A 44,426-nucleotide genomic window follows, 5' to 3' on the forward strand; every position below is an offset into this window, starting at 1 on the left:
TGCAGTTTAATATATTAAATTTAGACATACTTAAATTATAGCATACAATGTATATTTAAAAAATAAAAAAAGGATATATTTATATATCCTTACTAAAAATATATGGCTTTAACTTGGAAACTCAGGACTTGATATTTCATTTTAGAAAAGTTAGTAGCAAGACTAGCTTTTTTTGTTTATTTTTAAATAATATTTTTAATAATTTTATGACATTTTCAAATTTAATTTTAATTAATATTTATATGAAATATAACTAGTTTTAATCATTTTATTTTATATATAAGAATTTAATGTGGATACTTTTACTATATAATAAAAAGGTTAATATATAGTGAGGAAAAACATGAAATGAGAAGAAAAACACGTTAATCTTTTAAAAGATTATAAGAAAAAAATAGACGATATTGCAGTTAGCGATTTAAATAAAGATCAAAAAGAATTATCTAAAATGATTTTAGATAATCTTAAAGACCCTTTACAGCTTCAAAATGTATTTCAATTTTTAATGAATCGTATTAAAATAGGATTCACTTTTGATGCTGCCCCTGAAGTGAATAAAAAAGAAATTGCATTATTAAAATTTAATAAAAAATTGTCATTTAATAATAATGAAAATGGCGCAAAAAATCAACTAATTATTGGTGAAAATTATGATGCGCTTAAAAATTTATTAGTAGTGCAAAAAGAAAAATACAAAGAGCACGCAATTGCAAATTATGATGTAATATATATCGATCCTCCTTATAATACTGAATCAGCTTTTTCTGATGGAAATTGTGTAGCTGATGATAAAGAAAAAGTCAATGCCAAAAAATTTATTTATCGCGATAAATTTAGTCGTAACGGTTGACTTAACATGATGAACGAAAGACTTCAACTTGCAAGAAAACTTCTTAAAGAAGATGGAGTTATTTTTGTTTCAATAGATGATAGCGAACAAGCTTATTTAAAAGTTTTAATGGATGAAATTTTTGGTGAAGAGAATTTTGTTGCGAATATAATTTGACAAAAGAAAAACTCAGGAAGTGGAGCTGACTCAAAACATCTAAAAATATTAACTGAATATATTTTGTTTTACACGAAAAACAAAGACAAATTAGTTTTAAATGAGCTTCAAATGGAACTTAATAATTCAAATTATAAATTTGAAGATAAATTTGTAACTACAAGAGGGAAATATTTAACTAAACAATTAGATATGGCTTCACTTACATGATCACAAGGTCTCGATTATGTTATAGAATATGAAGGAAAAAAATATTTTGCCGGATCTAGTGAAGAGAATTATGAATTGCGTAAGTCTGGAAAACACGCCGAAAAAGATTGACGTTGAAGATGAAGCAAGGAAAAACTTCAATGAGGCATTGAAAATGATTTTATTGTTTTTCAAAATGGAAAAGTGTTTTCTAAACAATATCAATATGTGGATAATAATAATAACCCAATAAAGAGAACAAATAAATTTACAAATATTATTTTTGATATTCATGGAACTAAAGGTACTGATGAGCAAAAAAAATATTTTTATTAATAAAGTATTTGATCATCCTAAGCCAGCTGAATTAATAAAATATTTAATTAATTTAACTACTAATAAAAATGCTAAAATTCTTGACTTTTTTGCTGGCAGCGGAACAACAGGTCACGCTGTTATGGAGCTAAATAAAGAAGATGGTGGAAATCGTAGCTTTACTCTTGTAACTAATAATGAAAATAACATTGCGCTAAACGTTACTTATGAACGTTTATATAGAATAAATAAAGGCATAGGCACAAACAATGAAAGCTTTAAATGAGCTGAAAAAAATGAACCATATAAACAAAACTTAAGCGTTTTTGATATTAAATACTCAAGCATTGATTTATCACAAGATGAAAACCAATTATTAAGTTTAAAAGAAACTCTTAGAGAATCATTAAAAGAATTTGGAGTAAATTCTTTTAATGATGAAGACTTACTTTTAAATTTAGAAAGACTATACGCATTAGGGAAATAGCAATAAATTTATAATAAATCCCTAAAGAGGAGAAAGATGATGAGATTATCTAACCAACAAAAACGAGCAGTTGAAGAACTTATTGATTACTTTAGAGAATCATATAAACACAAACAAAATAAAGAAGAAAATATTGTTGAATTTAAAGCACCCACCGGATCTGGTAAAACATTTATGATTGCCAACTTTATTGATAAGGCGGCTACCTATAATAAACATAATGGGTTTAATAAAAAAATTATTTTTGTTGTTATGACTGTTTCAACAGCAGAATTACCAAAACAATTATTTTATAGTTTTGAAAAATATAAAGATTATTTAGAAAATAAACTTGAACTAGAATTTGAACATAAACAATCTCCTAGTGCATCTAAAGTTAAAGCTAAAGATGCCACTTATGACTTTAAATCTAAAGATAATAAAGTATTTATTTTTGGTGCATCATCTTTCGGTAAAGGAACAATTTTTAAAGAACAAGGTGTTCTTGATTCATTTATTCATGAAATAAAAGAAAATTATCATATTGTTTATATTAGAGATGAAGCACATATTGGAACCGCTAAAGTCGAAGCTAAAAATGATAACGTTACAGCTCATAAAGCATTTTCTAATATTGCTAACTTTCAAATTCTTATGACTGCTACACCAAAAGGCGAATATAAACAAATAACTATTACTGAAAAAGATTTAGAAAATGACAACATTCAACTATTAAAAACTGAAGGACTCAATAATCAAGGAATAGAAGACATAGAAAAAGATGAAATTTCTGATGTTGACATACTTGAAAAAGCTTGTGAAAAATTTAAAGAAATAAAAAAACATTATATTCAAGATGAAGGATTAATTGAAAGTATTAATCCAGCAATGTTAATTCAAGTTTCTGATAAGTCAGCTAAAAAAGCTAAAGAACATGATGAAGCCATTAATAAATATATTAAGATTTTGCAAAAGTATAATTTGACATGAGTTAAATATTTTTCAGATGAAAAAGTATCTTCTAATTTAAGAGGAAAATTCACTTTAAAAGAAATTTCGAAAAATAATAGTGATATTGATGTCATCATTTTTAAAGTGGGTCCAGCAACAGGATGAAATATACCTCGTGCATGTATGTTGGTACAAATACGAGATATTTCATCAGATAGTTTAAACATTCAAACTCTTGGAAGAATTAAAAGAAATCCTAACCCATATTTTAATTTTAAAAAAGATTCATGAGCACTTAAATACTGAGTTTATTCTAATTATGACAACATGAAAAATTCTGATATTAAGCAAGAAAGATATAAACTAAATAATAAATTAGAAAAAGATAAATTTTATTGCGGAATAATTAATGATGGAAAAGGAATTATTGACGAAAAAGAAGTTTCTGAAAAAATTGTTCAATATATAAAAAATCTAGAAATTAAGTTTAAAGATGATTTTGGGTATTTTTTGAAAGAATACAATAAAAATGGATTTATAGCTATTTATGGAAACAAAAAATATAATAATCCAGACGGAAGTTCTAAAAAACAAATTGAATTTGAAATTAATAATATTATAGAATTAAAAAGACATATTAAAAAATTCTTAGATAATAAAAAGAAAATATTTACTGATCAAGTAATAAAAAATCTTAAAGAATATTTTAAAGAATACATAAAAAAATACAATGTTAACTATAATTTAAATTTATTTTGATTTGTTATTTGGCAAAATTATTTAACTAAAATCATTAATAAATTTAATGAAATAAGAAAAGAAATATTAAGAAATAAAGATGTTCCTGAATATAGATTGTCATATGGAAACTTAATGCCAACTGAAGTTATTAATGTAGTGCAAGGGAGTTCAAATTGAATTCAATTTGATGAAAAAGATCTTCATTATGCTTACACAAAAGTTAATGTTAATACAAAAAACAAAAAAGCAGAACATTATTTTGATTCAAAAAATGAAAAGATTTTCGTTGAAGAAATTTTATCTTATTGAAAAAATAATGTCAATAATAAACAAACAGATATTTTTTATGAAACTAATTTATATCGCAATCCCGTTAAAAATGGAGTTTATTTTCAATATTATAATGAACAAGAAGACATTGCCACACAATATCCAGATTTTATTTTAACTTATAAAGATGACAAGTTGGAACATCAATTAAGTATTGAAATAAAAGGTATTTCTAATAATGATATTAATGAAACAAAAACAGAAAAAATAATTAACTCTTATCGTGAAGGGTACTATACTAATGAAAAAAGAGACTTATTTCAAGTAATATCATCAATTTTGATTGAAATTGATCAAAAAGAAAAAAATTTATATCTTAAAGGCGGAGGAAGCAGCAATGAAGACTTTCATAAAATCATTGCAGAAAGAATTAACAATAAAATTAGAATTGATGATATTTATAAGTGAATTGTAGAATTCAAAAAAAATAAATTATCAAAAAACATAAACAAAAATATTCAAAAGTGCCAGTAGGTACTTTTTATTATTGATTTTAATTTATTTATTAATGTAAATTACAACAAGTTAACTAAAAATTAAAATAATACAAGCTTTAGTTATTTATACCTATATCTTTTAATGCGCTTTTTATAAAAAAATTTTAGCATTTTAACACCTTCTTTAATTTTGTTTAGTTTATTAGTAATTTCAATATTATTAGCTTTAATTAATATTACTATTTCTAGTTTATATCGTTTATGCATTTGTAAAATTTCAGTTCAAAATATTAAGTTTTTTTATTTTATTTTAATTCAAGCTTATTAGTCTGACGCTGTTTTTCAATTTTGATTTTAAAAGTTTTAAAATTTTTTACTATTTTTTTGCTTTGTTTAATAATGCCTAAAAGTTTATTTTTAAATTGCCTATTTTTAATCATGTTTTTTATCTGAAATAATTGCTTTTTCTTGTTTATAAACAGTGTATATATATTGTTTTAGCAACTTGAATTTAATTTTATAAGTAATGCTTTTAATATAATTTTAATAATAAAAAATTAGTGATTAACACTAACTTGAATTAAACAGTTGGAATATATCAATCTTTAATTGAACTCATTTTAATTTTTTCAATAGTACTAATTAATTTAGTTTCATCAATTTCTAATTTATACATTATTACTAAAACAATTAAACCTATAAGAGCTAAAATCATTATTGATTCAAATACAATAAATTTTTTTATAATTCTTTTTTTCATGCTTTCTGTTGCTGACATAAATAAAAAAATTATAAATATATAAAATGAAAAAAACGGAATAGTCATATAAGCAATAACTGAATATCATCAAGAGTTTGCACCAAATAATGAAGTATAAATACTTAATAAATTATTTTGTTTGAAAAAAATATTTTCATTAAACTCTAATTTCAATTGTAATAATCTTTCTTTAATTATAGGAAGAATCATTTCTTCAATGCTACTAATAGTTTCTTTCATGTTAATAGATGCAAGTATAGTAAGAGCAATTGATGTAACTACTAGTAAAAACGGAACAGCAAAAAATCAAAAAACACATGATTTTAAAAAGTTTTTTGATGCTTTTATTTTTCCTGTTTTTTCCATATTAGTTTCTTTTTCTTTTTGTATTAATTCTTCTTTGTAATATTTCATTAGAATATTTATCCATGTTTTGAATATACATAGTGTCGTCGAAATATTTAATTGGCTGACTATTTACTCATAAAACAACTAAGTAATTAACTAAAATTTTATTTTGAAGAACATATTCATAATTATAGTCACCATATGTATTTAAAAATAATGTTTCTTGTTCGTCACTTAATTTTGATGTTTCAATAAAATATGCTAAATCGAAATGTTTATCATTCATAGTTGCATACTCTCAATCTACAAATAAAATTTCATCACCTCTTTTTATCATATTTACAGGTCATAAATCATTATGACATGGAGTATCTTTTTTCATATTGGCTAAAATTTTATTTATTTTTAAATAATATTCATTTAATTTAGGAATATTAATATTTTTAGCAGATAATATTTTTAAATATTCTTTAACTCTGCCCTTAATATTAAATTTAGGAAATTTTAATTTAGAATTATGAATTTCTTTAAGTTGTTCGGCTATTTTAATGATATTTTCATCATTCATTATGGGATTTTCACCCTCAATAAACTCTCACTCAATAAAATTTTCATCATTTTTCATCAATTTTGGTACAAATTTAAAAATATTTAAAATTGTATAATCAATATTATGATTAAAGCCATTTTTCTTTTTTTCTTGTGCGAAATTATCATTTGATATATAAGATATATTAGTGAATCCAGGGGTTATTTTTTTCATGTTTATCCTTTATTTTTTTATTTTGAAATTTCAGTAACAATTTATCTTGCTCGAGAATCGTTTTTAAATTTTCTAGATTGTGATAATCAAACATTTCTAAATCATTATAATAATATCCAATAATTTTTTCAATAACTTTATAAAGAGATTTTACAAGTTTATTTGGATATTTATATTTTAATTTGTTTTTAGTAAATTCTTCGCGATCTACAATGCGAAGAGTATCTTTAGGATAGATTTTAATATCTAAATCATAATCAATATATTTAATAGTATTATCTTCAAAAATATATTTTGAAGCCATATTAAAATAAAAATAATTACCATCAGGTCGAATTGTTAGTAAACAATTATAAAGTTCTTTTTTAGGAAAGAACCAAAAACCACAATTATTAAATGATCAAATTTTATTATTAATTTCAGACACTTTTGCTTTTTTAGGAAACAGAATAATATATTTGCTATTTTCATAAATAACTTTTAAATTATTTCACTGTCGATATAAAGTTCCATCATGCTTATATGCTTGCACATTAATATATTCATGTAGGAAATTGTTGTCTTTCATTTTCCTCCTTTTCACATGCTAATTTTAATTGCTCATTGATTATTATAACATTATATAATTATATTATAAAGGAGGTATGTATGTACCAATATAAAGCAATTTTAAATTCTACAAAAGAGGTAATAGCAAGTGAGCATACCATTGAAGAAATAGAAAAGAGAATTGTTCACTTTAAACGTCAGCAAAAATACCACGAACATACTAGAGCTAATGAAAAAATTAGTATTTATCATGTAATTAGAAATAATAAAGAAGGAGCTGAAAGCAGTAAAGAAGTTCTTATTAAAGAAGTCTAAATCTTTTTTCTAATTACTAATGGAAGAATAAAAATTTATATAAAACTACATTTACGCCATAGTCATTTACTATGGTGTTTTTAAATAAAATTTTTAGTTTAAAAAATATATATTTCATAAAATAGTTGCAAAAATAATAACCAAATTTTTATTTAGTTACAAAATGATATTTTGTTTACATTAAAACATATTTGTAAGTTTTTTAAATGTTATTAGGAATTAATAGATAAACGGGAACAAAAGAAGAAAGATTTTATTCAAAATTCATTAAAAAATAATATGAACATACGTGCAATTGTTAGACAAATTGGAAAAAGCCCATCTACAATATCTAGAGAAATTAAAAGAAACTCGAATTATTTTGGTTGTTATCAGTTTGAGAAAGCAAATATGAAAGCCGTGAAACGGCACTCTCATAAGCACATGTTTCGCTATTCAGTCAATTTCGAATTTGAAGCCTTTAGTAAACTGTTCAAAAATAAATATGACAAAAAATATTTTGGAATTAAGACAACTTACAATGAACTTAAAAAAGTTGACAATCTAAAAACGCCATCTTTAAGAACAATTTTCAATTGAATTAAAACAAATGCTTGAGTTTTAACAAAAAAAGATAGATTAAGAAGCTATTATAAAAAAGGTGAAAAACGCCAAGCGTCTGTTATAAAAAGGCTAATTACAAGTGCTGATTGCGTACTTCCTATTTGAACAAGACCTAAAAAAATAGATTTAAGAGAGGAATATGGTCACTGAGAGGCTGATTTAGTGCTAGGAAAAAGAGCTTCTGGCTACAGGAATGTATTAACACTAACCGAAAGAAAAACAAGAGTTGGGTTGCCGCTTTCATTACTTCAAAGTTGCCACATGAAATTGACTCAAAATTAAAAGAAATTACCACAAATTATAATCTTGTTGTCAAATCAATAGCAATTGATAACGGAATAGAATTTGAACAAATAAAAATACTGGCGAAATGATTAGGAATAACAATATATATAGAACAGAACCATATGAATCGTTTCAACAAAATTCAAATGAAAATTAAAATGAGCTAATTAAAAAAAATTTAAAAAGGGATATAACTTCAATTTAATCACTAAATTCAAACTATTAGAAGTTGTAAATAAAATTAATAATATGGCTCAAGAGATTTTCAACTGAAAATTATTTCAAGAGCTATTTTTATTAGATAAAAATAAGCAAATTTAACATTTCTTAATTTATCAAACATATTTAAAATTTAGATTTATAGCAGCTTCGATTTGTTTTGAAATGTTTTTGTTATTGTTATAGGCATTTTTTTATTGTAACAAACAAAAAGGCAAAATAAAAAATATCAAACACGCATGTGTTGTGCTTGATATTTCTCTTTAGGACTTTAAACTAAAGATTGAAGTTTTACAAAATAGCCCTATTAAAATAATTGATATTTACAAGCGAATAGTAGAATACAAATAAGAAAAATTAGTTTAGAAAATAAATAATTATTAAAAATTTAATAAACTAAACTGCAAAATGTTAAAGCAAGACAAAACGACGCTTTATAAAAATGATTTTTTATCCTACCTTAATTTCAATTTTTAATTTCCTTTAAATAAAATTATATAATTTATTTGACAAGGGTGCTTATATGGCTGAGATTATACCTTAACTGATCATGGTAATTCATGCGTAGTTATGTCATATTTTTTGCTGTTTTAAAATACCTCTTGTTGAATGGAGGTATTTTTGTTTAAAAAAATATTGGTTTTAAAAATGATTATAATCCCTTTAGCATCTATATCATGTTCGCAAAAAGAAAAAAATATTACAATTTGAAATTCATGATTACCTGATGAATTTAAAAAAGAAGGAATGCAATTTGTGACTAATTTTAATAATAAAATAAATAATTTAATAAAAATTGATTCCGAGCTTAAAGATATAGGAAAAATTAATTTTGAATTTAAATCTAATAATAATGATGTGATTTATCAAAATATTATTTCTAATAAAGAAAATTGTGATTTTGCAATAGTTCCTTATAGAGTTTTTAAAAATTTAAACTTAGATGAAATTGATTTTCAAATTGCCATGCAAACTGCTACAAAATCATTTTCCTGAGCATACGATGATGAATCCACTTACGGACAAAAATCTTTTTCTAATATAACTAACAGTTATAATGAAAAATTAAATTTAAGCGATTCATTTGAAAATTGAGGCAATAATTATGGTTACAAAAATGGCATTTATAGTGATTTTTATAAAATGGGAACAAGCTCTACTTACAGAGGCCAAATAATTATTTCTGGCGATAAAGATACATTGAATTCAATAAAAACTGCTTGAAATAACAAGGATTTAAAAAAGTTTATTAACCACGGAATTATATTTAAAAGTAAAAAAAGCAGTGGAGCATATAAATTGCAAAGATCTTTACTATCTAAACACTTTAATGTTGATATTAATGAAATTGAAAATAAGTTAGATTCCATTAATGAGGAAATAGTTTTACTTAAAAATCCTGGTGAATTCATTGGTAAATCAACTGAAGAGACTGGCTTAAAAAAAATATATCATATCGCCTTTACTGATCATGGCGTATTTAATTGAACAAAAAGTAAAAATAAATTATTCACACCTAAAAAAGGTGATAAATTAGAAATTTTATCAGTAACCAATCCTGCACCATACAGTGTTATGATTGCAAGAAAAGGTTTAAATCCCAAACTGGTAAATTTAATTAAAAAGGTTTTCGCTGAATTAAAAACTGAAGAAAATGTTTATGGCAATTTTACTGGTTACGCAAAGTTTTATCAAATTAATTTGAATACTTTTAAAGCATTATTAAATAATTATAATTACTCTGAAAATAACATTGGTTCATATCAATCACCAAAGGAATTATTAAAAAATGGAAACAATTAAAATGATAAATTTAAAATTTGGATATAACGAAACATCATTATTTTTACCATTTAATTATACTTTTAAACAAGGAGAAATGGTTGCTATTGTGGGAAATTCAGGTATTGGTAAAACAACATTTTTAAAAACGCTATGCGGATTTATAAAACCAATAAGTGGTCAAGTTAAAATATGTGGTTTAGATATTAATTTAAAAAATAATAGAAAAAAAATATCAAAAATAATTGGGTTTTTAACACAAGAAAATTCTTTGATAGAATTTGAAAACGTATTTAATAACTTATATAGAGAAACCAATTTAAATGAAAAATTTTTAAACAGAATGTTAGGTATTGTTTCAAAAAATAATCAAAAAAAGATTATTGATGTTTTAACATCGTTAAATATTAGCGATAAAATATTAACAAGAATTGACGAACTTAGCGGCGGTCAAAAACAAAGAGTTAATATTGCCAGAATTTTATTAAATAATAATAAAATAATATTAGCAGATGAGCCTACAAGTAACTTAGATTTAAAATCCGCAGCATCAATTATTGATATTCTTTTCAATATAAAAAAGTTTAAAACAATATTTATTGTTATTCATAATATTCATTTATTAAGTGATAAATTCGATAAAGTTATATTTTTTGAAAATAACAAAATTAACATAATAGAAAAAGTGAATACAAAAATCATTAATGAATTAAAAAGAAAAATGGAAGATTATTTTGAATAATTTATCGAGTTTTTTTAAAAAGAAGATAACAAAAAGAATTTTAATTTATTTTTTCTGAATAATTTTTTTAACTTTATTGTTTATTCAAAATTGATCTATAAATATTGATGGATTCAAACAATTTAAGAATAATATAATTAAACTTTTTAATCCCACCAATTTAAGTACATATACTGACATCAAACAAACTTCAAGTCTTTTTGTTATTAGTATTTCATTTCTTTGAATAAGCATTAAGTATACACTTATTGGAACATTCTTAGGGTTTATTTTAGCAATATTAACTTCATTTATGTCTTCAGTATTTTTAGAACATAAATTTATTAAAACTCCAATTAAAATATTAATTTTAATAATTCATTCTATTCCAGAACTTCTTTATATTTATTTATTTTCATCAATATTTAGTTCATACTTAGCTTTATGCTTTATCATGTTCTTTTTTTCATGGATTTGAATTCATAAATATTTGTTAGAAATTTTAAATACAATTGATTTAAAATTATATAATAATAGCAATTTACAAGGCAATTCTAAAATTAAATCATTTTTTATAAAAATTTATCCCATTATAAAAAACAGATATTTTGAACGGTTTTTATATTCTTTTGAATCTAATTTAAGATGGGGCTCAATTATTGCTTTAACAGGATTGCCCGGTATTGCACTTTTAATTAAGTACGCTCAAGAATCAACAACAACATTTAATCAATTTTTAATACCTGCCTTAATTCTTAGCGCATTTTTGCTAATGCTAGAATTAATTAATATTATTTTTAAAAAATTATTATTTGAGAATAAAACAAAAATATATAAACAAAATAAAACAATTTATGATTTTAGAATTTTAATTGTAAAAATAATTTTTGTTTTATTAGTCATTTTTTCAATTTATACACTTTATCAACTGGATTTCAGACTAATTTATTCGCAAAATTTAATAAACAAGTTAAAGCAGATGTTTGTTATTAATTTTAATGTATTTAATATTAGAAATAAATTAGAAGATAACATATATTATTCGTTACTACAATCTATTAGTTTTTCATTGCTTTGTGCCACTTTTTCAATATGTTTTTCGCTGTTTTGAATTAGATTTTCTAACTTACATCTTAATAAAAAACCTTTATATCTAACATTAAGATTTTTAAATACTTTATTTAGATCACTGCCTGTCATAATTATCTTTTTTATATTAAATCCATTATTTATTAATTCTATTTTGCTATTAATTTTTACAATTTCGTTTCACAAATCGCTTTCAATATCAAAACAAATTATTCAGTCAATTGATTCAATTGATAAAAATATTATTAATAATTTAAAAATGCAAATGCGCTCTAATAATTGAATTTTTAATAAATATATATTTAAAAAATTTAAAAATGAATTTTTATCAGTTTTTCTAATATTAATAGAACTATCATTTCGTTATTCTATTTCTTATTCAATAATTGCATCAAATGATTTGATTATTGGAACAAAAATATCAAATATATTTAATGAAAAAATTTGTGATATCTCTTTATATACACCATATATTTGAAGTTCATTTTTTACAATTATTAGTTTAAATATGATGAGTTATAAGCTCAATATAAACAAAACAAAATATATGTAAAAATTTAAATACATAAAAAACAATTAAATAAAAGCAGTAAAACAGAACAAAAAAGATCTCTTTAATAAGTGTTGTTTATACCATAAATATGTTATAGAGAAGTTAAATTGTCTAGGCATTTTGATCTCCTATAACATACAAATAACACAAAAAAATACTCCATAAAAGAATGCCATTTTTCTGTCCCAATCTACAGTTATTAATTATAACACTTTTATTCCATTTATTATTGAAATTGAAAGACATACGATCTTAAAAAAGTAATAATAATTGCCGATAAAGGCATGCCAATTAACAGAAATATAAAGTTTTTAAAGGCAAATGATATAGATTTTATTATTTCTTACCGTTTAAAAACCTCTTCAAAAGAATTTAAAAAATTTGCACTTGATGAGACCGCATATAAACAAATTAATTTAAGCGTGCAATATATAAAGAATATGAATATAACTATTACTAAAATAGTAAAAGAGTTAATAAAAATATTCGAAGAAGAATTATTGCATATAACATTTCTCAGGCTAAAAAAGATAAAGAAGATTGTAGAAATTTAATCAATAATTTTACTAAAAATAAAACTCAAAAGGTATTGTTACTGCCAATAATATTATTGGAATTAAGAAGTATAAATTTTATAAAAAAATTGGAAAATGGAATTTACTTTAGATTACAACAAAATTTTAGAAGATGAAAAATTTGATGGATATTATGTTTATGAAACTTCTAGAATGGACTTAAAAGCAAATGATATTATTGAAATTTATCATAAACAATGACAAATTGAAAAAAACTTTAGAACACTAAAAATGCTCTAAAAATTAGACCTGTTTACATCTGAACAGATAAGCACATTAAAGGTTATTTTATACTTAACTTTATTACATTAATTATTTTAAAGTATTTTATCTTTATTATTAATAAATTATATAAAGACAAAGGAATAACAAAAAAATGACTAATGATAAATTTATAATGACGCTTAATTTAAAACAAACACTAGTAAAAATGATAGGTGAAAAAATAATAGAAAAAACTATTTGACCAAACGAATATGAAAAAGTAAAATTACTATATAGCAATATTCAAAAATCATTAAAATGGTAGTAATTTTAATAAAAACTCAAATACAGGCTTTTCAATTGCCGCATTTGAGTTTTATTAAAACCTGGAAAGGCAAGCTATCCTAGTTTAATTAAAATCGTGTTTTTATTTATATATACTATTTTGAAATAAAAAAGTTTATACTTTATATATTAAATATAAACAAAAATATCAACAATACATTATTTTACATCAAGCTATCTTGGCGTGAGTAAGAACATGTTTAATGGTGATATTTTTTATATTTAAACGGCATTGCTTTTATTTAATTATTATTTTTAAAATTAAATAAAGAATTTTGCAATTATCCCACTTAAAATTGTTATAAAACCTGTAATTGATGTTCAAATTGCTGCATTTTTAATTTCTGAATAATTGTTGTTATTTGAAGGAATAGGTTTATAATTTTTTGTTTGTTGCTGTTTAATTGTTTTTTGAGTTTTTAGTGGTTTGTTATAATAATTAGGTCAACTTCAGCTATTGTTATTATATGAACCGCTGAATGAAGTAGAATATTCTACTTCTGGAGAAATAGTTTTTTTAGAAACTTCTATTATATCTTGTTTATTTTCTTTTTCTTGGCTTTTTATAACTTTAACGGTTATAGGAATATTGTTAGTAAAGTATTTTTCTTCAATACCAGAGTAAGTTAAAGTAACTTGAGTTTCGCCACTATTTAAGGTTTTGTTTTCTGCTGTTCAACCAGGATTTAATTGTATTTGTGAAGCATTTTTAATATCATTATTTACATAAATTATATTTTCTGGATTATATTTGTGTAAATCACCACGTTTAATTGTTAAAAATATTGAATTTTTGCCTTTATAATCGCCAATTCCTTCAATAATTATTTTTGTATAACCTACATTTGATTCAATATGATAAAAACCTTTGTCCCCATCATAAACTTCTTCAGCTGATAATTTATAGTCTTTATTAAGAATTAATTTTTCTTTTCTAAAATTATTTTCATAATAAACTTCAACTAGTGAGTTATTAATTTTTTCTCCCGCCTTATATTTATAATCTTTTAGCTTAATTTCAGCATATTGTAAATCTTTTTCTGATTGCTGACTATTTGTTATATATCACTCCTCAGTAAATGCCTTAATTCTTGCAACAGCACCATTGTGTGCCTTTTGACTATTAATTCATTTACCATTATCTTCAATATAACTAAAATCATTTTGTGAATTTAGTTCATCACCGAAACGCAATTTTGCTCCATTTGAAGGATTTTTAATTTCTGCCACAATAATAAATCATTCGCCTTGCCTAAGATCAATATCTTGACCTAGTTCTATTGTCCTTAAACCACCATGATCAAATTTTTGATTTTTTGTTGTAATAAGTTGCCCTAAAGTTAAGTTACGTGGATTAGCATCATTGTTTCCGCGATATATTTTAACTTCAATTTCAACGTTGTCGCCTTCAATACCAACATTGACTGCTTTTAGTTTTTCTTTAGTGTTATATTTTGCTCCTTTAGCTTGAAAACTAACTGCTGCTTTTGTAAAATTGTGACCCAACACATCTTGATATGATCCATCATAATAATAATTATTTGTATATGTTGATCTTGAAATAAAATCTAAAGTAAACAGGTCTCTCATGTTTGCATCATATGAAACATAGAAATAACCATTTAAGCCCCAATTTGTTCCTCAGCTATTTTTAACAATTCAGCCACCATTTTGTTTTGTTCCTGAACCAAATTTGCTTGCTTCAATAGTATCATCTCATCCAACAATTGTAGCAACATGGCCTTTATCGGCTGATGTTGTATATAAACTAGGATTATAATAAGTATCTGCCATTTGTGAAGGAATAGTATCAAATGATAAAGAAACAGCACCTTTATCTAAAATTGCTTTTTTAACTTGTTCTTTCACATTTTCTTTTTTATGATCAATAATAATTAAATCTTTTAAAACGTAATTTTCTAAGTTGTTATTTTCTTGTCAATCATTACTTTCTTTTTTTAATTTGTTTCATTGCATTAATGAAACACCAGCAAATGTAGAAGTTGAACCTGTTGATTTTCAATTATAATATTTATATGTATCAAAATCTGTATTATGTAACTTATCTTGATATTCGCTTCTGTTTAAAGTGTTGTAAGCTATATTTAACTCTGATAAATCTAGCGTATCTCGCGAAAGATATAATTTATTTTTTAATATATTCGCTTCTGCCACAGCTATTGTTGAAAAAGCTCAACAAATACCATCCTCATATTGATTTTTAACAGATGTTATATATCAATGGTGCGGATTGTTTTCTTCACGAGGATCAAATTTCAAGTCCTTTAAATGTTCTTTTTCTATGTTAGCTTGAGAAACTAATGCAGCTGGTAGAAAAAGAGTTGGTGAAAGACCTAAAATTGATAATAGTAGTTTTTTCTTCATGGAGATCTCCTTTTATTTTTATATTTATTTATATTTAATTAAATACTAATTAATACAAATTTATAATAAAAAATTAAATATATTATTATAATAGCTTAAAAGTTTATTTAAATTTGCTTTTTTGCTATTTAAAAACTTTTCATTCAATGTAAAATTATTTATTTTTTACATTTTATTAATTTTTTAAAAAACAAAAAAATTTTTTTATTATAACGTTCAAAATTTGAAAAATGTGGCATTATTTTTACTTTAGCTTAAAAACTTGTGTTTAAGTCTAAGACAAAAAAATAACATCCGCAATTTTATGATCACTTTTTATTTAAAAGAAATAATGCTTAAAAATTTAACAAAAAATGAATATTGTAAGATTTTTTATAAGTCAACAACAAATAATTGAAAGCAAATTTAAAAAAATTTACAGTTATAGGCCTAAGTTTTACTGTTATAATTTTATGCTAGTAATAGCTGTAATAAAACGAATTATTTTATAATTTAATTTTAAAATGAAATTTTTATTAATGAAAAATAACTTTATTTTAAATAGCAAAAAAATCTAAAACTAGTTAACAAAGAAATTGATACTATTGATCCATATTAATTATGAAATGCCTAAATGAAAAAAAGAAGATAGGTTGTTAAGTGGCATTCCAAGTTAATAAAAGAAATGGAAAAACCTTTAAAAAAGAAGAAAGTGGCTAAAATAAAAAATAGCCAATTTACCGCATCAAAACTATTTTATGTAACTTGCCAGACAATTAGCAAATTGAGAAAAAGAACAGCAAAAATTATGACAAATTATTTTAAAAATAAGTAAATAATATTATAAAAGAAGCGTTTTTAAAAATAAAACTTTTTATAGTAGAAGGTTTTTAAGTACATTTATTGTTCAAAAGTATAATATTTTTATCAATTATTGCACTTTAGAATATATTTTAACTTGTCTTGATTTTAAATATAAGATAAGAACAAAGAAAAAAACAAAGCAAATTAAAAAATACAACCGTCAAAATTTTAAATATTATAAATAGAGATTATAATGATTTATTAAACAGAAACATTTATGCAACTGATGTTACTTATATTAAATCGACAAAGAATATAAAATAAAATCACATTTTTCTATCTGCAACTATAAATCATAAAACTAAATAAATTGTTAGCTGAAGCTATCAATTAAAAATGATTTAAATCTTGTTTTTTATAATGTTAAAGACTTATTAAAAATAACAAATGGCGAAAAATTTATTATTCATTCTGATCATAGGTTTCAATACATTAGCAAAATATATATTGATGAAATAAGAAGCAATAATGGAGAAGTATCATTCTAAAAAGTTAGCAATTTACTAGATAATCGTGAAATTGAATATTGATTTTCAATATTTAAAACAAAATTTTTAAAATTTAAAGATCTAAGCAATCTGGCATTTAAACAATTTGAAAAAAATCAGCAAGTTTGTTAATTGATATAATAATTAAAGAATTTAAAGCAATTTAAAATAAAAAATACTACAACAAGCTGTTATAGTTTCATTTAGGCTAATTCATAAAACATTTTGTGAATTAGTTATTAAGTTTAGCATATTTTTTTAATATATTTTCAAGACAGTATTTAGTTATATATTCCTGATCTTTAAAATTTTTAATTTTTAGCTTTAAATTTGTTTCTAAAAAATTAAAGTTTATATTATAGATTAGTTGTGCTAGATACTTATATTGATTAGCTTTATCTTTATCTGTTAAAAATTTTTCTTGTTGTGATTTAGTTAATTCATTAATATGAAGATAAATATTAGCTAATGAACCATATTTATTTAATAATTTAATAGCTGTAGTTGGCCCTATGCCTTTTATTCCAGGCAAATTATCAGAAGAATCGCCAGCAATAGCCTTGAAATCAACAATTTGATCTCCATTAATACCAAAATAATCATAAAAATTGTTACTATTTAAATGCAAATATTCTTTATTTTTTGGATTTTTAAAAAATATTTCAACATTTTTGTATTCTAACATTTGATACATATCTTTATCTGAACTATAAATATAAATTCGATCATTTTCATCAAATAGTTTATAAGTTGAGGCAATAATATCATCCGCCTCAAATCCTGGTATTTCACAACATTTAATATTTAATCCTTTTAATATAACTTTAATATCATCAAATTGATGAAATATTGAAATATCAACATCGCCTCTACCCGCCTTATATTGATCATAGGCATTATGTCTAAAAGTTTTAGCATGTGAATCAAAAGCAATTAAAAGATGAGTAGGATTTATATATTCAATAATAGAAATTAATGTGCTTAAAAACACGCGAACGCCGCCGATATGAATTCCATTATAAATCCATTGATTTGCTCCGGGTCTATTTGTGGCGTGAAACGATTTAAACATCATTAAATTACCATCAATAAGTAATACTTTTTTTTCCATTATTCTCCTAATTTATTTAATATTTTTGTTACTTTATAATTATTATTTATTGTTTTAATTATTTCAACTTCATAGTATTTGCCGACAATAAATTTTCCGCTCATTAATGTATTTTCAGAAACCCAAAATTTGCCATCTTTGTAACCATCAAAAAATTCAATATTTTCAAGACTAATACCAGTTTTAGTTCTTCTTTTGTTTACTTTTATTATTTGAATTATCATTCTATAAGCAACATCATAAGACATTTGTTCAACGCCTGTTTTATTTTGATATTTAAAGTTTCTAATTCTTAAATCATCAGAAATTACATCGCCAAAATATTTTTTTTGAAACTTTCTAAAAGCTTCATCATCTTCTTCAACTTTTTTTCAAATAATATGGTTAGCTGTATATTCATCATTGTCAAGAAATTCATCAATACCTTTTTGAAATATTTCTGATGATTTTTTTAATTCAGAAACAGAATTAAAAGCATTTAATAATGTTTGTACATTACCAAATATTCTAAGTGAATTTGATTCAATTAATTTTTGAATATTACTATTGCCAACATTCTCATTTAAACAGCCTGCCAAAAATCAAGGACCACTTGACATATATTTTGAATTAGAAAATACAGGTTTTAACTTATTAACTGCCGAAACCCCTATCCCTTTTGCAAAGGTTAAAGGAAGAAAAAGTTTATTATTTTTTCACATTACTGAAGTAGTTGTGTTTTCAATTGATGGCAATTCAATAATAAGATTATTTTGTTTTGCTTCTTTAATTTGCAATCTTACTTTATCTTGTGATGATAAAAATGAATTAATTAAACTTCCATAAAATAAAGCAGGATATTTTGATTTATAATAGGCCATTTTTAAAGCTATAAAAGCATAAGAAACGGCATGAGATTTATTAAATCCATAGTCAGCAAAATGACCAATTTGTGCAAAAATATCATTAGCCATTCTTGATTCATATCCATTTTTAATTGCACCTGAAATAAATTTTTCTCTAACTTCTTCAAGAAGCTCATGTTTTTTCTTACTCATCGCTCTTCTTAAAATGTCAGCTTCTGACAGAGACATTCCAGCAATCTTTTGACAAATTTCCATTATTTGTTCTTGATAAATGATTACTCCATGAGTTTCATTTAAAATTGAATCATAAATAGGATTTAATGTTTTTAATTGATCTTGTTTATTTTTGAATTTAATATATTTTGGAATATTTTCCATTGGTCCAGGCCTAAATAGCGAAATAATGTCATATAAATCTGAAAAAGTATTTACACCAACTTTTTTAAGGCATTTAGTCATCCCAACAGATTCAAGTTGAAATATTCCAAGTGTTCAGCCTTTATTTAACATAGCATAAGTGTTTTGCAAATTTCAATCAGGATTAAATTCTTCTTTTATTCCCATAGCTTGCAATGTTTTTTCTATTTCAGCAATAATTGTTAAATTTTTTAATCCTAAAAGATCAATTTTAATTAATCCATATTCTTCAAGATAATCCATACTTATTTGTGTTTGTGGATATTGATTATCTTGATTTACCCATAAAGGTGTTTTTTCAATTAAAGGTTTATCATTAAGAATAATACCAGCAGCATGAGTAGAAATTTGCCGAGGTCGATCAGCTAATTGTACAGCAATTTCTTTCACAATTTCTCATTTTAAAACATACTTACTATTTTTAATTGCTATATTAAATTGTGTATATTTATTAATTTCATTTGCATTAACTTCAGCCGGAAGTTGAGCCAAAATTGCATTAACTTCGGGAACAGGAATATCTTCATTTCTAGCTATATCTCTAAGAGCAGACTTAAGTCCAAAAGTTTGATAAGTTGTTATTAAAGAAAATTTATCATGGCCATATTTATTATATAAATAATTTAAAACATCATTTCGTTTTGTATCTTGAATATCAATATCAATATCTGGCATTGTTGCTCTTTGTTCATTTAAAAATCTTTCAAAAATTAGTCCATATTTGAGTGGGTTAATTTCAGTAATGCCACATAAAAAAGATACAATTGAACCAGCAGCACTTCCCCGCCCTGGCCCTATTTCAATTTTATCTGGTCTATTTTTTGAATAGTTAACTAAATCATGAATAATTAAAAAGTAATCAGAAAAATTAAGCTTTTCAATGACATTTAATTCATGTTCAAGTCTTGATACAGCTTGCGAATAATTAGAAAACTCATTTTTTTTCTTTTTAAGTTCTTGAGAAGTTATATATCTTAAGTATTCGCTACTACTCATATTTAATGAATTTACAAACTTAGGAAGTTCAAAAGAAACATCTTCCTTTTCATAAACGCATTTTTTAGCTATCTTTTTTGTTCTTTCAATAATTTGATCAGGATATTCACATTTAAATTCAAAGTTTTTTGCATTTTTATTGTCATTAATACCTTTGATTTTTCTAATATTTTGTAATAATTTTTGATCAGAAACTTTTAAAGTGATATTTTCAAAAAGCACAATAGCATGAGAATCATTTTCATCTAATGAGTTATAAAAATAATTATCTAAATTTTTTAAATTTGGAAGGAATCCCGTTTTTGCCTTAAATCCATCAGAAGGATGATCTAAAATATAAAAAAAGTCTTTATCAATTTCATTAATTTCAATTTTTTGATTTTTTGATTTTTTTAAACTTAATTCGCTTAAGTATTTAAATGCCTCTTTATTTTTAGGCAAAAGTATAAATCTATAGTCTTCAACATCAAGATCAATTCCAATAATTGGATTAATATTATTTTTAATACAAAGCTTAATAAAAAGAGCCATTGAAAACATTGAATTTCTTTCAGTAATAGCAAGAAATTTCTGTTTTTTTTCAACAGCCAATTCTACAAGTTCTTCAATTCTTATTGTTGATTCTAAAAATGTATATTCTGAGTTTGTATGTAAATTAATAAATTGTTTCATATTAATATAATTATATAGAGTTTGGTTAAATTTAATTTGTAGTATTTAAGTTTGTTTAACTTTATTCTTAAAAAAATAAAAAAAGCGGCTCCCTATTTTCCCATCTCTGGTATCGTCGGCGTAAAAGAGCTTAACTACTGAGTTCGGAATGGAATCAGGTGGACCTCTTTGCTATAACCACTATGATTAATATTATATATAATATTTTTTAATATATATTTTTTTATTTCAATTTTAAAAAGCCTCAAAATCTTATTTTTTTTATTTTTCTTATTTTTTCTATATACTTATGGTTATGAGTGTTAAATTATTTAAAAAATTAAACAGAAATAATAATATTGTAATTTCTTTACATATTTTTATTTCTATCGTTTAATTTTTTATTTAATATAAATTATTTATTTGTAAAAACGATAGAGAAATAATCTTTATCGTTTTTTATTTTATTATATTTATTTGTAAACGATAGAGAAATAATCTTTATCGTTTTTGTTTTATATAAAGAAAAAATGATGAAAAGTGGAATTAAAGAAATTTATTACAATCGTTAACTAAGTAAGCTTAAATAATTTTTTAGAGCTTGCAAAATATACTAAACACTCAAAACAAGAAAATATAAAAGAAAAGGAAAAAATATGAAATTAAGAAAAATTTTTTTAATTGTTGCAACTAGCGCCCCATTATATTTAACAAGTATTTCAGCAAGCTGTTCTTTAAATGCTCTTGAAAACACCAAAAAAGAAACTGCCCAAGTACCTACTGAATTAGTTAATGATAAAGAAGTTAAAATTAATTCATTAATTTCTAATTATATATTTGAAAACAAATTTATCAAAATTTTCGAACATAAATCTACAAAAGAACCATATATAAATCTTACCAACATTTTTCAAAGATTGCCACAATTGTTTGATGGTGCAAAAATAACAAGAAGCAAAATAAACCCTGATATTTTTATTTTGTCTCATACTAGCTATAACTCATCAATACTTTTTTCTGTAAGTGAAAACAAAATACAATTTAAAGATATGGATCATTTTTATTTTTTAAGGTATATTACAAACAGCCCTACAGTTAAAAGAAAGAAAATAAAACTAGAATATAAGCAACACCATGCATCAAAAAATTACAAATATTTTGATTTAAATCAATTTAATATAAAGATATATAAAATGGATGAAAATTTATTTATACCTTTCTCGCTATTTAATTTATTGTTTATAGCTCCAAATTACCTTTCTTTATATTACAACTTAAAAGAAATTTATTTACTTGATTTTCTTTTAACAGAAAAAAATAAAATAGAAGATGTAGACACTATTTTGGATCGTCATAATCAAACAAAACGTTTGCAAACTTTAAGTGAGCGTTTAAGAACTTACAACTATCTCAAATTTATTTTTGATAATTTATATGGAAATAGAAAAAAATTTTTAGCTGAACAAAAAGTTAAAACATTTGAAGAATTTTTTACGAAAACAGGATTAAAAGAACGGATTCTTTCAAATGATTCAGCTGTATATACAGCTGCTTACATTGAATTTATTCATAAATATATTGACGATTTACATACAACAGTTCAACATGCATCATATTTTAATGATAATAATTATCGTATTTCAGGACCAGAAAATAATAGTAAAAAATTTATGTTTAGTTCTAAATTATCACAAGGTAATCAAGTTATAAAACAAATATTAGATAGTAAAACAAAACACGATCGCAAACATCACGAACATGGCAATTTAGAAATAATTGATGATGTAGCATTTATAGATATTACAAAATTTTCTCTTGATGTAAATAACACTATTTATGACATAATGCAAAATAATATGAAAACAATTCGTGAAAAAAATATTAAAAATGTTGTTATTAATATTTCAGAAAATAGCGGTGGGAGCGTTGCTGAAATGGAAACATTAGCAGGTTATTTCTCTAATGAAGAACAATATGTAGAACGCTTTGATAATGTTTCACAAGGAATTATTAAAATAGGTATCAAAACAGATACAAACGAAGATGCTAAATTTGATAATAATGACGGTTTTCCAGGAATTAACTGATATTTATTAGTTAGCGAATACACTTTTTCTGCTGGTAACTTATTAGCTAAAGTAGCTAAAAATAATAAAAATGTTAAGGTAATTGGTAAAAAAACTGGTGGCGGAATGTATTCAATTATGCCAGTAATTTTACCAGATGGCACTGGTTTAATTATTTCAAGTAACAACGGATACACTTCTTCACTTCTTAAAGAAGGCGAATTAAAATATGAATATGATGACATTGAAAGTGGCGTTCCTGTTCATTTTAATTATGAATACGCTGATTTTTTCAATTATGAAAAAATTGCTAAAGACATTAAAGAAGGAAAATTCTAAACATAGATTTTCCTTCTTTAAAACAAAAAATCAAGCATATAAATGTCGCACTTAAATTTTCCTTTTAAGAGAACCTCATAAAGAGTGCTTTTTGTCCTAATTTATTCTCATTTTTTATTTTGCATATTATAAAATAAAAAAATAAAAAAAGCGACTCCCTATTTTCCCATCTCTGGTATCGTCGGCGTAAAAGAGCTTAACTACTGAGTTCGGAATGGAATCAGGTGGACCTCTTTGCTATAATCACTAATAAAATTATTATAAACATAAATTAAAAAAATTTAAATATTTTTTTTAATATATTAAAAAATAAATTCAATTTAATTGTTGACTTACTTGATATTTATTTCGTTTTAAAATATTTATCTATGCAAAACCTAAAATGTATTCAGTACAATTTTATTTGCTAAATTAGAATTGCATAAAAAATAAAATGTTTTATTAAAACTTTTAATATATATAGAAAAAATAAATTTTTTGTATATATATTTGCCTGCTTACATTTAAAAAAATAAAAGTAAAAAAATATTTAAATTTATAATTTAATTTATATATAACATATTTTATTAATATTTTATTTTGGAGAAAATATGAAGAAAAGAATAGCGGCAATTTATGCCTTTTTAGGATTAGTTTCATTATCTGGAGCATCTATGCATTATCATTCAAATAAATATGTGTTTCATGAATCAGTTTATGATCCTAGAACAATGACGCTTAATAATTATTTAACAAAAGTAAAACATCAAGGAAAAGATGGAATTTGTTGGGCATATTCAACCACAGCTGTTATTGAAAGCAATATTCTTAAAAATAAATTAGCAATCGATCCTTTAAATTTAGATTTATCTGAAAAAAATTTAGCATACAAAACATTAAATCGCTTGACAAATGAAGATATTTTGCATAATTCAGATTTTGATAATTATACAAATAACAATTGGTTAAATGAAGGATCTAGAACCATTTTTGCTGGAATTGCTTCATTACAATGAAATAAACTTAAACGTGAAAGTGAAAATTGACAAACTGCATTAGATTTAAATGACTATAAAGTTACAGATTATATTTCTCTTAATCATTTAAAAGAAAATTGAAAACAAAATGTTAAAACGGCTATTAAAGCTTATGGAGCTGTTTCTATTTCTTTTGATATTTCAAATATTTATAAAAAACTTTATTATAATCCTAACGAATTATCAGCAAATGTAAAATTTCCTCATGCCGCTACTATTGTAGGATGAAATGATAATATAGAAGCAAATAAATTTGGACATAAAACTAAGACTAATGGCGCTTGAATTGTAAAAAATAGCTGAGGAGATAAATTTGGAGAAGGTGGATATTTTTATTTATCTTATGAAGCATTAATTCAAGATTTATTTACCCTTAATGTTGTTAAGGGCGATGAGTATACAAGCAATTATTATTATGATGGCGGTTATAAAGATATGTATGAAAATCAAGAAACTGCACATCAAAAAGCCGCTGTCAGTTTTTGAGCTAAGAATAGCTTGCCAACTTTAAAAGAAAAACTTAAAGCGGTTAATGTTGGAATTTTCGGTGATGATAATGAAGTAGAAATTAAAATTTATAAAAATAATAATAATGTTACACCAAATTCACTAGAATTAGGTCAATTAGTTCATACTCAAAGACAACATTTTATTCATGGCGGATTAAGAACAATTATTTTAGATAACCCTATTTATTTAGAGCCAAATGAAAATTTTAGTATTGTTGCACAAATATTAAACCCAAAAGGTTATAGTGCAATTAGGTTTTCTAAAGAGTCAAATTCACAAAGCGATTTTTCATATATAGAAGAAAATGGAAAATGAGTTAGCTCTCAGAAACACCTTGATGGAGCAGTAGCTAGAATTAAAGCATTTGTTGTTACTGAAAAAGTTCAAAATCAAGAAGAGTCTAATGATTTAAAATATGCGAAAGTAATTTTAAAAGGTAAATATTATCATCAATATAATGAAAAAGTTGATGAAGAATTAATTACTGTTATGTACAAAGATAAAAAATTAGAATTAAATAAAGATTATACTCTTCAATATACAACTGAAATAGATGAAAACATATTTAAACATTCTAAAGCTTCAGTTGGTTATACAAAAGTTAAAATTAATGGAACAGGAACATATACAGGAAATAATTTTATCTTTTTAGATGTTAAAAAAGCTAACAAAAATAGTTATAAAGAAAAAAATATAACAGTTGCAGAAGATATTAAACATACAAATGACATAAAATTAGAAGAAAATTGGAAAATGTTATCTAACAAAAGCATTTATTATGGTTTGAATCGTATTGAAATAGAATATATTGGTCCAAATAAACATTTATTTAATAATAATAAGGTTACATTAAATATTCATAAAATAGATCCTAACAAACCCAAAGAAGAACCTATAATAATTAAAAATGAAGATAAAACTTGAAATTCACTTTTTAGTGCATTATCTAAATTTGGTCAAATAATTGTTAGTTTCTTCAGTTTTTGATAAACCAAAATTAAAAAATAATCTAATTAATTACTATAATAATTTTTCATTAGTTAAAATCATATTTAAAAAACTAATTAAGGGGGGGCGAAAGCCTTCTTTTACTTTTATTATCTTTAATTAAAAAAATATAAAAAAAGCGGCTCCCTATTTTCCCATCTCTGGTATCGTCGGCGTAAAAGAGCTTAACTACTGAGTTCGGAATGGAATCAGGTGGACCTCTTTGCTATAACCACTATGATTATTATTATAAATAAAAAATTTAAAAACAAAATATTTTTTTATATTTTTTAAATTAATTAATAAATAACAAATTTTATTTTAATGCATCAATCTTAATATTTTAATGCATCAATCTTAATATAATAAAAAAAGAATCACATAGTGATTCTCAAATCAATTTCTCGCAAGAAAATTAATTTAATTAGCTTGTGAAATGAGATTAACTCGCAAGCAGTTTAAGAGTAACTATGCTGCTATTACTCTTTCAACACGTTGTATATAACAACACATTAAACTTATTATAGCACACTTTTTTAGTATTGTAAAATTTATTTTAGATTAGCACTCTGGTGCTAAATGTGATATACTTATTACATGGAAAAAATAAAATTAGATGATTTAAATTTAAAGGAAAGGGTTTATTTTAAAGCTATAATCGAAAATTATATTCAAACAGGAAAACCAGTTGGATCAAAACATTTAATGCAACAAACAGAATTAAATGTATCTAGTGCAACTATAAGAAATTTTATGGCCACATTGGAACAAAAAGGTTTTCTTGAAAAAGAGCATATATCAAGCGGAAGAATTCCAACAGCAAAAGGATTTAATTATTATGGATGTTTTTTGTCAGTAGATTTAGATACGAAAATAAAAAGCATGATAGAAGATTTATTTGCTAAAAGAAGAGTATCTATTGATGAAACTATAGATTTAGCTTTACAAACAATAGCACAATCTTATGATTTAACGCTAGTGGCTTCAAGCGACAATTCAAATGAATTGTTAATGTCCATTCAGTTAGTTCCAATATCTCAAACTCAAGGAACAGTAATCATAGTTAGTTCATCAGGAAATGTTTGATCAAAAATTATAACCTTTGAAAAAGGAAATATTGATGATGTAAGAATTGCTATAAGATTATTTAAGGAGCGTTTAATAAATACTCCATTAATAGAATTAAGAAGCAAAACCATGCAACTTTCTATAATATTAGAAAGAACTGTTAAAAATTATGAAGATATCCTTAAAAGTTTTGTAGATAAAGTATTTACCTTTGAACAAAAAAACTCTAATAAAGTTTATAACAAAAGCAGTATGATTTTATCTAAAGATATATCTAGACCAAATTTAAGCAAGCTTATATATATAGTAGAAAATGAATCAATATGGAAAATGATAGAAGATCATACTCAAGATGAAGATAATATAAAATTATTAGTTTCAGGAGATAGCAGTTTAATATCAAAGAGAATTTCATCGCCGGAAAAAATCAAGGAAATTAGTATTGTAGGACCAAAAAGACTTGATTATAATAAAGCGAAAACAGTTTTAAAAACGATATCAGCGTTATTGGAACAGAAACAAATACAGTTAAAGAAAGAGAGTAATAATGAGTAAAAATGAAAATAATAATAAACATGAAAAGAATAAAAATAAATCTTGTCAGCAACAAAATAACAATTCTAAAATAGTTAAAAATTGTAACTTAGAATGCGCCCAAAATAAGGAAAATGGAAATAATATTCAACATGAAGATTTTGTTGCAAAATCTGCTCAGCTTGAAAAAGAAAATGCCGCATTAAATTCAGAAATTGAACTTTTAAAAAAGAAACTTTTAAATACAGAGCTAGAAGTTTCTTCACTTAAAGTTAAAATTAATCAGGTTAATGAATCTTTTATTGAAAAAAGTAAAGAATTAAGCGTTAAAGCAAGTAAACAATTGAAAGATGCAGAAGAAAAGAATGCCATGCTATTAGCACAAGAAAAGAAAAATATTAAAATGTATGGCAATCAATCATTTTATGAAAAATTATTACCTATATTTATAAGTTTTGATACAGCTATTAATTTAGGCATGAATGGTAATAATGAAGCGGTTCAACGTTTTTGTTTAGGTTTTGAGATGCTAAAAAAACAAATGGAAAATGCTTTTTTTGATAATGGTATAACTGAGTTAGTAATAAAAGCTGGCGAAGAGTTTGATGCACATAAAGCGACAGCAACAATGTTTGAACCTGAAGCAAAAAAGAATCAAGTTGTCGAAGTACTAACAAAAGGTTATATGTTGCATGATCGCGTTATTATTCCAGCACATGTAAAAATAGGAACTAAAGGAGAAGATAATGAATAAACCAACAGTGTTAATTGTTATAGATGGATTAGGTTTAAGAGAAGAAAGACAAGGGAATGCTTTTAAGCTTGCAAATACTCCAGTATTTGATAAGTTATTTAAAGAATACCCTAATAGTATTATTCAAGCATCAGGAGAATATGTAGGATTGCCAGAAGGTCAAATGGGCAATAGTGAAGTTGGACATTTAAATATTGGGGCTGGTACAGTAGTTTATACAGGGCTATCACTAATTAAAGATGCATTAAATAAAAATAAATTTAAGTCTAATGAAAAGTTTTTAAAAGCATTTGATGATGTTAAAAAAAATGATTCAACATTGCATATTATGGGCCTTCTTTCTTCAGGCGGTGTACATTCACTTGAAGATCACTTATGAGAATTATTAGATTCAGCTTATGAGCATGGCGTAAAAAAATTATCTGTCCACGTTTTTGGAGATGGTAGAGATGTTAAACCACAATCAATTTTACCTTCATTAAAAAAACTATATTCTAAGTGTAATGAATATGGATATGTAATTGCAAGTATAGGTGGTAGATTCTATTCTATGGATAGGGATACCATGTTTAATAGAAATGAAGTTATGTATAAAGCTATGCTTGGCATTGAAGGCAATAAATTTCACTGTCCTTTCAAATATGTGGAAGAACAATATGAACAAGGCATTTTTGATGAGTTTTTTGTTCCAGCAATGAATGAAAACACTGATCAATTTATTAAAAATGGTGATTCTGTAATTTTCTTTAACTTTAGACCAGACAGAGCACGTCAGTTAACACATATGTTAATAGGTAGTGAATTATATAATTATCAACCATCAACTCTTGTTAAAATTAATGTTTTTGTTTCAATGATGAAATATGAAGGCATAAATTGTGATATTGCTTTTGATGAAATGGCTGTACCAATGCCAATTGGTAGAGTTATTGAACTTAAAGGAAAAACACAATTAAGAATTGCTGAAACACAAAAATATGCTCATGTTACTTATTTTATGGATGGTGGAAATGACATTGAATTTAAAAATTCAAAAAGAATTATGGTAGATTCTCTTAAAGTTGATTCATATGCTGATGCACCGCAAATGTCAGCTAAAGAAATAACCGATAAACTTCTTGAGTTTGGAACCAGCTATGATTTAACTATTATGAATTATGCTAATCCAGATATGGTTGGTCATACAGGAAATTTAAGCGCTGCCATTAAAGCTGTTGAATTTTTAGATACTCAAATAGGAAGGGTGTGAGAGTGAGCACAAAAAAATAATGTAGCTGTTTTTATTACTGCTGATCACGGAAATGCTGAAATTACAGAAGATGAGAATAATAAACCAGCAACAAAACACACTTCAAGCCCAGTTATGTTAATATGTAATGATAAAAATGTAAAATTGAAAGATGGTAAATTAGCCAATATAGCTCCTACAGTCTTAGATTATATGAATATTAAAAAATCAGTTGAAATGGATGAAGAATCATTATTAATTAAATAATGAATATAAATTGCAAGTAATTATTCTACTTAGCAAGGAGTAATATGAAATTAAAGAAAATAATTTTATCCTTATTAGGAATAGGGGCTGTCGGCATTCCTTCAGCTGCTATTTCTTGTTCTTATGTTGATGATTTTATTCAAAATAACATTGTATTTAATACAGCTGATATAACAGCTTATGATGCACTTGGTGAGTTTGAAACTGGCCAGTCATTAAAAATTGTTAACATTAATGATTTTTCTGATAAAGGCGTTTATATTACTCTAAAAAGTAAAGTTTTTGACTTTGAAGATGAAGCTCTTCTTATTGAAGCAATTTTTTATACAAAAGATGATCCTACATTTAGAGGAAAAACATATTTTTCAATACCATTTTTTGAATTTAAAGAAATTGAGGAAAGCGATTGAAAAAGAATATTTAAAGGAATAGCTAAAGAAACGCAATTAATTTGAAAGGGCAACGGCGAAGTATTAGCGGCTAATAGATTTGGTATTATTCCTGAAGTTGAAGTTTCAGATAATGTAAAAGGTGTACCAACAATTGATCAAGTTAAGTATCGTTTAATTTTAGATAAAAGTGGTATTGTAACTGGACATACTAAAGATCGAGAATCTGAAGAATTTATTAGTGGCGGAACTATAATTGATAAGTCTGAATCAATTATTACTGTAACCATTGTTCTTCCTGATGGAACAACTAAGGAACAACGCCTTGTTCAGGTTCAGCTTGATGATAAATCATATGGAGGTTTATTTCCAAAACCTAATTTTATACCAACTAAAGAAGATTATGAATTTATAGGCTGAAGCACCAATAAACATGCTGTTAAACCAAATATTTTTCTTAATTCTAAATATACACATACAACAATTAAAAGTGATATTTCTATATATCCAGTTTTTGCTAAACTTCCAACATTTGTGGTAGACGGTTCTTACTTTACAAATATTAAAGCTTCAAATGAATTAATTCTTTCTAAAAAAAGAAAAGTAACAAAAAAACAAATTGAAGAGTTTGTAGAGAAAAATATTCCTGAACCCAAAGAGAGATGAAGAATTGCTGAAAATGAAGAATATTTTGTTGAAGATGAACATAAGCAGCAAATTAAATTAATTTTTAATGAAAATGGTGAATTATCTAATCAGTTTGAAATTGGCAAAATTTACAATCTTATTCCTTTATTTTCGCATGATCCTATCTATATATTTAAAGACGCTAAAACTGATGAAATATTAGATAAAAAATGAATAGAAATAACTGCTCAAGGCAGTCAAACGCCTTTAGCTCCAACTGGCTTTAAGGAGAAAGAAGAAAAAGGACTTTATCTTTCTTCAATAAAATATAAAGATGATGACAATCCTTATAAAGGCGGGTTTTTAGTAAGTGATGATATTGATAATGAAATTATTGAAGTTCTTGTTGATTTTGAGCAAACTAAAAAACTAACTATTTCAAACGAATATCTGGATACTGGTTTATTAGAAAGTCCTTATGTTTATTTAACTCCTGAAGGAAAGCTAAAAGAACAGTTTTTGCCTAAAAATGTTGATTACAAACTTTTTAATCTTAATAAATTGTCAGAGTTCAGCGCCTATAGATTGTTCCCGCAATTTTTGCCTGATCCTAATGGAAAATATATGAGATTTCTTCCTAATAATAAAGTTTTTGATAAAAGAAGTGATGAAGAAATATCGGCAGGCATAGAATTTGATGGTTGATATACAGATCCTAAATTTAAAGAAAAAATTTACTTTGAAAATGGAATATCTACAAAAGCCATAAAATCAAATATGCTATATCCACGTTTTAAAAGCAATCCTTGAGATATTGTTAGAGATACAAGAGAAATAATAAATAATATTTTGAATTTTTCATTACCTATTTTAAGTATATTGGATAATTTTGATACTATAGGTGGAAATGAAACATATATTAATGTTAAATCTTTACTTTTGCCATTTAAAGACATTCTTTATATATCGCTTGGAGGCGTTTTAACATATGATCAAATATCTTTTAATTATAATGAAATTTCCAATAAAAATGCCCCTGGATTAATACCTAGCAGTGCTTTAGCATTTATTAAAGCACTTATATTGATTTTAAATACTACTAATTTAAAAGAATGACTTAATGAATCAACTAAAATAGAATTAGAAAGATTATTGGTGCCGGCAATTACTCAGTTAATTTTGAAATTATTAGTTTTAAATAAAAAAGTAGTTGATTCTCAAGGAGTAATTATTGATATCAATTCAATAGAATTACCTAAAGGCGACGATCTTGTTGATGATTTTACAAGTTTAGTAGGAGGCGCTAAAGATTCTTTAATAAAACTTCTTACAAAAGCTTTAAAAAATAATAAACAAAAAGAACAACAAGAAGAAGAAAAAGAGCTTGATAAAGACGAAAATGTAGAAAGTATGGTAAATGCCTTAATTAATGAAGAAGACGGCATAATATTTTTAATAATAAATTATGTATCAGACTTTTTAAAATTTAATTTTTCAAAAGAAAAACTTAAAACAACTGTTCCATTTGCAATAAAAGAAACAATAAAAACGGGTTCATCAATTGCCGAAAAAATATTAGAGTTCAAAAAAGCTGTTAAAGAAAAATTAGATAAAAATAAAGAAAAAAAATAAAAACTATAAGCACTTTAAAATACTTATAGTTTTTATTTTTTTTGATTGATAACCAATTATATATTCTTTATTTTTTATTATTTTTATTAGTTTTTGCTTTGTAATAAAGTAAATGAAATTATTATCATTTTTAAATATTTTTATAATTACATCATAATAAAAATATATAACAAAAAAATTATTATTTTTATGCAAATTTATACAAAAAATTAAACACACCAGTTAATTACGGGTTATTTTTTTCATTTTTGAAAAATTTTTTCAGTTTATTAATTGTTATTATTTTTTTAATTAAAAGTAATCATTTAATTATTGTTTAATTAAATTATAGATAAAAATTAATTTGAGGATATTTATGAGGAAAAAACAATTACTTATTGCATTAGGTGCAGCCACATTGGCATTACCTATGCTTGCAGTTTCTTGTGGCGAAAAAGAAACTAAACAAAGAACAGAAGTTAATTTAGCACAAAGTACAATTTTTACTGAAGTTGAAGGATATATTCAACGTGAAATAGAGTTAAATGTTGAAGATATAACAGTTTATGATGCTATAGGCGATATTACAACCGAATCACTTAAAATTACAAATTTGAAAAAATTTAAAAAAGAGGGAATTAAAGTTGCTATAGCTGAAACATTTATTGATTATAATAAGTCTGAAGTTTTAGTCAAAGTGTTATATAAAGTTTTAAAACAAAAAACATGAAGCTCTTTCATTAGCATTATACCTTTTGATGATTTTAAAAGACCAGATGCCAGTGATTGAAATAGAATATTTTTAGGACTAACAAAATATACAAAAATTGAATTACATGGCAAAAACGCTGATGGCAGTCATAAAATTATTGTTAAAAATGAATATGGAACTATTTCAAATGTACAAAATGGCGCTCCAAAAGGCACACTACCAATACCTAGTCAAATTTCATATACTCTAACTATTAAAAATAGCAATAAAGTATTAAGCGATGGTGGAGATGTTGCTAATAAAGAATCATCTCACCCCATTAGCGGGGGAACAATCATCAATAAAGAAGATATTATTATCACATTAATAAATGGTGAAGAAAATTTAGGAACAATTAATTCTGAAGAAGGAGTAATTGGCATTCCAAATTCACAACCAACAAAAGAAGGATATGTATTTGTTGGTTGAAGCACCGAAGAAGAATCAACAGAACCTAATGTATTTTTAAATGGCGAAGTTAAACACACATTTAATAGTAATACTTCTTTATATGCTGTATTTAAAAAATTACCAACCTTAATTTTAAATATAAACAGTTTAAGCGGCCAAGAATCTAAAAAAGTAAGTTTAACATTAACTGAATCAGGATTATTAACTAAAGAAGAGTTAATTAAATGAGTTGAAGATAATAAGCCTGAACCAACGAATAAATGATCATTTATGTTTGAAGATATTCAGTTTGCTGAAAAAGGACAAGCTAAATCAAGATTTAACTTTAATGAGCAAGGCGAGTTAACAAATAAGTTTGAAATTGGTAAAGAATATGATATTTATCCAAATTACACTCATTTGCCTGTATTTGTTTTTAGAAATTCTGAAACTCAATCAGTTTTAGGTTATATTTGAGCCGATGAAGAAGTAATTGAAGAAGAAAAAATATTTAAAGCGCCTGCAGCTAGTTTAAATTTAAGTAATTTAGAAGCAAAAGGAAGTTATGCAAAACGCTTCTTCTATTTAGATTTAACAGAAGAAATACCTTATAAACCAGGGGAAATCATTAGTAATATATCTTCAAAAAATGAAGTTAATGTTTTTGTTGAATTACAAAATACAAATTCTATTAATTTAGATAAAAGCAATCTTATAGAAAACAAAGTTTCTAATACAGTATTATACTTAACACCTGATGGAAAATTAAGAGAAGAATATTTACCTAAAGATATTAACTATAGTTGATATAATGGAATATCAAAAAGATTATTTAAGCCGGAAGAAGCTGAAAATAATAAAGCTTTCGATAATAGAAGTAATGAAGAAATACAAAAAGGTGTTTCTTTTGCTGGATGATATTCTGATCCTGAATTTAGAAATAAAATCACATTTAAAAATGGAATTTCAACAACTTCATTAAAAGGCAAAGGAATTTATGCAAGATTTACTCAAAATAAATGAGATAGAATTCGCGATGTAAGACAAATAATGGATTCTATTTTAGAAGTTGCAAGTGTTTCGGTTAGTGTTGCTGGTGAAATAGTAGATAATGGTAATAAAAAATACACAGAATATTCTGAACAAATTTTAAAATTATTTAAATGATTTTCATATCTAGTTTTAGGCGGCAAAGTACAATCAAAAGAATTTTTTGATGGTTTTGATTTAATTTGATATTTTATAAAAGAAACAACAAATAAACGAAAAATTAATATTTTAACAACTTTAAAGCTAGCTGATGGAGATGAATTTGAAGGTTCATCACAAAAATTTATTGAGTATATGCTTGAGCTAGCCTCCGAATTTATTAAGACTATAGTAGGAATGGTGGGTAAATATTCAAAATTATCATTCAAAAATTCAGTATTTACTGATGCAGCAGATTTAGAAAAATGAGATTTTTCAAAATTTCTTAATGCAGAAAATTCTTCTGCTGAAAAGCGTGTTAAATTTCTTGAAATTTTAGCACTTAATAAACTTATTCCAGATAATAATGATAATTGAGATAAAGATCATGAAATGTTTTTAACTTATATTTTTGGAGCAAAAAAAAGTAAGAAAAAATTAAAAATTAAAAAAGCAGCTAAAGAGAATGGCGCTAAATCTAAAAGTCAGGTATCAATAGATAAAGTATTTGAAGTTAAAGAAAATGGAGGAAAGAACAAAAACAAAAAGCAACATCCATATTTAACAAATTTAAATAATTTTATTGAAGAGCTTATTGGAAAAAAAGGCATTCAAACTATAATATTCGAATTATATGAATTAGCGGTTGATTCTTTTTCAAGTTCAGCAGCTAACATAACAACAAGAACATTAAGCATAACAACAAAAATAGCAAATAAAATAAAAAATATGTATAAAGCGTATAAATATTTAAAAGAAACTGAAAAAGAGGCAAAATAAAAACCACAAAATTTTTAATATACAAAATGATAAAAGCGCAGGCCAAAGCGCTTTTTTATTTTACTTTTAATTATTTTGCCCATAAATAATATTTAATAGTAACCACATGAAAACACTAATTTTATAACCAAAATCTTAAACAAATCAAATTACTTAATAATTTATTAAAATTAAATAACGACAGTTGAATTTTTTACAATTTATATTTTTTTAGAAACAAAAATTATTTTTAAATCCTTATGGTCTAATTCACTATCTAAATAAATACAATTTTTTTGTTATTATTTTACTAATAGAATTAGTTTTATGATATTATATAAATAACAAAAATTTATTAAATTTTTTACCGATTTATTTTTATACTATATATTTTTAATTAAAAACAAGGTTTAATACCTATTTTAAATATAAATATTTTTTAAATAATTAATTATGAAAATAAACTTTTTTATATTAAAAGGAGATTATGAAGAAAAAACAATTTCTGTTTGCTTTAAGTGCAAGCGCTTTGATACTTTCTACTTTTTCTGTTTCTTGTAATAATAAAATAAAAGGACAATATAATAGTGATTCTAGATTAGAAAATAATTCTTCAAGAACTGAAATAGAAAATTATATAGCTTCAACAATTCAGCTAAATACAGAAGATATTACAGTTTATGATGCATTAGGTGGAATTACAAATTTGCAACTTAAAATAGTTAATGAAAAAGAATTTAAAGAAAAGGGTATTAGATTAGGATTTTCTAAACAGGTTATTGATTATGAAAAAGAACAACTTGTTGTTCAAATAACATATAGACAAAATGGAAAAATTGGTAAAAATCCAATTACTTTTAATATTCCATTTGCGGATTTTAAATGAATTGATGGGAATGACTGAAGTAGAATATTTGCTGGATTAACAAAATATACAAAAATTGAACTACATGGCAAAAATGCTGATGGCAAATGAAATATTAAAATTAAAAATGCATTTGGTAAAGCTGCTGAAATTGTACAAAGTCCATATGAAGGAGAAATTCCAACAGTAGATAGAATTTCTTATAGATTAACAGTTACAAACAGTTCAAAAGTAACGGGCAATTTTGAAGATATTACTTCAAATTACTTATTAACGGGCGGAACAATTACTAGAAATGATGTTATTAATATTACTATTGATGATACAAATGGCAATATTAAAACTATAAAATCAGATGAAGGTATCATTCAAAAACCTGAAGATCCAAAATGGAAAGAAAATCACAAGTTTTTAGGTTGAAGCACTCAAGAAAATGCTACAAAACCAAACATATTTATTAATGGTGAAAAAGAGCATAAATTTGTTAAACCAACAACTATTTATGCTGTATTTGCAAAATATCCAACTCTTTTGGTTAAATTGCCTAAACTAAATTATCAAAAAGATACTATAAAAACATTGGTGTTAGGCGAAAATGGTGAAGTTACTAAAGAAAGAATTACTAAATTAATTCAAGATGGCATAGATTCTGTAAAAGATGCTAATAAATGATCATTTGATAGTGAAACATTAAAATATACAGATTCAAGCAAAAATGAATATCCGTTTTTATTTGATGAAGATGGCGAATCAATAGTTAAATTTGAAATTGGTAAAGAATATACTTTGAATGTAAATTACATGCATGAACCTGTTTATATCTTTAAAAAGCAAGAAACAGATGAATTTATTGGTCATATTTGAGCAAACAAAATAATTGATGAGGAGGAAATTTTATTTACTTCTCCAGTATTTAGCATTGATTTATCTAAACAAGAAATGAAAGGTCAATATCTATTTAAAAAATTCTTCCTAGATGGCACAGAATATAAAGTAGATAAATTATTTGATTTACAAAATAAAGATAACGAAGAAATAGTAGAATTACAATTTAAATCAACAAAACAAATTAAAATTGAAAGCTCAACATTGGAATCAAATAAAGAAGTTTCAGACCAATTTTTAACACTTGATGGCAGATTAAAAGAAACATATCTTCCAAAAATTGATTTCAGTTGATATAAAGGTGAATCACCAAGAAAATTTGATGAATCAGATGTTCAAAATAATGAAGCTTTTGACAAAAGAAGTAAAGCAGAAAAAGAAAAAGGTGTTGTTTTTACCGGATGATATTCTGATCCTGAATTTAGAAATAAAATTATATTTAAAGACGGTTTATCAAAATACCCAATTAGAACAAATAAAATTTATCCTAAATTTACAGCTGATAAATGAGATAAAATTCGTGATATAAGAGAAATTTTTGAAATTATATTTGAAATTGCTGAAAAATCTGCATCTACAGCAGCTAATTTTGAAAAAATTAAAAAATATGCTGATATTACAAAAGATGCTATTAGTTTTGTAAGATGAGTTACTTATTTATTAATGGGCGGAAAAAGAACTAGCGAAGAATTTTGAAAAGGTTATGAATCTATTAATAGAATAGTTGATAAAGCATTTAATTGAAATGAAAATGATGACAATAATAATGAATTTTTAAAATTAAATGGAGAACCTTCTTTTAAAGGGTCATCTTCAGTAATAGTTAATTCTATTACAAAATTTATAGAAGAAATTGCAAAAGCTATTGTTGCTATTAATTCTACCTATGGTACTGGTGAATTTAGAGACAGTGTATTTACTGATAAAGTGAAGAAATGAGATTTTAGTAAATTTTTAAATTCGGATGAAAATGCTAAAAAACAAAGAGTTGAATTTGTTAAGGTTATGGTATTGAATGGATTGATAGAAAATTGTATAACCAATAAAACTATTAATAACGGAAAAAGTAGTATTAAAGAAAAATATATAAATGAATTTGCAGGAAAATCTAATAGCAGCACCACTAGCGCTCAAAATAAAAATTCTTTAGATATAAATACAGCTCTTACTTTAAAAGAAAAATCAAAATCCCTACACCCTTACTTAATCAAATTAAATGAATTTGCTGAAACTATAGCTGGTAAAGGCGGCATTCAAGATATTATGGTAACTGCTTATCAATTAATCAAAGACAGTAAAAAAGACAGAGCTTTTCAAATTGCAAAAACAACAGTTAAGTTAGCAGGCGATATTTCAAGTTTTATTACAAGGTTATACACTTCATTATATGTATTATTAGAGCAAGATAAAAAAGGTAAAGAAAAAAAATAAAATAGACATTTACTTTTTTTATGCCATTTTCAATTAAAAGCATTTTTTTATTTTGTTTAAATTTTATATGTATTTTTCATTACATAATTTATAAACTTAAATATAAAACATGCTTCAAAATTAATAATTTAATTAATATTTTAAGCGCATCCATTCACCTTATCCTTATTATTCACGGATATTTATATTCATTATTTATTATTTAGAAATAATTATGAAGACAAGCACAGAGATAAATGAAATAAATTTTATTTTCCCGCTTATTATTTAAGGAGTTTTATGATAAAAAATAAACTTCTATTGCTTTTAAATACTAGTGCCATATTAGCACTTTCTATATCATCTATTTCTTGTTCTAATAAAAAACAACAAGAAATTAACAAAGTATATTTAGTTAAGGAAAAAACTAATAAATTAGCGATAGATATTTCAAACAATATTCAATTTAATACTTATAGTATTTCTATTTTTGATGCTATAAGTAGTTTTGGATCTAATCCTATTAAGATTGCAAATTTAAATGAATTCAAACAAAAAGGCATTAATGTAAGAATTGTTGATTCTAATATTAATTTTGAAAAAGAAGAAGTTATTATTAAGTTATTATATTCAACAAATGACAACATAAAAGATTTTATTTTCTTATCAAAACCATTTAAAGAATTCAAATGAATCGATTCATTTGATAAAGAAAGAATTTTTAATGAAATGACTAAATTTTCTATTATTCAATGAATGGGCAAAGATGAAAAAGGCAAAGATTTAATAAGAATAAAAAACAAATATGCATTAGCAAGCAACATCAATGTCAGTCCTTATAATGGAGATATTCCAAGCGTTAATGATATTAGTTATACTTTAACATTAAAAGGTATAAAAGAAGAACTTAATAATGAAACGATATCTTCCTCTATTCAGCTTAAGGGCGGTACGCTTCTTTATAAAGAGCCAATTAATATTAAATTAAATATTGACGGTAAAGAAAAATTAATTACTTATAAAGATGGCAAAGTAGCTAAACCAAAAATTAAACCTACAAAAAAAGGATATAAATTTTTAGGTTGAGCCACTAATTCAAAAGCAAAAATGCCGGATATTTTTGTCAATAATGAAAATTTAAAAATATTTGAAAAAGATTCAACTTTATATGCTGTATTTAAAAAATTACCTAATTTATCACTTCAAGTTCAAGATGCCATTTCATTAGAAAAACAAACATATAGTTTATTTCTTGAAGAAGATGGAATTCTTAATAAAGATACATTAGAATCTTTTTTAGAAGAAAGCAAGCCTGAGCCTAATGATAAATATCAATTTGATATGAATTCTTTAACTTTTAAAGATGAAAAAGGAATTAAACATCAAATTGAATTTGATGAAGAAGGAAATTTTTCATTCAAATTCAATTCTGAATTTAATTATGAAATTGAAGCAAAATTAAATCATGCTCCAATTATAATTTTTAAATCAACAAGAGATAATAAAATTATTGACACTTGTTGAGCTATCGAAGAAGATGAAGAATATTTTGCACCTGACTTAGATCTTGATTTAAGTAATTATGAATCTAGAGGATTATTTGCAACTAAATATGTATATAAAAATACTAATAGTTTTTATCAAGAAAATGAGCAACTAGAAGATGTACAAGAAAATAGTCAAATTGAAGTATTAGTAAGTTTTGAACAGTCTAAATCTATTAATATTGATATGACCGATCTTAAAAAAGATAAGTTAAAAAAATCATATATTTTTTTAACGCTAGATGGAAAAATCAAAGAAAACACATTACCTTCAAATATTAATTATGATTGATATGATGGACAAATAAAAACTTTTTGAAATAATGAAGAATCACCTAATAATGCAAGCTTTGATAAAAGAAATCGTCATGATGAAGATTATGAAGATGACGAAGATGATGAAGCTAATTTTAATAAAATAGAATTTCAAGGATGATATTCTGATCCAGAATTTAAAAACAAAATTATATTTGAAAATGGTGTTTCTAAACAAGTAATTAATTCTAGATTTATTTATCCTAAATTTGGAGTAAATAAATGAGACAAAATTCGCGATATTAGAGAAGTATTAAATACTGTATTTAAAATAGCGACAGAAGGAATAAAAGCTTCAAGCAAAATATTTGAATTTAAAAAAGATGGAAACAAAGAATTTGTCTCTAATTTAGCTTGATATTTATTTGATATTATTCAGTGAATAGTTAATTTATCATTGGGTGGTAAAGTTGATTTTGAAACCTTTTGAGAAGGGTTTAAAAATTTTGATGGAATGGCAAATATTATTTTTGAAAAAATTAATAAACAATCTTTTAAAGAAAATGAAGAAAGAATAACGGGTGTTTCAAAGTTAACTTTTAATGCTGCTTTATGGCTTAAAAAAGAATTAATTAAACTTACAATGGGACTTTATGCTCGTTATTCAAAAAGCAAATACAAATTTGAAGTATTTAATGATGAAGATATTATTGACACAATTAAAGATTATAATTTTAGAAACTTTTTACATTATTCTGAAGAAGATGAAGAGTGAGATTACTATGAAAAGTTAAGGTCCTCACTTATTCAGATTATTTATTTAGAAAAAAGCAATAAAGAAAATCTTAAAAAACTAAATGACGATAATGAAAAAATAGAAATCAATACTTTATATGATGATGTATTGAGTGAATATGGCCTAAATGAATCAGACTCTTCTTATGAAGATGTAAAAAATTGAAAATCAATTCATTATAAATTGGCAATTATAAAAGATATTTTTGCTCAGGATGGAATTCAAAAACTAATTTTTGATATTTACGATAAAGTAAAAGAAATGAAAAATGCTTCAGCATTAAAAGTAACAAAAAAAATTATTGAAATTAGTGATTTATTATTAGATAAATTTGGAATCATTATAAAAAATCTTATTGGCGCTCTTAATTCAGATGATGACAACGATGATGATGATGATGATGACGATGACGACGATGATGATGACGATGACAACGATGATGATGATGACGATGACGACGATGATGATGAAGAGGAAGAATAATAATTTAGATTTTTTAATATTTTATTCGCAAAAACTCAAATGTAATGATTTGACAATAGCATTTGAGTTTTTATTTATAACTTTAAAAAAATATATAACAAAGAAATCTATATAGGCTTTTTAAAAATTAACTTGTTTAAATTGGCATTATTAGCATAATATTATATAAGCTTATTTGAATAGATAATAGAACATCAGTTTATAAACAACTTTTATTAAATTGCTATGTTAAAGAATAATAAAAACATCTGTAAAAACAGATGTTAATATAGTTTTAATATATTTTTTGATTAAAATGCTAATGCATCTTTTTCCACTTCTTTACTTCAGTTAACTTCTTCAAAGTTGAATCCTGCCACTTTAGAACCAGCAAATTTAATTATGCCAGTTACATTAATTCCTAAAAATTCACACATTTTACTTGTTCAAACTGTTGTGTCAGCCCAGTCATATCATCCGATTGGAGCGCCTTGAGAACTAATAATTTGAGCGTTAATATGAGTCAATAAACCATGCGCTCCATCAGCCTTATATGTAAATGTTTTTTGAGCTTGTGCTATCATATCAAAAAATATTTTTAATGTAGCCGGAACGTTAAAGTTATACATAGGAGCAGTAACAATAACTTTATCAACGCTTTTTAATAATTCAATATATTTATCAGCTTTTAGTGATGAAAAATATTCTCCTATATTATTTTTTGTTAAAGGAATTAAATTTTCAGAATTTAAATCTAATTCAATAATTTGATCTGCTGAATTTTTTGCTGTATAAATTTTTAAAAATTCATTTGTTAATGTATCTGTAATAGAATTTGCATTTACAGATGTTCTAAGTACTAAAACTTTTTTCATATATACCTCTTTCTAATAGTATTTTATAACACTATTATACTCTTATAAACATATAAAAACCAAAAAACTAAAAAAAAGTATTTTTTTATTTTATTTTTTAGCTTTTTTTAATTTTTATTATTTTTTAAGTTGTTAAAAGCTTTTTAAAATCATTAAAATGTTTTTAAACCACATTCAATTTTGATAAATTGCTTTTAATAAGATTATAATTCAGCAAAAACTCAAAACAAAATATTTCATTAAATAAGCTAGTTAATATAAAAATAATAAATAAATTTTTTAAAAGTTTTTATATCTTCGTTTTATAAAAATAGGAAATTAATAGTAATAAAGATAAATAAATTAAAAATAATGATTAATATTTAAAAAATATTAACTAAATATTATTAAACTTAATAAAGTTTAACAAACAAACTAGTAATTAACATTAATTGTTATATGTTGTTTTTATTAAAAAATAATTTGTTTTAGCAAGCATTTAATAATAATTTATTAAATAACATAAAATATAAGTATGTAATATTATTTGATATTTAATTAATAAAAATAATAATAAAATATATTTTTTCAATTAATTAATATTACTAAATATATATTTAGCTAATATATATTACTATAAAAATAATAAATATAGTATTATTTTTTAATGTAATACTTTTATATTAGTAAATTGCTAATTTATAAAATATTAAGGAGAATTATGAGCAAAAAGAGATTATTATTATCTTTAATCGCAATAGCAGCAGCAGGATTACCGGCCGCTTCAGTTTCTTGTCAGGATACTGTTGGTTTTATTGTGAACTATATTAATCTTAATACATCAGAAGTAACAGTTTATGATACATTAGATGATCTTAATACCAATTCTCCACTTAAAATTAGCAATTCAAAATACTTCAAAAATAAAGGGATTACTGTTTCTTTAGGTTCAACCTCAATTGATTACGAAAACGAAGTTGTTAACATTGTTATTAACTTTCGTTCAAAAGAGCAATCTAAAAAAAGAAAAATAACTTTAACAAAACAATTTTATGAATTTAAAGAGCCCGATAATAATGATTGAGCAAGAATTTTTAATGCTATTAGTGAAATTTCTCAAATTGAATGATTGGGTGATGGTAAGTTTAACATTACAAATAAATATGCTAAAGTAAGCAATGAGAAAATTGCTCCTATAGGTGAAGCTGGACCAAGGGCTGAAGATTTTTCTTATACTTTGACAATAATTGATAGTTCTAAAATTTTAGGTGAAGTGAATGATAGGCAATCAAGAATTCCTTTAAAAGGCGGAATTTTAGTAGATAGAATTAAAGATAAAGTTACTCTTACTTATAAAATTCCTAATAATGAAGATGTTATTGATGTATCTTTTGAAAAAAATTTTAAAAGAAGAGATGATTTAATACCTGTAAAAGAAAAACATATATTTAAAGGTTGAAGCACTAAAGAAAATGCCACAATGCCTGATGTATTTTTAAATGGTGCAATAAGTTGAAAATTTGATAAAGATACAATTCTTTGGCCTGTATTTGAATCATATGCCAAACTTAATTTTGATATTCCAGTAT

At 24.1% G+C, this 44,426-nt stretch carries 29 protein-coding genes and 3 rRNA genes; 21 read left to right on the top strand and 11 right to left on the bottom strand.

All coding sequences use genetic code 4. The features are described 5' to 3' along the window. The first annotated feature begins 343 nt into the window (after positions 1-343). From QMA87_RS02470 to QMA87_RS02475, 3 genes are read left to right on the top strand one after another with little or no spacing between them, the layout of a single operon-like run. Positions 344-1,531, top strand: coding sequence for a DNA methyltransferase (locus tag QMA87_RS02470; protein ID WP_347276992.1), 1,188 nt, complete (start codon positions 344-346; stop codon positions 1,529-1,531). Then, the gene (locus tag QMA87_RS03220) at positions 1,506-1,997 is read left to right on the top strand and encodes a DNA methyltransferase (RefSeq protein ID WP_347276993.1); all 492 of its coding nucleotides are present in this window, start codon (positions 1,506-1,508) and stop codon (positions 1,995-1,997) included. The genes QMA87_RS02470 and QMA87_RS03220 overlap by 26 nt, the downstream gene beginning before the upstream one ends. Positions 1,998-2,036: 39 nt before the next feature. Then, positions 2,037-4,472, top strand: coding sequence for a DEAD/DEAH box helicase family protein (locus QMA87_RS02475; RefSeq protein WP_283833790.1), 2,436 nt, complete (start codon positions 2,037-2,039; stop codon positions 4,470-4,472). A 268-nt stretch (positions 4,473-4,740) separates the two neighbouring features. Here QMA87_RS02475 and QMA87_RS02480 read toward each other — a convergent pair whose 3' ends face one another. The 4 genes from QMA87_RS02480 to QMA87_RS02495 all read right to left on the bottom strand — a co-directional run bounded on the left by QMA87_RS02480 (position 4,741) and on the right by QMA87_RS02495 (position 6,874). Further along, positions 4,741-4,875 carry a hypothetical protein gene (locus QMA87_RS02480; protein ID WP_283833791.1) on the bottom strand — a complete coding sequence of 45 codons (135 nt, stop codon included), beginning with the start codon at positions 4,873-4,875 and terminating at the stop codon, positions 4,741-4,743. A gap of 140 nt (positions 4,876-5,015) precedes the next feature. After that, a complete protein-coding gene (locus QMA87_RS02485) occupies positions 5,016-5,609 on the bottom strand; it encodes a hypothetical protein (RefSeq protein ID WP_283827120.1) in 594 nt (197 codons plus the stop codon). Further along, positions 5,563-6,306: a phosphotransferase family protein gene (locus QMA87_RS02490; RefSeq protein WP_283827121.1), complete on the bottom strand. Its 744-nt coding sequence runs from the start codon at positions 6,304-6,306 to the stop codon at positions 5,563-5,565. The genes QMA87_RS02485 and QMA87_RS02490 overlap by 47 nt, the downstream gene beginning before the upstream one ends. Then, positions 6,278-6,874, bottom strand: a complete 597-nt coding sequence (locus QMA87_RS02495; RefSeq protein ID WP_283827122.1) for a DUF402 domain-containing protein — start codon at positions 6,872-6,874, stop codon at positions 6,278-6,280. The genes QMA87_RS02490 and QMA87_RS02495 overlap by 29 nt, the downstream gene beginning before the upstream one ends. 80 nt (positions 6,875-6,954) lie before the next feature. On the opposite strand from QMA87_RS02495, the gene QMA87_RS02500 reads away from it, so the two are divergent. The 8 genes from QMA87_RS02500 (at position 6,955) to QMA87_RS02535 (ending at position 13,526) form a co-directional block, all read left to right on the top strand. Continuing rightward, positions 6,955-7,170 carry an MAG6790 family protein gene (locus QMA87_RS02500; protein ID WP_283827123.1) on the top strand — a complete coding sequence of 72 codons (216 nt, stop codon included), beginning with the start codon at positions 6,955-6,957 and terminating at the stop codon, positions 7,168-7,170. Between the two features lie 267 nt (positions 7,171-7,437). Continuing rightward, positions 7,438-8,055, top strand: coding sequence for an IS30 family transposase (locus QMA87_RS02505; protein ID WP_283833805.1), 618 nt, complete (start codon positions 7,438-7,440; stop codon positions 8,053-8,055). A gap of 843 nt (positions 8,056-8,898) precedes the next feature. Further along, complete coding sequence (cypl, locus tag QMA87_RS02510; protein ID WP_283833792.1) at positions 8,899-10,080, top strand: ABC transporter thiamine pyrophosphate-binding lipoprotein p37/Cypl; 1,182 nt, start codon at positions 8,899-8,901, stop codon at positions 10,078-10,080. Next, positions 10,067-10,801 (top strand): ATP-binding cassette domain-containing protein, encoded by a 735-nt coding sequence (locus QMA87_RS02515; RefSeq protein ID WP_283833793.1) that lies wholly within the window; start codon positions 10,067-10,069, stop codon positions 10,799-10,801. The genes cypl and QMA87_RS02515 overlap by 14 nt, the downstream gene beginning before the upstream one ends. Beyond that, complete coding sequence (locus QMA87_RS02520; RefSeq protein WP_283833794.1) at positions 10,794-12,422, top strand: hypothetical protein; 1,629 nt, start codon at positions 10,794-10,796, stop codon at positions 12,420-12,422. Before QMA87_RS02515 ends, QMA87_RS02520 begins: the two co-directional genes overlap by 8 nt. A gap of 284 nt (positions 12,423-12,706) precedes the next feature. Continuing rightward, on the top strand, positions 12,707-12,976 hold the full coding sequence (locus QMA87_RS02525) for a hypothetical protein (protein WP_347276994.1): 270 nt from the start codon (positions 12,707-12,709) through the stop codon (positions 12,974-12,976). 96 nt (positions 12,977-13,072) lie between these two features. Next, entirely contained in the window at positions 13,073-13,237 is a 165-nt protein-coding gene (locus tag QMA87_RS02530) for a transposase (RefSeq protein WP_283833420.1), read from the top strand. Positions 13,238-13,373: 136 nt separating this feature from the next. Beyond that, entirely contained in the window at positions 13,374-13,526 is a 153-nt protein-coding gene (locus QMA87_RS02535) for a hypothetical protein (RefSeq protein ID WP_283833421.1), read from the top strand. Between the two features lie 281 nt (positions 13,527-13,807). Here QMA87_RS02535 and QMA87_RS02540 read toward each other — a convergent pair whose 3' ends face one another. From QMA87_RS02540 to rrf (QMA87_RS02555), 4 genes are all read right to left on the bottom strand, one after another. Further along, positions 13,808-15,931, bottom strand: a complete 2,124-nt coding sequence (locus QMA87_RS02540) for a C1 family peptidase (RefSeq protein ID WP_283833422.1) — start codon at positions 15,929-15,931, stop codon at positions 13,808-13,810. 1,563 nt (positions 15,932-17,494) lie between these two features. Next, positions 17,495-18,373: a 5'-3' exonuclease gene (locus QMA87_RS02545; RefSeq protein ID WP_283823387.1), complete on the bottom strand. Its 879-nt coding sequence runs from the start codon at positions 18,371-18,373 to the stop codon at positions 17,495-17,497. Next, positions 18,373-21,303 (bottom strand): DNA polymerase III subunit alpha, encoded by a 2,931-nt coding sequence (gene dnaE / locus QMA87_RS02550; protein WP_283833795.1) that lies wholly within the window; start codon positions 21,301-21,303, stop codon positions 18,373-18,375. The genes QMA87_RS02545 and dnaE overlap by 1 nt, the downstream gene beginning before the upstream one ends. Before the next feature lie 79 nt (positions 21,304-21,382). After that, a 5S ribosomal RNA gene (gene rrf, locus QMA87_RS02555) occupies positions 21,383-21,488 on the bottom strand. A 450-nt stretch (positions 21,489-21,938) separates the two neighbouring features. On the opposite strand from rrf (QMA87_RS02555), the gene QMA87_RS02560 reads away from it, so the two are divergent. Then, positions 21,939-23,687, top strand: a complete 1,749-nt coding sequence (locus tag QMA87_RS02560) for a S41 family peptidase (RefSeq protein ID WP_283833796.1) — start codon at positions 21,939-21,941, stop codon at positions 23,685-23,687. Between the two features lie 145 nt (positions 23,688-23,832). On the opposite strand, the gene rrf (QMA87_RS02565) is transcribed toward QMA87_RS02560, so the two are convergent. Beyond that, a 5S ribosomal RNA gene (gene rrf / locus QMA87_RS02565) occupies positions 23,833-23,938 on the bottom strand. Between the two features lie 339 nt (positions 23,939-24,277). Here rrf (QMA87_RS02565) and QMA87_RS02570 point away from each other — a divergent pair. Continuing rightward, positions 24,278-26,203, top strand: a complete 1,926-nt coding sequence (locus QMA87_RS02570) for a C1 family peptidase (protein ID WP_283833797.1) — start codon at positions 24,278-24,280, stop codon at positions 26,201-26,203. Positions 26,204-26,334: 131 nt separating this feature from the next. Here the strand turns inward: QMA87_RS02570 and rrf (QMA87_RS02575) are convergent. Beyond that, positions 26,335-26,440, bottom strand: a 5S ribosomal RNA gene (gene rrf, locus QMA87_RS02575). 357 nt (positions 26,441-26,797) lie between these two features. Here rrf (QMA87_RS02575) and hrcA point away from each other — a divergent pair. From hrcA to QMA87_RS02610, 7 genes are all read left to right on the top strand, one after another. After that, on the top strand, positions 26,798-27,823 hold the full coding sequence (gene hrcA, locus QMA87_RS02580; RefSeq protein ID WP_283830421.1) for a heat-inducible transcriptional repressor HrcA: 1,026 nt from the start codon (positions 26,798-26,800) through the stop codon (positions 27,821-27,823). Next, positions 27,816-28,556, top strand: coding sequence for a nucleotide exchange factor GrpE (locus QMA87_RS02585; RefSeq protein WP_283827328.1), 741 nt, complete (start codon positions 27,816-27,818; stop codon positions 28,554-28,556). Before hrcA ends, QMA87_RS02585 begins: the two co-directional genes overlap by 8 nt. Further along, a complete protein-coding gene (gene gpmI, locus QMA87_RS02590; protein WP_283827327.1) occupies positions 28,549-30,051 on the top strand; it encodes a 2,3-bisphosphoglycerate-independent phosphoglycerate mutase in 1,503 nt (500 codons plus the stop codon). Before QMA87_RS02585 ends, gpmI begins: the two co-directional genes overlap by 8 nt. A gap of 44 nt (positions 30,052-30,095) precedes the next feature. Continuing rightward, positions 30,096-32,699, top strand: a complete 2,604-nt coding sequence (locus QMA87_RS02595) for an InlB B-repeat-containing protein (protein WP_283833799.1) — start codon at positions 30,096-30,098, stop codon at positions 32,697-32,699. Between the two features lie 355 nt (positions 32,700-33,054). Next, positions 33,055-35,787 (top strand): InlB B-repeat-containing protein, encoded by a 2,733-nt coding sequence (locus tag QMA87_RS02600; protein ID WP_283833800.1) that lies wholly within the window; start codon positions 33,055-33,057, stop codon positions 35,785-35,787. 466 nt (positions 35,788-36,253) lie between these two features. Further along, complete coding sequence (locus tag QMA87_RS02605) at positions 36,254-38,947, top strand: InlB B-repeat-containing protein (RefSeq protein WP_283833801.1); 2,694 nt, start codon at positions 36,254-36,256, stop codon at positions 38,945-38,947. Between the two features lie 279 nt (positions 38,948-39,226). After that, positions 39,227-42,004: an InlB B-repeat-containing protein gene (locus QMA87_RS02610; RefSeq protein WP_283833802.1), complete on the top strand. Its 2,778-nt coding sequence runs from the start codon at positions 39,227-39,229 to the stop codon at positions 42,002-42,004. 290 nt (positions 42,005-42,294) lie between these two features. Here QMA87_RS02610 and QMA87_RS02615 read toward each other — a convergent pair whose 3' ends face one another. Continuing rightward, positions 42,295-42,858 (bottom strand): FMN-dependent NADH-azoreductase, encoded by a 564-nt coding sequence (locus QMA87_RS02615; protein ID WP_283833803.1) that lies wholly within the window; start codon positions 42,856-42,858, stop codon positions 42,295-42,297. 700 nt (positions 42,859-43,558) lie between these two features. Here QMA87_RS02615 and QMA87_RS02620 point away from each other — a divergent pair. Continuing rightward, positions 43,559-44,426: hypothetical protein (locus QMA87_RS02620; protein ID WP_283833804.1), on the top strand; the 868-nt coding region annotated here is incomplete at its 3' end.

It is taken from the genome of Mycoplasma phocimorsus (assembly GCF_030077875.1).
Lineage (GTDB): Bacteria > Bacillota_I > Bacilli_A > Mycoplasmatales > Metamycoplasmataceae > Mycoplasma_H > Mycoplasma_H phocimorsus.